General features: G+C 50.5%; 39 protein-coding genes, 1 tRNA gene and 1 pseudogene. 10 read left to right on the top strand and 31 right to left on the bottom strand.

The window, feature by feature from the left end:
- Nucleotides 1–266: 266 nt before the first annotated feature.
- Nucleotides 267–623, bottom strand: a pseudogene (locus tag QZV31_RS13000) (type I restriction-modification system subunit M N-terminal domain-containing protein); the annotation flags it as partial.
- A 19-nt stretch (nucleotides 624–642) separates the two neighbouring features.
- Between QZV31_RS13000 and QZV31_RS10485 the strand changes: the two are divergent.
- Nucleotides 643–1,338 (top strand): site-specific integrase, encoded by a 696-nt coding sequence (locus QZV31_RS10485; protein WP_295360367.1) that lies wholly within the window; start codon nucleotides 643–645, stop codon nucleotides 1,336–1,338.
- Between the two features lie 44 nt (nucleotides 1,339–1,382).
- Here the strand turns inward: QZV31_RS10485 and QZV31_RS10480 are convergent.
- The 4 genes from QZV31_RS10480 to QZV31_RS10465 all read right to left on the bottom strand — a co-directional run bounded on the left by QZV31_RS10480 (nucleotide 1,383) and on the right by QZV31_RS10465 (nucleotide 6,098).
- A tRNA-Arg gene (locus tag QZV31_RS10480) sits at nucleotides 1,383–1,459 on the bottom strand.
- Between the two features lie 311 nt (nucleotides 1,460–1,770).
- Complete coding sequence (locus QZV31_RS10475) at nucleotides 1,771–2,079, bottom strand: hypothetical protein (RefSeq protein WP_295360364.1); 309 nt, start codon at nucleotides 2,077–2,079, stop codon at nucleotides 1,771–1,773.
- 159 nt (nucleotides 2,080–2,238) lie between these two features.
- Nucleotides 2,239–4,548, bottom strand: a complete 2,310-nt coding sequence (locus QZV31_RS10470; RefSeq protein ID WP_295360361.1) for an RNA degradosome polyphosphate kinase — start codon at nucleotides 4,546–4,548, stop codon at nucleotides 2,239–2,241.
- Nucleotides 4,545–6,098: an HD domain-containing protein gene (locus tag QZV31_RS10465; protein ID WP_295360358.1), complete on the bottom strand. Its 1,554-nt coding sequence runs from the start codon at nucleotides 6,096–6,098 to the stop codon at nucleotides 4,545–4,547. The genes QZV31_RS10470 and QZV31_RS10465 overlap by 4 nt, the downstream gene beginning before the upstream one ends.
- Before the next feature lie 431 nt (nucleotides 6,099–6,529).
- Here QZV31_RS10465 and QZV31_RS10460 point away from each other — a divergent pair, with 431 nt between their 5' ends.
- Nucleotides 6,530–8,065: a Ppx/GppA phosphatase family protein gene (locus QZV31_RS10460; protein ID WP_295360355.1), complete on the top strand. Its 1,536-nt coding sequence runs from the start codon at nucleotides 6,530–6,532 to the stop codon at nucleotides 8,063–8,065.
- Between the two features lie 233 nt (nucleotides 8,066–8,298).
- On the opposite strand, the gene QZV31_RS10455 is transcribed toward QZV31_RS10460, so the two are convergent.
- The 9 genes from QZV31_RS10455 to QZV31_RS10415 all read right to left on the bottom strand — a co-directional run bounded on the left by QZV31_RS10455 (nucleotide 8,299) and on the right by QZV31_RS10415 (nucleotide 17,910).
- Nucleotides 8,299–9,945: a DUF4127 family protein gene (locus QZV31_RS10455; RefSeq protein ID WP_295360353.1), complete on the bottom strand. Its 1,647-nt coding sequence runs from the start codon at nucleotides 9,943–9,945 to the stop codon at nucleotides 8,299–8,301.
- A 265-nt stretch (nucleotides 9,946–10,210) separates the two neighbouring features.
- Nucleotides 10,211–11,722, bottom strand: coding sequence for an IMP dehydrogenase (locus tag QZV31_RS10450; RefSeq protein ID WP_366508717.1), 1,512 nt, complete (start codon nucleotides 11,720–11,722; stop codon nucleotides 10,211–10,213).
- Between the two features lie 145 nt (nucleotides 11,723–11,867).
- Nucleotides 11,868–13,148 carry a phosphoribosylamine--glycine ligase gene (gene purD, locus QZV31_RS10445; RefSeq protein WP_295360348.1) on the bottom strand — a complete coding sequence of 427 codons (1,281 nt, stop codon included), beginning with the start codon at nucleotides 13,146–13,148 and terminating at the stop codon, nucleotides 11,868–11,870.
- Nucleotides 13,149–13,260: 112 nt separating this feature from the next.
- Nucleotides 13,261–13,854 (bottom strand): IMP cyclohydrolase, encoded by a 594-nt coding sequence (locus QZV31_RS10440; protein WP_093730246.1) that lies wholly within the window; start codon nucleotides 13,852–13,854, stop codon nucleotides 13,261–13,263.
- 123 nt (nucleotides 13,855–13,977) lie between these two features.
- A complete protein-coding gene (gene purN, locus QZV31_RS10435; RefSeq protein WP_295360345.1) occupies nucleotides 13,978–14,586 on the bottom strand; it encodes a phosphoribosylglycinamide formyltransferase in 609 nt (202 codons plus the stop codon).
- Entirely contained in the window at nucleotides 14,579–15,640 is a 1,062-nt protein-coding gene (purM, locus tag QZV31_RS10430) for a phosphoribosylformylglycinamidine cyclo-ligase (protein WP_295360343.1), read from the bottom strand. The genes purN and purM overlap by 8 nt, the downstream gene beginning before the upstream one ends.
- A 127-nt stretch (nucleotides 15,641–15,767) precedes the next feature.
- The gene (purE, locus tag QZV31_RS10425) at nucleotides 15,768–16,259 is read right to left on the bottom strand and encodes a 5-(carboxyamino)imidazole ribonucleotide mutase (protein ID WP_093730326.1); all 492 of its coding nucleotides are present in this window, start codon (nucleotides 16,257–16,259) and stop codon (nucleotides 15,768–15,770) included.
- 255 nt (nucleotides 16,260–16,514) lie between these two features.
- The gene (locus QZV31_RS10420) at nucleotides 16,515–17,219 is read right to left on the bottom strand and encodes a peptidoglycan recognition family protein (RefSeq protein WP_295360340.1); all 705 of its coding nucleotides are present in this window, start codon (nucleotides 17,217–17,219) and stop codon (nucleotides 16,515–16,517) included.
- Between the two features lie 19 nt (nucleotides 17,220–17,238).
- Nucleotides 17,239–17,910, bottom strand: coding sequence for a hypothetical protein (locus QZV31_RS10415; RefSeq protein ID WP_295360337.1), 672 nt, complete (start codon nucleotides 17,908–17,910; stop codon nucleotides 17,239–17,241).
- Between the two features lie 193 nt (nucleotides 17,911–18,103).
- Here QZV31_RS10415 and QZV31_RS10410 point away from each other — a divergent pair, with 193 nt between their 5' ends.
- Entirely contained in the window at nucleotides 18,104–18,754 is a 651-nt protein-coding gene (locus tag QZV31_RS10410) for a uracil-DNA glycosylase (protein ID WP_295360334.1), read from the top strand.
- A gap of 107 nt (nucleotides 18,755–18,861) precedes the next feature.
- Here QZV31_RS10410 and QZV31_RS10405 read toward each other — a convergent pair whose 3' ends face one another.
- On the bottom strand, nucleotides 18,862–19,296 hold the full coding sequence (locus QZV31_RS10405) for a hypothetical protein (RefSeq protein WP_295360332.1): 435 nt from the start codon (nucleotides 19,294–19,296) through the stop codon (nucleotides 18,862–18,864).
- 274 nt (nucleotides 19,297–19,570) lie between these two features.
- On the opposite strand from QZV31_RS10405, the gene QZV31_RS10400 reads away from it, so the two are divergent.
- The 4 genes from QZV31_RS10400 (at nucleotide 19,571) to QZV31_RS10385 (ending at nucleotide 24,627) form a co-directional block, all read left to right on the top strand.
- The gene (locus tag QZV31_RS10400) at nucleotides 19,571–19,978 is read left to right on the top strand and encodes a metalloregulator ArsR/SmtB family transcription factor (RefSeq protein WP_295360329.1); all 408 of its coding nucleotides are present in this window, start codon (nucleotides 19,571–19,573) and stop codon (nucleotides 19,976–19,978) included.
- 12 nt (nucleotides 19,979–19,990) lie between these two features.
- Nucleotides 19,991–20,596 (top strand): DUF1847 domain-containing protein, encoded by a 606-nt coding sequence (locus QZV31_RS10395; RefSeq protein ID WP_295360326.1) that lies wholly within the window; start codon nucleotides 19,991–19,993, stop codon nucleotides 20,594–20,596.
- 735 nt (nucleotides 20,597–21,331) lie between these two features.
- Nucleotides 21,332–21,850: an anaerobic ribonucleoside-triphosphate reductase activating protein gene (nrdG, locus tag QZV31_RS10390; RefSeq protein WP_295360324.1), complete on the top strand. Its 519-nt coding sequence runs from the start codon at nucleotides 21,332–21,334 to the stop codon at nucleotides 21,848–21,850.
- A gap of 236 nt (nucleotides 21,851–22,086) precedes the next feature.
- Nucleotides 22,087–24,627, top strand: a complete 2,541-nt coding sequence (locus QZV31_RS10385; RefSeq protein ID WP_295360321.1) for a ribonucleoside triphosphate reductase — start codon at nucleotides 22,087–22,089, stop codon at nucleotides 24,625–24,627.
- Nucleotides 24,628–25,016: 389 nt separating this feature from the next.
- Here the strand turns inward: QZV31_RS10385 and QZV31_RS10380 are convergent, their stop codons facing one another.
- Both QZV31_RS10380 and QZV31_RS10375 read right to left on the bottom strand, forming a co-directional pair.
- On the bottom strand, nucleotides 25,017–26,615 hold the full coding sequence (locus tag QZV31_RS10380) for a helicase HerA-like domain-containing protein (protein WP_295360318.1): 1,599 nt from the start codon (nucleotides 26,613–26,615) through the stop codon (nucleotides 25,017–25,019).
- Nucleotides 26,616–26,846: 231 nt separating this feature from the next.
- A complete protein-coding gene (locus QZV31_RS10375; protein ID WP_366508719.1) occupies nucleotides 26,847–28,352 on the bottom strand; it encodes a Na+/H+ antiporter NhaC family protein in 1,506 nt (501 codons plus the stop codon).
- Nucleotides 28,353–28,700: 348 nt separating this feature from the next.
- Between QZV31_RS10375 and QZV31_RS10370 the strand changes: the two genes are divergently transcribed.
- The gene (locus QZV31_RS10370) at nucleotides 28,701–30,797 is read left to right on the top strand and encodes a TonB-dependent receptor (RefSeq protein WP_295360313.1); all 2,097 of its coding nucleotides are present in this window, start codon (nucleotides 28,701–28,703) and stop codon (nucleotides 30,795–30,797) included.
- Nucleotides 30,798–31,043: 246 nt separating this feature from the next.
- Here QZV31_RS10370 and QZV31_RS10365 read toward each other — a convergent pair whose 3' ends face one another.
- The 11 genes from QZV31_RS10365 to QZV31_RS10315 form a co-directional block, all read right to left on the bottom strand.
- The gene (locus QZV31_RS10365) at nucleotides 31,044–32,459 is read right to left on the bottom strand and encodes an amidophosphoribosyltransferase (protein WP_295360311.1); all 1,416 of its coding nucleotides are present in this window, start codon (nucleotides 32,457–32,459) and stop codon (nucleotides 31,044–31,046) included.
- Nucleotides 32,460–32,700: 241 nt separating this feature from the next.
- Nucleotides 32,701–33,714 carry a M14 family metallopeptidase gene (locus QZV31_RS10360; protein ID WP_295360308.1) on the bottom strand — a complete coding sequence of 338 codons (1,014 nt, stop codon included), beginning with the start codon at nucleotides 33,712–33,714 and terminating at the stop codon, nucleotides 32,701–32,703.
- Entirely contained in the window at nucleotides 33,711–34,643 is a 933-nt protein-coding gene (locus QZV31_RS10355; RefSeq protein WP_295360306.1) for a M14 family metallopeptidase, read from the bottom strand. Before QZV31_RS10355 ends, QZV31_RS10360 begins: the two co-directional genes overlap by 4 nt.
- Before the next feature lie 9 nt (nucleotides 34,644–34,652).
- Nucleotides 34,653–35,501 (bottom strand): transglutaminase family protein, encoded by an 849-nt coding sequence (locus QZV31_RS10350; RefSeq protein WP_295360303.1) that lies wholly within the window; start codon nucleotides 35,499–35,501, stop codon nucleotides 34,653–34,655.
- Nucleotides 35,502–35,513: 12 nt separating this feature from the next.
- The gene (locus tag QZV31_RS10345; protein WP_295360300.1) at nucleotides 35,514–36,182 is read right to left on the bottom strand and encodes an alpha-E domain-containing protein; all 669 of its coding nucleotides are present in this window, start codon (nucleotides 36,180–36,182) and stop codon (nucleotides 35,514–35,516) included.
- A complete protein-coding gene (locus tag QZV31_RS10340) occupies nucleotides 36,164–37,474 on the bottom strand; it encodes a circularly permuted type 2 ATP-grasp protein (RefSeq protein WP_295360298.1) in 1,311 nt (436 codons plus the stop codon). Before QZV31_RS10340 ends, QZV31_RS10345 begins: the two co-directional genes overlap by 19 nt.
- A 24-nt stretch (nucleotides 37,475–37,498) precedes the next feature.
- Complete coding sequence (locus QZV31_RS10335) at nucleotides 37,499–37,927, bottom strand: EamA family transporter (protein ID WP_295360295.1); 429 nt, start codon at nucleotides 37,925–37,927, stop codon at nucleotides 37,499–37,501.
- Nucleotides 37,928–37,932: 5 nt separating this feature from the next.
- Nucleotides 37,933–38,448: a hypothetical protein gene (locus QZV31_RS10330; RefSeq protein WP_295360292.1), complete on the bottom strand. Its 516-nt coding sequence runs from the start codon at nucleotides 38,446–38,448 to the stop codon at nucleotides 37,933–37,935.
- 144 nt (nucleotides 38,449–38,592) lie between these two features.
- Nucleotides 38,593–39,543 carry a hypothetical protein gene (locus QZV31_RS10325; RefSeq protein WP_295360289.1) on the bottom strand — a complete coding sequence of 317 codons (951 nt, stop codon included), beginning with the start codon at nucleotides 39,541–39,543 and terminating at the stop codon, nucleotides 38,593–38,595.
- Nucleotides 39,544–39,558: 15 nt separating this feature from the next.
- On the bottom strand, nucleotides 39,559–39,879 hold the full coding sequence (locus tag QZV31_RS10320) for a TIGR04076 family protein (RefSeq protein ID WP_295360287.1): 321 nt from the start codon (nucleotides 39,877–39,879) through the stop codon (nucleotides 39,559–39,561).
- A gap of 102 nt (nucleotides 39,880–39,981) precedes the next feature.
- Nucleotides 39,982–40,776: an NYN domain-containing protein gene (locus tag QZV31_RS10315; protein WP_093730218.1), complete on the bottom strand. Its 795-nt coding sequence runs from the start codon at nucleotides 40,774–40,776 to the stop codon at nucleotides 39,982–39,984.
- A 644-nt stretch (nucleotides 40,777–41,420) separates the two neighbouring features.
- Between QZV31_RS10315 and QZV31_RS10310 the strand changes: the two genes are divergently transcribed.
- Nucleotides 41,421–42,623 (top strand): UxaA family hydrolase, encoded by a 1,203-nt coding sequence (locus QZV31_RS10310; RefSeq protein WP_366508718.1) that lies wholly within the window; start codon nucleotides 41,421–41,423, stop codon nucleotides 42,621–42,623.
- Nucleotides 42,624–42,787: 164 nt separating this feature from the next.
- Here the strand turns inward: QZV31_RS10310 and guaA are convergent, their stop codons facing one another.
- Nucleotides 42,788–44,329 carry a glutamine-hydrolyzing GMP synthase gene (gene guaA, locus QZV31_RS10305; protein ID WP_295360280.1) on the bottom strand — a complete coding sequence of 514 codons (1,542 nt, stop codon included), beginning with the start codon at nucleotides 44,327–44,329 and terminating at the stop codon, nucleotides 42,788–42,790.
- 298 nt (nucleotides 44,330–44,627) lie between these two features.
- Here guaA and QZV31_RS10300 point away from each other — a divergent pair, with 298 nt between their 5' ends.
- Nucleotides 44,628–45,305 (top strand): LuxR C-terminal-related transcriptional regulator, encoded by a 678-nt coding sequence (locus QZV31_RS10300; RefSeq protein WP_295360278.1) that lies wholly within the window; start codon nucleotides 44,628–44,630, stop codon nucleotides 45,303–45,305.
- An 88-nt stretch (nucleotides 45,306–45,393) separates the two neighbouring features.
- Here the strand turns inward: QZV31_RS10300 and groL are convergent, their stop codons facing one another.
- A complete protein-coding gene (gene groL, locus QZV31_RS10295; RefSeq protein ID WP_093730215.1) occupies nucleotides 45,394–47,016 on the bottom strand; it encodes a chaperonin GroEL in 1,623 nt (540 codons plus the stop codon).
- A 74-nt stretch (nucleotides 47,017–47,090) separates the two neighbouring features.
- Nucleotides 47,091–47,396: a co-chaperone GroES gene (locus QZV31_RS10290; RefSeq protein WP_295360275.1), complete on the bottom strand. Its 306-nt coding sequence runs from the start codon at nucleotides 47,394–47,396 to the stop codon at nucleotides 47,091–47,093.
- Nucleotides 47,397–48,058 lie beyond the last annotated feature (662 nt).

The following is a 48,058-nucleotide window of genomic DNA, read 5'->3' as shown; positions in this document are numbered from 1 at the left end:
TCCGTTTCGGATTATACTATATAGAAGTACTTATGTCAATAGGGAGATTGTAAATCTCACATCTTTTTTTGCTTCAAATGCTCGCTAACAAACAAAAAAACAGCCGGGAAAATACCCGACTTCACAAGAAGGCTCGAACGAGCCCTTTTTGCCCGAAAAACGAGCCCTCGTCATTATGCCGCTGCAATCCGTATCAAAGACGTAGTGCAGTTTTCATATACGGTTTTATTGATACTTCCGTCAACAAACGCTGATGTATCGCCGGCAACCAGTAAATCACACATCAGATAAATAATGTCGCGGCTGGTAAAATGGGCCCCGGCTTCTTCATTGTAGGATTCAGAAAACCTTTGTACCAGATTTTCAAAGATGTAGCCCATGTCAACAGAACTGATCTTGTCAGGGCTCATATCGGCTTTTTTGTCATTTAGGTCAGTAATTACTTGGTATAACGCCCCAGCTTCCACCATGCGCTTGATTTGGTCGTCGAAATTCATTCTGGCCAAAATATCCAGAACATTGTCAGAAAAACCGTTTATGTAGGCTCTGAAATTGTCTTCAATACTGTTTGGGTCGGCCAGCAGGGTTTTGAAAGTAAACGGACTTACATTATAGAAACCAAATTACAAAGTCAAACCCATCTTGGAAGACAGCCAGTTAGCCGTATTACTGCAAAAACTATTTTCTTTGAAAGAGAATGGTACTACTGTTAAGAATCAGTTATTCTTTTATCTGGCCCTTATTACTGGAGCCAGGTCGGGAGAACTTCTGGCTTTGACATGGAATGATATTGATTATACTGGCAAGAAGATCACCATCTCAAAAGACATATATACCAAAGGAACAAAGACCTTGGTTCAAAACAGAACCAAAGGTATGGAAGCCCGGACTGTATATTGTGATGATTTCTGCATAGACCTACTTAATAAGCATAAGCAGTATCAGCTGGAATGGTTGAAAAGTCGCAATATGGCCAACCCCAATCTTTATGTATTTATTAAAAGAACCATAAAACAAGGCTCTCATCCAGAAGCTGAACTCCCCAGCAGAAGCAGTTTTCATCATTTCATGAGGAAGTTTTTAATCAAGAACAATCTCCCTGTTATTGATGTCCATGGATTCAGGCGTATGGCAGCCAGTTATTCTGTCAACAACCAAGTACCTTTAACCACTGTCCAAACAATGCTGGGCCATAAAAGTCTCTCCACCACCATGATCTATCTCAGAACCTTAAACAACAGTCGCAAAGAGAGTGTGGAAGCTTTATCCAACACCTATAAGCAACTTATGGAAGGAACTTCTGAAGATAAACCAGAAGGAGATCAGCCCAAACAATAAAAGCAACCCCTGGCCTTGATTTATCAAAGTCAGGGGTTTATTATTGGTGATCCCGGGCAGATTCGAACTGCCGACCCTACGCTTAGGAGGCGTATGCTCTATCCAACTGAGCTACGGAACCATGTCAACCTTATTATATTCTATTTGCAGATAATCTACAACAGTTCAGTGCAAATATAGTCTCTCTTCAAAAACTTTCACGAAAGTTTCACGATTCCTATATTTGCAACATTGAGGTGGGGTCATCAAACCAGCATGATTACTGGATTTGTGAATTTTGAAATCTTCTTAGAGCATTGTCTTAGGAGGCGGTTGCTCTATCCAGCTGAGCTACGGAACCATATAAAACAATTTAAAATTTTATAAACGCACGCGTTGCATACAGCGTACATAAAGAGAGAAAATGCCGGTTTGTTGCCGGCATTTTGATTGTTACAAATTTTCCGCCATGCCGGGGGGCATGCTCCATTCCACCCGCACATCAATGGCGACCCACATACGGGTCAGGCAAAGCTGAAAGTTTTCCAGGCTTTCCAGCGGCTGCAGCGTTACTTCCTGAAAATCCCGGATGGTGGGGCCCACACAAACCTTAAACGTGTGGGGCTCCGCCAGATACTTTTCCACCGCCGCCCTGGGTTCTTCCACCCCCAGATGCACAGCTGCGGATTTGGTATCCGGATCATATTCAATATATCCATAATTTCCGTGATAGTTGATTGTCACGGTAAATTTTTCCATCATAGTGCCCCTCCTCAAAATTCCATATTATTATATCAAAGAATGGGCAATTTAACAATATCCTTACCTAAAATCTTTAGCAAGTCAGGTAAAGCTGAAAAATCCATTGCAACAGGAACAGCAAAGAACTCACAAAGCCGTTTCATGTAAAAACGATACTTCTTATTCTTCGTCTTCCTGCCGCGGCGCCGGACGAAGCCGTTGCTCCATGGGAATTTTTTCCATATTTTCCGCCGCTGCCAGCTGGGCCTGTTCGTACAGCAGACTCTGGGAGCTGATTTCTTTTCCCTTTCCGGCCACGACTCTCCGGTAGTTGCCGTTGCTCTGCATCATGTGGGCGCCCACGTTGTCCTCCAGGTACAGCTGCAGGATGCTCTTGATCCGTTTGATATGCTCTTCCGTTTCCACCGGGAAGAACAGCTCCACGCGGTCGTTCAGGTTACGGGGCATCCAGTCGGCGCTGCTCATGAAGAGCTGCTCGTCGCCGTTGTTGGCGAACCAGAAGATACGGCTGTGCTCCAGCTGCCGCCCCACAATACTGCGCACGGTAATATTGTCGCTGATGCCTTCCAGACCGGGGCGCAGGGTGCAGATGCCCCGGACGATCAGTTCAATTTCCACGCCCGCCATGGACGCTTCATACAATTTCTGAATGACCGGCTGGTCCAGCAGGGAGTTCATCTTGGCAATGATGTGACCCTCCCCGCCTTCTTTCACGATGCGGATCTCATTATCCACCAGTTCATAGATTTTTTCCCGCAGCCCAATGGGCGCCATTACCAGCTTGTTCCAGACAGGCGCCTTGGAGTAGCCGGAAAGCAGATTGAAAAACGCGGAGGCGTCGCTGCCGAACTGGTCGTTAGCCGTCATCAGGCCCATGTCGGTGTACAGCTTGGCCGTGCTGTCGTTGTAGTTGCCGGTGCCCAGATGCACGTAGCGTTTGATGCCGTCGGGTTCCTGCCGCACAACCAGAATGATCTTCGCATGGGTCTTCAATCCCACCAGACCGTAGATTACATGGGCGCCGGCTTTTTCCAGACGGCGGGCCCAAATGATGTTGTTCTCTTCATCAAAGCGGGCCTTCAGCTCTACCAGTACCGTGACCTGCTTGCCGTTTTCTGCAGCCCGGGCCAGCGCCGCCACAATGGGCGAATTGCCGCTGACGCGGTACAGGGTCTGCTTGATGGCCAGCACCTTGGGGTCGTTGGCCGCATCGCTGACAAACTTCACCACCGGGTCGAAGCTTTCGTAGGGATGGAACAGTAAAATATCTTTTTCTTTCAGACGGTCAAACAGATTGTCGTACTCCGGCAGATCTTTCGGGCGCTGGGGTACAAAGGGTTCGTGGAGCCAGGGCCACATCTTATCCAATGACACGAATTTAAAGAAACAGGTAGCGTCCAACGGTCCGGAAATCTCATAGATTTCCTCATCCGTCAGGTCCAGATTGTCTTCCAAGAATTTTTTGATGCTGTTATTGCCGGTCTTGGCGATCTCCAACCGGCGGGCCGCGCCCCGTTTTCGCTGCCGCAGGGATTTTTCGATTTCCCGCAGCAGGTCTTCAATATCGTCCTCATCTACATCCAGGTCGCTGTCCCGGGTAAGGCGGAAAGGTACCACGTCCAGGATCTGGCAGCCCCGGAACAGGTATTTGCAATGAATGGTGATCAGTTCTTCCAGATAGATAAACGTGCGCTTTTCTTCTACCGGGATTTCAATCAGGCGGGGCAGCAGGGACGGTACCTGCACCACGCTCATGCTCTCTTCCCCGTCTACCGTGATCAGCTGCACGGCCAGGTTCAGGGTTTTATTGCCCAGGAACGGGAACGGACGGGAGGCATCCACCGCCATGGGCGTCAGCACCGGGTACACCACTTCCTGATAATAATTCTCCAGCCACTCTTTCCCTTCGTCGCTGCATTCTTCGATGGTTTTGATTTCCGGTCCGCCGGCTTTTTTCAAATCCTCCAGCACATCCGTCAGGATTTTGCTTTCCAGTTTCATCTGCTCATGGGCCGCCTGGGAGATCATCCGCAGCTGTTCCCGCACCGTCAGCCCGGAAGGATCCTTACTGGTGACGCCGTTTTCATACTGATCCCACAGTCCGGCCACCCGGACCATGAAAAATTCATCCAGGTTGGAAGATGTGATTGCAATAAACTTCAGCCGTTCCAGTATCGGCGTGGTTTTCACTTCCGCTTCCCGCAGCACCCGCAGGTTAAATTTCAGCCAGCTCAGCTCCCGGTTGAAGAAATACTCCGGCCGTTTCAGGTCCGCTTTGCTGACTTTTACCGCTTTTGCCGCCGCGGTTTTGTCTGCCGTTTTCTCCTGCGCGGAAACGCCGGCCGCTGCGTTTTTAATCCGTTTTTTCACAACTGCCGCCGCTTTTTTTACTGCGGTTGCCGTTTTCTTTTCAGCCGCCACTACATCGCGTTTCGTTTTGATTCCCGTTTTATTTTTACTTTCGCTCATAATGATTCCACCCGTTCCAGACGTACTTTAAATCCGTATACTTCTTCCATCATCAACACTTTGGAAGCAAAGGTCCACTCTTCCAGATCCAGATCCGCCTTGCTGACCACTGCAATGGTCAGTTCCCGGTTGTGAAGGGTAACCTTGCACTGCTGGATCTTCTGCATATAGCTCCGGTCCAGCGCATCCGCAAGCCGGATGATAGCAGATAATTTTGCCACCACGGGAACCAGCTCGCTTTTCAGTTCCGGCACCCGTTTTTCGTCACGCTCCAATACGTTATGGGCATGATAGTAAGAAGCCATGGCGATGATCTGTTTGTCTTCTTCCGTAAAGCCCAGCAGGTCGGTGCCCATGATCAGCTGATAGGAATACAGGGAATGGCTGCGCATGGAAACATATTTCCCGATATCGTGCAGGATGGCCGCCGCCCGTAACAGCAGCCGGCAATGATCGTCCAGCCCGTACTTTTTCCCGATCCGGTCAAAGATGATCAGCGCCAGCCGTTCCACCTGGGTCACATGCCGGTAATCGTACTCATAATCTTCCCCTACATGGTGGACGAGGCTCATTTTTTCCTCTTCCAGCATGTGGGTGTAATTCTCGTCCTTCTCACGGATGATCCGCAGTAAGATCAGCCCGTCCAGGAAGGTATCATTGGTAATGATGATTTCCTTGGCCGAAGGCGCCAGGTCCAGCAGTTTTTCATACAGCAGCACCATGGGCAGCACCAGTTCCGCTTCCGTTTCCGTCAGATGATAGGTCTTCAGCAGCTGGGGCAGGTTCAGTTTGCGGACCTTGTCAAAGAATTTCCGGAACTCTTCCGTCGTGACGCGCTGCACGTTATTCTTGTTGCGGATGCCCATCACCTTTAAGAGCAGTTCCGTTTCCGTTCCGGAAAGCACCAGATATTTGACCGCCTGCCCTTCCAGCGCCTTGCGCACCGGCCCCATGGTACTGGACAGGAACTGCATCAGCGCCTTGTTGAAATGCAGGCTGCTGCGCTGATAGTTATTAAAGCTTTCTTTGATCCGGATGATGCCGATATGGAAATTCTCCTGGAATTTGATCTGCTCGTCCTGTAACAGGGTGACACCCAGGCCGCCGGAGGAAATATCCAGCAGCATGATGCCCTTTTCGCTGGAGATGTGCTGGTCCCTGACGGTTTTACGGATGGCCACATACTTTGTATAAATTTCCATGGGCATTTCCGTGACAGTCACGTCCAGTCCGGTCCGCAGTTTGATCTGGTCCAGCATGAACACTTTGTTGCTGGCTTCCCGAACAGCCGTGGTGGCCTGCGCCGTATACACATCCGTGCCGTACTCCTGCATCAGTTCCTTAAATCCCTGCAGCACCTGGCAGATTTCTTCTACCATGGAAAAGGGAATGCTTTTGTTTTTGAAGGCTTCTTCCCCCAGGCGGATGGGGTATTCGCATTGCTCGATGACCTTGATGCGGCTCAGGCTGCGATATTCCACAATTCGCAGGCGTAGCATCTCCGACCCCAGATGGATCGCCGCCAGTGTGGTATAAGTTTTCCGTTTCATAAAAATTCTCCGTACCTTTTATATTGATGATTTGTATCGTGACGATTTTTTTCGCGACAATTTAGTAATAAACCAATCAACAGAACGTCCGCGTTCGCCGGTTCCTGTTGCAGCAGGCGCACGCGAGCGCAAATGCATCAGCGTTTTTTGAACAAATGCATCGGCGCTTACTGAATATCTGCAAATAACTATCATTTAGATTTTCGACAAATGTTAAAAAAATCCTTGTATATAGAAGCAGAATTTAAATTTTTTTATAAAACTCCCTACAAAATATCCGACAGCCTGCGCTTCTCCACAAAAACGCGAAGTGGATTTTGTCATTTTGGCAGAATGGGTTATAATATTGATAAGAAAACGTAAATGATCCTGCAATAAAAACATCGTATCAATTACAGGTAATTGCCGGAAACAGTTTGGGGAGACATATTATGCAGAGAATTGCAATCATCGACATCGGCTCTAACTCGGCCCGTCTTGTCATCAGTCATATTTATAAAAGTGGCGCCTACAACATGGTCTTCAATCAGAAAGAAATGCTGCGGCTTGCCCAGAAAACAGAAGGCGAAGGGCTGCTTTCCAAAGAAGCCTTCGACAGCACGCTGCAGGTCATGCAGTCTTTTGCTTACATGTGCCGGCAGTATAAGACAGACAAGATCATCGCCGTAGCCACGGCCGCCATCCGCAATGCCAAAAACGGCAGCCAGCTGACCAATGAAGTATTTGAAAAGACCGGAATCCGGCTTCATATTATTTCCGGAAACATGGAAGCGCAGCTCAGTTATCTGGGCGTTATCAACACCCTGCCCATGAAAGACGGTATCATCTTTGACCTGGGCGGCGGCTCCACAGAACTGATTCTGTTCCGGAACCGGAAACTGGTGGAGTCCGTTTCCATCCCGCTGGGAGCCGTAAACACAACGGATATTTTCCATATCCGCGATACAATGCCGCCATCGGCCTACAGCGACATCAACTTCTTTATCTCTACCCGTATGGAACAGTATCCCTGGCTGAAAGACGCCAGCCTGCCCCTGATCGGTGTCGGCGGCACGGCCCGTACCGTTGCCAAGATGATCCAGCGGAGCCGGAATTATCCATCCAGCCGGATTCACAATTACATCTTCAGCGCCCAGAGCTTCCGCACGCTGTTTAAAAAGCTGCAGGGCACCACGCTGGAAGAACGCATGAACATTCCCGGCCTGTCGGAAGAACGCGCGGACATCATCCTCGCCGGCGCATCGATTATCAACTGCCTGCTGGCGCAGACAAAAAGCAAGCGCATCATTACCTCGGGCTGCGGCTTGCGGGAAGGCCTGTTTTACGATTATTATGCCAAAACCAACAACGTGCCCCTGATTGCCGAGGACATTCTGAAAGAAAGTACCCAGAACGTTTTGCGTCTTTTCTCCGTAAATATCGAACACAACCGGCACGTGGCTGCGCTGGCCTTATCCATGTTTGACGGCTGGCACGGGCTGCACGGGCTGGGCAAACAGTACAAAAAGCTGTTAAAGACCGCCGCGCTGCTCCACGACATTGGCATCACCATCAATTATTACAGTCACGCCCGCCACTCCTCGTACATGATTTTAAACGCCAAGATTTTCGGCCTGACCCATGCGGAGCAGATGCTTTGCGCCGTCATTGCCGGCTGGCACAACGGCATTGCCAAACGGTATTTTAAAAATCACGCCTACCGCTCCCTGCTGCGGGAAAAGGACTGGGATATCGCAGGCAAACTGGCATTGCTTCTCGCGCTGGCGGAAAGCCTTGACTACTCGGAAAGCAATACCATCACCGCCATCATCCCCGATTACGACAGCACAGCCGCCACACTGGAAATTCACACGACAGAAAATGCCGCCATCGAAATGCAGCAGATTAAAACGCTGGAAGAATGGTTTGTAGAAACCTTTTGCCTGCCGCTCCGGACAATTATCAAAACCGAAACGCCGGAAGCCTGAGGTCGTTGCAAAAAGTCCGGCAAAAAAATTGCAACCTAACTGCCCTGTGTATGAGCAAGCAACCATTGCAGCCGTTGAACACAAAACCAAAAACAAAATTCCCGGAGTCCGCTTCCGCGCTGATACCGAAGCAGGCGTTCCGGGAATTATTATTTTGATTTTTGTTTTTCAGGGAAATCCGAAACTGCCAATCCGGTCAGTATTCCGGGAAGATGCGGATTATTATTTCTTCCTCAGTCTTTTTTCACCGGCTGCACTTCAAACATACGGCTCCAGGGAAGCTTGAAATCATATTCCTTTGCCACAGACCCCATCACCGGTTCCGCAACTTTGATGATGCTTTCTTTGATAGCAGCTTCGGCAATACGCTTCTGTTCCGGAGTAAAACCGGAATTCGGCATCTGCTTCGGCCAGATGACATGTTGATACACGTCCATCCGGGCATTCGCCTGATAGGCCCAGTCGTCCAGGTAACGTACGGTCAGCAGGTCCTTCGCCGCGTTCCCTTCATAGAACGGGGATTCCATTCCCTGAGCCAACGCAAAGCCCAGGGTATTGCCGGAGGTATTCCATCCGCCGTAGGCTGCAACCTGGTACGCAAGCCCACGCCGGAACAGTTCTTTTACCAGCGCATTGTCGGCCCCATTACCGTACGCAGAGTCAGAGACGATCACCTTTTTGCCGCGTTCAATAAACGATTGCACTTTGTCCGCAAAGGCTTTGGTGTTTTTATCCGCAACCCCGTTGTTCTTCGCATCGGAAGCTTCCAGTGTCTTTCCGTTATACGGGGTGTTGACCAGCAAAACATAATCTGCCGTAGCCGCATTCTTTGACGGGAATGCCCCCGCCGCAAAAATATGCTGTCTGGCCGATTCCGCCACAGTATCGTCTTCATATGTAGGAACCGTCTCTCCGCCCTTGCCGTTCCCAAATTCCGTATATACCAGCGGCGTGGTGAAGGTGAGCCGGTTGGCCGCCTGGGTCAGCAGTACCAGGCCCAGCTGGTCGGCGCCGGAGAAGAAACGGATTTTCGAATTGGAGAAATTGCTTACCAGGGAAGACATGTAACGGGCTTCCTTGTGAGCCTGGGACAGGGGACTGGTGTCGTCGCGTCCCACCAGCAGGTAATTGAAGCTGTCGCTTTCAATCCCGTGCAGCAGCAATTCCGATGTGCGGATATTGGTCCGCCGGCGATCGTAATAATCTGCAATCACATTACGGGGAATCGTGCGATTCAGTTCCTGTAACTCCTTATTCTCTTTCCGAGACAGTCCCTGCAATTCGACTTTATCCCGCAGGGCTCCATGCCGGAACAGTTTGCCGCCCCACTCCTGATAATACACCGGTTCCACAGGCGCGGCGCTGGCTTTGGGCGAGCGCATAATCGTCACAAAGACATAGATGTCGGGAGAATGTACCTTCTTCTTCAGGGAAAGAAGCCGTTCTACCCGGGATTGCAGTACCGAAGGTTCGATATGGTGGGTCCGGGAATCCACCAGGCCGCCGTAAATCAGCGCGTCAGCGCTGGCCACCACAGCTATCGCTTTCGTTGTATTCTGCTCCAGCCATTCCAGCAGCTTGTCAGGCTGACCGTCCCGATCAGCAGAAGAAAGCAGTTCCTCCGGAGGAACCATTATATCCCATCCCGCAGCCTTCATGGTGGCAACAGTGTAATCTTTGCATACCGGCCGGGTATCCATGGGAACATAGACCATGGTTCCCCTGCTTTTCACCGCAGCATGATCCTGCAGTGTTTCCTTTGCCGCAGATTCTTTTACATTCTCTGCTTTCCCTGCCGCACCGGCCGGTTCCGCGGCCAGCGCCGCACTCCCCGACAACAACAGGCATCCCAGCAGAAAACCGGTTACCGCCTTTTTCATTCCGTCACATCCCCACATGATGAAACTTCAGGGAGCGCCGTCTCCACGGGCTCCCTGTTGTATTTTTCCATAAAACTAAGGAAACACTGATTAATTCGTCTGTACGCTGACCGGTGCTTTTTGCGACTGACTGCGTCAATGTCCCTCAAAGCAGCTACGGCTGCGCCTTCGGGCCATTTCCTTGTCAGTCACAAAAAGCCCTCGGACATCGCACAAACTCATTTAATCAGCGTCTCCCTAAATCTGTTATCCTGCGCGTCTGATACTATTTTGCATACGTCGCCGCGGTGTTATCCTTCAGCAATACGTCATGGGCTCCGCCTTCCACAATGGATGTTGCGGAAACCAGGGTCAGTTTCGCCTTGTCGCGCAGTTCGCCCAGGTTCAGGGCGCCGCAGTTGCACATGGTGCTGCGAATCTTGGCCAGGGTCAGGTTCACGTTGTCCTTCAGGCTGCCTGCGTAGGGAACATAGGAGTCCACGCCTTCTTCAAAGGACAGCTTCTGGGAACCGCCCATATCATACCGCTGCCAGTTCCGGGCACGGTTGGAACCTTCGCCCCAGTATTCTTTCATGTAGCTGCCGTTCACGTTGACCTTGTTGGTGGGGCTTTCATCGAAGCGGGCGAAATAACGGCCCAGCATCAGGAAGTCCGCGCCCATGGCCAGGGCCAGGGTCATATGGTAATCGTAGACGATGCCGCCGTCGCTGCAGACGGGAACATACACACCGGTTTCTTTGAAATATTCGTCACGGGCTTTGCAAACGTCAATCAAAGCGGTAGCCTGCCCGCGGCCGATACCTTTGGTCTCGCGGGTGATGCAGATGGAGCCGCCGCCGATGCCGACCTTGACAAAGTCAGCGCCGCAGTCTGCCAGGAAGCGGAAGCCTTCCGCGTCAACCACATTGCCGGCGCCTACTTTCACTTTGTCGCCGTAGTGATCGCGAATCCATTTCAGCGTAATCTTCTGCCATTCGGAGAAGCCTTCGGAAGAGTCGATGCACAATACGTCCGCTCCTGCTTCCACCAGAGCCGGTACCCGTTCCGCGTAGTCCCGGGTGTTGATGCCGGCGCCAACCACGTGGCGTTTCTTATCGTCCAGCAGTTCCAGCGGATACTCTTTATGGGATACATAGTCCTTGCGGAATACCATATACAGCAAGCGGCCGTCATCGTCAATGATGGGCAGCGTGTTCAGCTTGTTGTCCCAGATGATGTCGTTGGCCTGCTGCAGGGTGGTATCCTTTTTGCCTACGATCAGTTTGCTGATGGGCGTCATGAAGTCCCGCACCTTCGTATCCAGATCCATGCGGCTGACACGGTAGTCGCGGCTGGTGACGATGCCTTCCATCTTTCCGTTTACCGTTCCGTCACTGGTAACGGCAACGGTGGAATGACCGGTCTTTTCCTTTAACGCCAGCACATCTTTCAGCGTGCTGTCCGGCGTAATGTTGGAATCGCTGACGACAAAGCCGGCGCGGTGGCTCTTCACGTTCCGCACCATCTGCGCTTCGTCCTCTATGGTCTGGGAGCCGTAAATGAAAGAGCAGCCGCCTTCCCTGGACAGGGCCACAGCCAGTTTGTCATTGGAAACAGACTGCATGATGGCGGAGACCATGGGAATATTTAAACTGATAGCCGGTTCTTCACCTTTTTTGAATTTCACCAGCGGGGTGACCAGCGTCACATTATCGGGAATACATTCGGAAGAAGAATACCCCGGTACTAACAGATACTCACTAAAGGTATGCGCAGGTTCATCGTAATAAAAAGCCAATGGTAACACCTTCCCTTCTTTGAAATATTTTAAGGAATATAATAACACAAAACAGCAAATATTGCAAAGGATTTTGTGCGGAAATTTCCATGAATACAAAACAAGTTGCTTCTAACGAAAACACCGCCTGCATCCCTGCAGATTCTTACTTCCGGAACAACGCGCGCCAGGCAATATCCTTCCGGTAATGTGCATTTTCGAAACGAATCTTTTCCACGGCCCCGTAGGCTGCGTTTTTGGCGCTCTTAATATCTTTGGCCAGTGCGGTTACACCCAGCACACGACCGCCGGCGGTCACAACCTTGCCGTCCTTTTCTTTGGTTCCGGCGTGGAACACCACCACGTTTTCCATCGCGCCGGCTTCTTTTAACCCGGTAATCACCTTCCCGTTCTCATAAGAACCCGGATATCCGCCGGACGCCATGACCACGCAGACGGTAGCCTGGTTCTTCCATTTTACCATGGAAGCATCCAGTGTACCCGTGGCGCAGGCCAGCATAATCTGTACCAGATCGCTGTCCAGCAGGGGCAGCACCACCTGGGTCTCCGGATCGCCGAACCGGCAGTTGAACTCTACCACTTTCACGCTGTCGCCTTTGATCATCAGGCCGGCGTACAGACAGCCGCAATAGGTTCTGCTTTCCTTATTTAATGCGGCAATCACCGGTTTCAAAATGGTTTCTTCCGCCTTGATGCGCAGGGCTTCGGTCATCACCGGAGCCGGAGCATAAGCCCCCATACCGCCGGTATTGGGGCCTTTGTCCCCGTCGTTGACGCGCTTATGATCCTGAGACGCCACCATCGGCACTACGATCTTGCCGTCGGTAAACGCCAGCAGGGAGGCTTCCTCGCCTTCCATGAACTCTTCCAGCACCACCCGGGCGCCGGCTTCGCCGAATTTATGATCCGCCATCATGTCATCAATGGCAGCCATCGCTTCTGCTTTGGTCATGGCCACCACCACGCCCTTGCCGGCCGCCAGTCCGTCCGCCTTCACAACGATAGGCGCGCCCTGTTCTTCCACAAAGGCTTTGGCAGAGTCAATGTCTGTACAAACCTTAAACGCCGCAGTGGGAATATGGTACTTCTGCATCAGATTTTTGGAAAACGCTTTGGAACCTTCCAGCTCCGCCGCGTTCTTGTTGGGCCCGAAAATCGGCAGTCCCCGGGAGCGGAACACATCGGCGATACCTGCCACCAGCGTAGCCTCCGGCCCCACCACCGTCAGATCGATGCTTTGCTCTTCCGCATAATCCGCAATCTCATTCAGGTCATTCAAATTTAAGGAAACACATTTGCATTTGGGAAGTTCCGCGATGCCGGGGTTGCCCGGTACCACGCGGATACTCTGCACCAGGGGGCTTTGGGCGATTTTCCATGCCAGGGCATGTTCCCGGCCGCCGCCGCCAATTAACAAAATATTCATGAATCACGCCTCACAGTTACTAATTTTGAGAGTGGATGTGCCGCAGTTACATTCCTGCAGCCGCGCCTTCCCGGCACTACCGTTCTGTCGCGCATTCCCCTCAATTTTTTTCTTATTTTTCCAGCTGTTTCTGCAGATAGCCGGTAATCATGGCATCATATTCGGAAGTATGTTTGAATGCTTCCATAGCCAGGGATTTTCTTGTTTTCAGGTCGATGTCACCGTCTTTCTTCAGCATATCCATCAGCTTGCCGTAGCGCTCCGGATTGGTGATGATCACCACGTCGCGGAAATTCTTGGCCGAGGCCCGCACCATGGCCGGCCCGCCGATATCAATATTCTCAATGGCCTCCGCTTCCGTTACGCCCGGCTTTTCAATGGTCTGCTTGAACGGATACAGGTTGACCACCACCAGATCGATGGGGGTAATGCCGTGCTCTTTCATCTGGGCCATGTGTTCCGGATTGCTGCGCACACCTAAAATCGCGCCGTGGATCTTCGGGTTCAGGGTCTTTACCCGGCCGTCCATGATTTCCGGGAACCCGGTCACGTCGCTGACATAGGTTACGGGGATGCCCGCGTCCTTAATGGCTTTCATGGTGCCGCCGGTAGAGATGATCTCCACCCCGTTCTCATGGAGGAACGCAGCCAGTTTGGTAATGTCCTTTTTGTCGGAAACGCTCAATAACGCTCTCTTGATTTTCATACGTACTCCTCTCTGCCTTCTACCTTACTTATCCTTTTACGTTCTCAAATTCTCTCAAAACTGAATTCAAAACGAATCTGTAAATTTACGTCGCAACAGCAACGCGAACTATCAAAACTAATTTTATCTTGCTACATAAACCTTCCGGCCCTTGATGGTCAGTTTGCCGTCTGCCCAAAGCTGGATCGCTTCCGGCAGGGCCTTATGTTCTTCTACTAATATACGGGCCGCCAGGGTCTCTTCCGTGTCATCGTCCAGCACCGGCACAACCTTTTGTAAAATGATGGGGCCCGTGTCCGTGCCTTCGTCTACAAAATGCACCGTGCAGCCTGCCACCTTAACACCGTAGTCCACCGCCTGGCCCTGGGCGTCCAGCCCCTTGAAGCTGGGCAGCAGCGCCGGATGGATATTGATGATCTTATGTTCCCAGCGGCTGATGAAATGCCCGGTGAGGATACGCATGAACCCGGCCAGCACCACCACTTCCGCGCCGGCTTCCCGCAGCGCCGCATCAATTTTGTCTTCAAACTCTGCTTTGTCCTTGCAGCCTTTCCGTTCCACTACCGCCGTGGGGATGCCGGCTTTGGCCGCCCGTTCCAGGGCAAAGGCTTCTTTGTGGTCGCTGACCACTACGGCAATCTCTACATTTAATTTGCCTTCCGCAATGTGGTCGATGATGGACTGGAGGTTGCTGCCCCGCCCGCTGACCACTACGCCGATTTTCTTACTCACCGAATACGCCGCCTTTCATCACCGTGGTCTTATGACCCGGAATTACCTTGCCCAGTTCGTAGAAGGTCTCTCCGTTTTCTTTCAGATGTTTCCGCACTGCGTCCGCTTCCGCCGGGTCAACCACCAGCACCATGCCTACGCCCATGTTGAACGTGCGGTACATTTCCTTATCCGGCACGTTGCCCCACTCCTGCAGTTTTTTGAATACAACGGGAACGTCCCAGGCGTCCGCACGGACTTCCGCATCGCAGTCCTCCGGCAGAATCCGGGGAATATTATCATAGAAACCGCCGCCGGTAATGTGCACCATGCCGTGGATATCAAACTTTTGAATCAGCGGCAGGCAGGTCTTCGGATACAGCCGGGTAGGCGTCAGCAGTTTTTCACCCAGGGTGCAGCCGAATTCCGGAATGGGGGTATCTACCGTAAACTTCATTACATCAAAACAAATCTTCCGTACCAGGGAAAACCCGTTGGAGTGCACGCCGGAAGAAGGCAGACCCAGTAAAATGTCTCCGGCCTTAACCTTTTCCCCGGTAATCATCTTGCTGCGTTCCGCCACGCCTACGCAGAAGCCGGCAATGTCATATTCATCTTTTGCGTAAAAGCCGTGCATCTCCGCGGTCTCGCCGCCGATCAGGGCACAGCCGCTTTCCCGGCAGGCGTTCGCCACGCCTTTGACGATGTCCGCCACCTTCTGGGAATCCACCTTGTCCACCGCGATGTAATCCAAAAAGAACAGCGGCTCCGCACCCTGCACCAGGATGTCGTTGACGCACATGGCTACCGCGTCCTGGCCGATGGTACTGTGATTATTGGTGAGAAACGCAAATTTTAATTTTGTGCCCACGCCGTCCGTACCGGACACCAAGATGGGTTCTTTGTACTTTTTCGTGTCCAACGCAAACAGACCGCCAAAGCCGCCCAGGTCGCCGATGACCTCCGGCCGGTAACTGGCCCGCACGCTGTCCTTCATCAGTTCTACCGCACGGTTGCCGGCGTCAATGTCAACACCAGCGTCCGCATAGGTCAGCTGCTTTTTTTCTTCGCTCATGAAAGCCTCCTGTCGTATTTTCCTGTAACAAACCCGATGGAATCGTTCCCTTTCTTTGTTATATCACATTGTGCCTGCAGACGAATGAATCAGCGTTTCCCTATCACGCCGCAGCACACGCTAGTCCTTATTCTCCGCGAACCGCCGCCAGCTTTGCCGCTTTGGCCGCCACTTCTTCCTGCATCTTCACCCGGTAGGCCGCCAGTTTTTCCACCAGCTCCGGATGGGCCACGGCCAGGATTTCCACAGCAAAGATGGCCGCGTTCTTCGCCCCGTCGATAGCCATGGTAGCTACCGGCACGCCGGAAGGCATCTGCACAAAACTCAGCAGCGCGTCCATGCCCTTCAGCGGACCGCCGCTAATGGGAATCCCGATGACCGGCAGCGTGGTATAGGCCGCAATGACGCCGCCCAGATGAGCCGCCAGCCCCGCCGCCGCAATGATCGCTTCCACACCTCTGTCCCGGGCGCCGGCCGCAAATTCATGCACCTGGTCCGGCGTGCGGTGGGCGGAAGCCACCACCACTTCCACTTCTACACCAAACTCTTTCAGCGTTTTCTCCGCCGGCTCCAGAATGGGCCAGTCGGAATTGCTTCCCATAATGATGGCAACTTTCATTGTGATTTCCCCTTTTCCTTTGACAAAGAATACCCTGGCTGCAGATTTGTCTTTCATACAAAATGCAACAAATATACAAACCGCTTCATTCAAACAGCTTCATTCGCATTGTTTCCGCTGTGTAATCTCATTTAAGGTATACGAAAGAAACCTTACTTCAGCGTAAAGTTATTCATAGTAATTTTACCAACATGGCGGAACAGTGTCAATCAAATTGCAATAATTGTTACAGTAATGTTACATTATAATTAGTTATTAAAAAAAACGCAGCCCCGTATCTTTCAGATTTTTCTTCAGCGCCTTCATGAACTTCGGGCCGGGGTCCACTTTCCCGTGAAAGTAGCCCTGAACTTGTTCTTTATACAGCCCGCTTTTCTTCGCCACCGTCTGCTGGTAATGTCCCCACACGTAACGAATCGTGGGATATTTTTCCTGCAGGTAACGGATGAGCAAGATGTTGGCCTGCAACTGCTCCGGGGTCAGGTCTTCTTTTTTGTCAACGCCGCCCACGTTCTCGATCCCGATAGCGCACCAGTTATAGCCGATAGCATGACGGTCCAGCATCGTCTCCGGGGTCAGGCGGAAAATGGTGCCGTCCCGGTCCACCAGAAACTGGGAGCAGACATTCAGTGTTCCGTCTTGTCTGGCTTCCTTATAAAAATACTCATACACCCCGTCCGCCTCCGGCATCTCCGTCCAATGCACGACGACTGCCCGGGGAACGATTTCCGTAAATTCCTCTCCGTAATGCTGAAATGCATACTCGCGTGTCAGCTGTTTGCGATATTCCGTGAGGCGTACGGGCCGGTCAATGATTACCGGAGCGGTGACGGTGCGCAGCAAAACAGATGCAGGTTGCCGGATACTCTTACCTTCAGCCGCAACATTTTTCTCACTTGTCACAAAAGCCGGAACACAAAAGAATAACGCTAACAGCAATGATATCATCCATTTCATCATGCCGCCTCCTGACAAAAACTCATTTTGGCATACGACTTTCAATAGCAGACTGAATCAGCTTGCCTACCCGCGTTATAATCTCCATCGTAACAGACTTACTGCCAACGCCGCCAATTGCGGACATCGTTTTGCCGGATTCAGTATATGTTTTTGTATAAATATATTTGTTGTTGTTTATGTCAATAATCCGGAAAGGCAATGTCGTGTTGGCGATTTTCCCGGCAGCCAGCCAGCTTGACTTATCTTTCACCTGTACAGGAGTTACGCCCAGATACAGGAAATAATCCACACCACTGCCTGCCAGTGCAGCAATGACATCAGACCGTTCTGCACCCGCAAGATCTTCAATACCGGCTTCTGCCAGCATCGCTTTGCATTTTCTTCCGTCAACAAGTTCATAAGTTCGCATCGGTAACGCTGCATCCAGATATTCAAACAGTTTTTTATCAATGGCTTTATCGTACTTCGTTTTGGCATTGTTCTCATAGACAATTGCCACCACCGGCCTGCGGAAGCCGGGCGACATCTTTGCCTGCTCAAGGAAAATTCTGTCTGCCTTTTTTTGTGCAGACGGCGTATTGCCCACTGCACGGATCCGTTCCACAATGTCCCGGTCGTTCCAGCCCGCAAATACGGTTGTGCTGAAAGCCAGCAACACAAACATCAGTAACAGTGTCAGTATCTTTTTCATTTGCTTCTCCCCCTTGTCCGGACGCCCTCCATATGTATCTGTAAATTTCATAAATTCCTTGATGCGGCTTCCTGAAAACGATAACAGGCCTTTACCCTTGCCGAAGTCAATATTCTTTTTGACATGGGCTGGCCATTTCCTGTAAAATGACTGTGACAGTTATATTATATCACGATATACCACGAGGTCCATCATGAGCATAAAAGAAAATCAGCTGGCCGAACTGGCCGCGCAATTAACCATGTGCACTTCCTGTCATTTACGCAGCGATTGCCAGGCCCCGGTAGGCTGGTACGGCTGCCCGGACAGCCCCATCGTGTTTATCGGCGAAGGCCCCGGCGGCGTGGAGGATGACTACGGCTGTCCCCTGATCGGCCCTTCCGGCCAGCTGCTGGACAAAGCGCTGTGGTCTGTGCAGATGACACGGGACCGGGTGCTGACCAGCAACATCGTAAAATGCCGCCCCAAAGGGAACCGGACGCCGGACCTGGCAGAAGCGGACTACTGCGCCAAAATCTGGCTGGAGCGGGAACTGGCTATATTGCAGCCCAAGGTCATCGTGGCGCTGGGCAGCGTGGCCATGCACTATTTAGGCGACCCGACCATGCGCATCACCCGCCAGCGGGGCAAATGGTTCAAAACACAGCAGGGCTACGACTGCATCGCCACCTTCCATCCCTCTTACATTTTGCGCCAGTACGGCCACGCCCAGGTGCAGGCCAAGTGGGATGTCTATCACGATTTGCAGTTGGCCAGGGCCAAAGCGGTGGAAGCCTGTCCGGACTACAATTTGTGCTCGGAGAAACCGGTAGACCTGTTTGCGGAATATAAAAAGCGACAGTAAAAAAACACCGTCATGTGGCGGTGCTTCCTTGTTGCGCAATGGAAAAGGGCTGAACAAAATGCAGTGAAAAACTCCATTTTGTTACAGCCCCTTTTTTGGCCGCCTCTTCACACTTCCTGGGCGGGAATCCGTTTGATGTTTTTATTCTGTTTCGTTCCTTTGCCGTCAGGCTGGTCCTGTTTCTCTTTCGGCACAATTTTGATCTTTGTATCCCCGTCATGGAAGAAGTCATTCAGCAAGGCGTTGATCGCTTCCAGGAACATGTACACCAAAAACATCACCGCAATCTTTTCCAGCAGGTTGTCGAAGAAGGAAGAATCATCCCGGGATTTTGCGTTGCCGGAACGCCCGGGCGTCTCCCCTTTCTTCTTTTCCACTTCCGGGATCACGGTATTATTGGGCGCGGCTTCCGCCAGCTCCCATACCGCGGCAGTCCGGGGTACGGCAGAGGCGTAAGCAGATGCAGACATTGTCACGGTAGAAGCAAAAAACACAGACAGAGATAACAGGACAGGCAAAAACATCTGTTTTTTCAGTTTCATGTCAGTTCCCTCCGTATAAAAGCCGTTTCCATCAAGTATTCGACATATCACCAATACAACGTTAGAATTTAAGGAGACGCTGGTTAAGGAAACACTGATTAAATCCGTTTTGCAAAATAAACGGTAAGTAAAACTTCATTTTCTTTTCCTTATCCTATCTTATGCCTGTTGTGTGTTTTTTTCAAGGCATTTTTTTCCGCTATGTGAGATAGTGTGATATAATACTGATTAAGTTACAATGGACACAAATAAACAGAACAGGCAGGTTAAAGCAATGGCAATAAAAAAAGACGCAGCCAAACACTCTCACCGGAAAACGGAAAGCGCCGCCCCGATTTTGAATTACGATCCCGTCATCGTAAAAAAAGTACAGGAGCAGATGCTGGAAGAAAAACAGCTCAGCGCCGTTTCCGAATTTTTCAAAGTGCTGGGTGATGAGACCCGCATGAAGATCATCAACGCACTTTCCCATGGCGAACTCTGTGTCAGCGATATAGCCGCCGCGTTGGGAATGACCCAGTCCGCGGTCAGTCATCAGCTGAAACTGCTGCGGATGGCCAACCAGGTGAAGGCCCGCAGGGAAGGAAAAAGCATCTACTATTCCCTGGACGATCAGCACGTCATCGACATTCTGGAAGAAGCCCTCATCCATATCCGCCACAAAATCAGCGAAGCCGATTAAAGGAGGAACATCATGAAAGCAGATTGCGCGAACTGCCCCACCCACGCCTGTTACACCAAAGGCGTCAACTGCACGGGCGTAGCAGAAGAAGAAGTGAAGCAGGCCTACACGGAAGAGGAACTGAAAATCATGCAGGCCGCCGCGTATGTGGAAGGTACTTTTTACAGCAACATCACCCGCCTGCAGGAAATTGGCGAATTTGCCAGGACCATGGGCTATAAGAAACTGGGCATGGCCTTCTGCATCGGACTGAACGCCGAAGCCCGGTACATCGCCCGCTATTATAAACAGCAGGGATTTGAATTTTACAGTGTCTGCTGCAAAAACTGCAGCTTCGCCAAAAAGGAGTTTGGCCTGAAGCAGGTGAAACCGGAACTGGACCACGAAGCCATGTGCAACCCCAAATTCCAGGCACGCTTCTTAAAAGAAAAGGGCGTAGAACTGTTTATCATCTGCGGTCTCTGCGTGGGACACGACGCCATCTTTACCGCCAACTGCGACGGCCCGGTCACCTCGCTGGTCGTGAAAGACCGTCTGCTGGCCCATAACCCGTTGGGCGCCATCTATTCCCGGTACTGGAAACGCAAGCTGGGGATTATGGATGAAGATGAAGTATAAAATATAAGTTAAGTTTGGCAACGACATGATAATTCCACTAAAATTTCACTATTTTTACACTACGTTTCCTTATTTCCGGTCCGGTCACTTCAGTGACCGGACTTTTTTTGTAACTCCAGCAGTGACGCAGTTTCCCAGCCTGCTTTCTGTTATATATATAGACAGTTTATTTGTCTGTCTCCAGGTGGCACTTCTTTCGTTCATTTAATTGCTTTGTTCGGGAAAGCTGCCACTGCGCCGAGGCGAAAATTAGCGTTTTATAGCAAAAAACGCGGCCTCCCATTTCAGGCCAAACCGGCGGAGAAACCCAAAGCCTCCACACTTTTGCAGTTTGACAGTTGTATCTTACGGCTTCGCCTGTACAGACATATAAACTGTCTATCCTTTATACATTAAGAGGCAGCGGAATCAAACCACAGTATCCATGCAGGTTTGCGTTTCAAGGTTGGTCGTTTTTACGACCAACCCAGGGTAAAAGGCCTGAATAACATAAACGAGACACCATGCAGCCACAAGAACAGAATTCACAATATTCTGTTTCCTGTCGGCTGTTTTTCTACGCCGAAACACAATATCTTGTGTTTTTCTATTGACAGACCCACTAATTGTGTTATAATGGGTAGTACCAAGCGGGATAAAATCCCCATTGATGTTTGGAAACAAAGGAACGGTGCGGGAAACAGGAAACCGTTCTTTTGAAAACATCACAAAATCCGGTAAAAGAAGGTCGTTTTCATGAGCACAGTACGCATTTCAGGCAGCAAGAAGCATTCTTCCGTAAACGGTCCCGGAGTGCGTTACGTGTTGTTCTTCCAGGGCTGCCCCCACCACTGTCCGGGCTGCCAGAATCCGGAGACGCACGACCCCGTGGGCGGAACTGAGCAGAACGTGGCGGACGTAATTCAGGAAATTTTGCAGACCAAATACCTGGACGGCCTTACCTTTTCCGGCGGCGACCCGCTGCTGCAGCCTGAAGCCGTAATCGAAATCGCGAAGGCTGCTAAAAACGCGGGACTGAACATCTGGCTCTACACCGGCTGGACCTTTGAACAGATCCAAAAAGGCGCGGCGGGAGAAAAAGCCAAAGAAGCGCTGACACAGTTAGACGTTTTAGTTGACGGCCCCTTTGTGGAAAAGCTGAAAACCGGAAACGCCATATGGCGCGGCAGCGACAACCAGCGCCTCATCGACGTGCAGCGCTCCATAGCAGAGGGCAGTGTAATCGAATTACCGGAATCCAAAGTAAAGAAGTAATTGTTTTTTTCGGAGCTATAAAGAAAAGGCAAGAGCAAAACATCGGGAGCGAATGCGTGATGACATGAGACGAAATGAGCCGTCCGTGGTGAGGCTGTTTGAGGAGCGAAGCTCCGAGTTCCGAAGCCACAGGCGAACGAGTCCATGGAATAGCAATCGCGTACGGTTTTGCGATATCTTTTCTTTACAGCACAGACAACAAATGAAATTTATGAAAGAGAGAGGCAACACACATCATGACGTATTTTAAGAATGTAGTAAAACGTAACGGCATCACCGTACCCTTTGACGAGAAGAAAATTGAAAACGCGATCGCCAAAGCATTCATCGCCACCGGTGAAGTTGAAGCAAGAAACGTTTCCACCATCGCCGGCGCCATCACCCTGATGGTCATCACCAACCTGCGGGAAAACTCCCAGGAAATTCCTACCGTAGAGGATATCCAGGATCGCGTGGAATCCATGCTGATGAAATGCGATTACGTGAAGACCGCGAAAGCCTACATCTTATACCGTAAACAGCACCAGCAGGCACGTCACACCAAGAACACCCTGCTTGACTATAAAAAACTGGTAGACGGTTATATTGGAAAAGACAAAGACTGGCGCGTGAAGGAAAACTCCACCGTCACCCTGAGCGTGGGTGCGCTGATCCTCTCCAACTCCGGCGCCATCACTGCCAACTACTGGCTCAGCGAAATTTATGACGAAGACATTGCGGAAGCACACCGCAAGTGCTTCATCCATCTCCATGACCTGAGCATGCTCACCGGCTACTGCGCGGGCTGGAGCTTAAAGCAGCTGATCCAGGAAGGACTGGGCGGCGTTCCCGACCGTATCTCTTCGGCGCCGGCCAAACATTTAAGCACCCTCTGCAACCAGATGGTCAACTTCCTGGGCATTATGCAGAACGAATGGGCCGGGGCTCAGGCGTTCTCTTCCTTTGATACCTACCTGGCTCCTTTTGTAAAAGTGGATAACCTGGATTACAAAGAAGTGAAGCAGTGCATCCAGTCCTTCATCTACGGTGTAAACACTCCGTCCCGCTGGGGCACACAGGCTCCCTTCACCAACATCACCCTGGACTGGACCGTGCCCGATGACATGAAGGACATGCCGGCCATCGTGGGCGGCAAGAACATGGACTTCACCTACAATGACTGCAAGAAAGAAATGGAAATGGTGAACAAGGCATTCATCGAGACCATGATCGAAGGCGACGCCAACGGCCGCGGCTTCCAGTACCCGATTCCCACCTATTCCATTACCAAAGAGTTTGACTGGAGCGCCACGGAAAATAACCGTCTCCTGTTTGAAATGACAGCCAAATACGGCACGCCCTACTTCTCCAATTACATCAATTCCGACATGAAACCCTCCGACGTGCGCAGCATGTGCTGCCGTCTGCGTCTGGACCTGCGGGAACTGCGCAAGAAATCCGGCGGTTTCTTCGGCTCCGGCGAAAGCACCGGATCCATCGGCGTGGTAACCCTGAACCTGCCCCGTATCGCCTACCTGAGCCAAACGAAGGAAGAGTTCTATGCCACCCTGGACAAATATATGGACATCGCGGCCCGTTCCCTGTCGGTAAAACGTAAAGTCATCAGCCGCCTCATGGACGAGGGCCTGTATCCTTACACCCGCCGTTACCTGGGCACCTTTAAGAACCATTTCTCTACCATCGGCATGGTGGGCATGAACGAAGCCATCCTGAATGCCGCCTGGCTGAAAGACGAAAACATGACCACGGAAAAAGGCCGGGCCTTTGCCATCGAAGTACTGAACCACATGCGCACCCGCCTGTCCGATTATCAGGAACAGTACGGCGACCTGTACAACCTGGAAGCCACACCGGCGGAATCCACCTCCTACCGTTTCGCGAAACACGACACGGAAGAGTTCCCCGGCATCCTGACCGCGGCCAAAGAAGGCAATGCTCCCTACTACACCAACAGCAGCCATCTGCCGGTTGGTTACACGGACGACATCTTTGACGCGCTGGAACTGGAAGACGAACTGCAGACCCTGTACACCAGCGGCACCGTGTTCCACGGTTTCCTGGGCGAACGTCTGCCGGACTGGCAGTCTGCTGCAACCCTGGTACGCAAAATCGCACAAAACTTCAAGCTGCCCTACTACACCCTGTCCCCCACGTACTCCGTCTGTGCGGAACACGGTTACATCCGGGGCGAACACTTCACCTGCCCGAAATGCGGACGCAACGCGGAAGTGTACTCCCGCATCACCGGGTACTACCGTCCGGTTCGAAACTGGAACGACGGCAAGGTCAGCGAATTCCAGAACCGCAAGACCTACAATACCGAGCAGGTTCGCATTGACAGAGAGAACAAACTGGAATCTGACGCGGAAGTTTCCGCAAAGGTAGCTTACACGGAGCAGACGGCAGCTGACGCAGCGAAAAAAGCAGCCCTCTTCCCCAAGACCGCGGAAATCCCTGACAAGCAGATGATGGACGCCGCCAAAAACCTGGCCGCCAAAATCATGAGCAGCAGCAAAACCGCTTCCGGCATTCCCGCTAACGGAAAGCGCTACCTGATTTCCACTCACACCTGCCCCAATTGCAACATGGTGAAGAAGATGCTGCAGGAAGCCCATGTGGAATACACTCCGCTCTTCGCCGAAGAAGCCGAAGGAGCGGAAATGGCCAAGAAGTTTAATATCTGCGCCGTGCCCACATTAATTGATGAGACCGGCAACGAAACCAAACTTCTTTACAATGTAAACGAGATTAAAACCTACATTGACAGACTGCATTAAAAAATAAAACAACTGAGCTGTACAACTGGCATCACTGCCTGTTGTACAGCTCTTTAATTTATATTCAACAAAGCTGCAAAGGCTAAGGCATAAGCAAAACATCGGGGACGGTTGCGTAATTCCATGAGATGAAATTCGTCGTCGTGGCGAGACTGTTTGAGAGGCGAAGCCTCGAGTTTCGAAGCCACAGACGAATGAATCCATGGATTAGCAACCGTCCCCGGTTTTGCGCTGCCGTATCCTTGCAGCTTTTGATCACACTTGACGCATAAAACAATATCACTTTATCGCGCAGGATAAATTTTCCTGTACAAGGCGGAGGAGGAAGACGTAGTGAGACTATGTCGACTGACGACAACGCGGTACAGGGAAATTTAGACAAGCGAGAATTATCCTTTAAAGAACGTGCCGAATATCCCGCGTATCAGCGAAGCACCCAGATTGCCGCCCACCGACTTGCCTATGTTGCCGGCCACGGATCCGCCCAGGGTTTTCCCAACCTGACGGCCTACCGTACCCAATACGCTGCCGCCAACATTCTTAATCAAACGGTTTTTCTCCGCTTCTGCTTTTTGCGCTTCCCGGGCCGCTTCTTTTTCCGCTTTTTCCTTTGCCAGCGCCGCTTCCTTGGCTTCCTTTTCCGCAATTTTAGCCTGCTCGGCTGCCGCTTTGGCTTCTTCTGCTTCTTTCGCTTCCACCTGCTGCTGCCGCATCAGGAACTCATAGGCGGAATCACGGTCAAAATAATTGGAATACTTGGTATACAGCAGGCTGGCTTTTATAGCCTGGTCACGCTGCGCATCGGTAGCAGAACCCATGCTGCACTGAGGCGGCAGGATGGAAACCTTCTGCACCATGCCGGGGATACCGCCTTCTTCCAGGAAAGAAACCACAGCCTTGCCGGTACCCAGTTCCATAATCGTAGACGCCGTATCGAATTCCGGATTGGGACGGTAGGATGCCGCCGCCGCTTTCACAGCCTTTTGATCAGCGGGGGTATACGCCCGCAGCGCATGCTGTACCTTGTTGCCCAACTGTGCCAGTACGCCGTCCGGAATATCTTTCGGGCTCTGGGTGCAGAAGTAGATGCCCACGCCTTTGGAGCGGATCAGTTTCACCACCTGCTCAATCTTATCCAGCAGTGCTTTGGACGCGCCGGTGAACAGCAGATGCGCTTCGTCAAAGAAGAAGACCATCTTGGGTTTCGGCAGATCGCCCACTTCCGGCAGGGTTTCAAACAGCTCGGACATCATCCACAGCAGGAAAGTGGAATATAATTTCCCGTTGTTGATCAGGCTTCCGCTGTCCAGAATATTGATCATGCCTTTGCCGCAGTCCTGGGTCAGCCAGTCGGAGATGGAAAGAGCCGGTTCACCAAAGAACACGTCGCCCCCCTGGGTCTCCAACGCCACAATGGCACGGATAATCGCGGTGATGGAGGCGGGGCTCATCTTGCCGTACTCCCCTTCGAACTGCGCCCGGTGCTCATTGATATAATTCAGCATGGCTTTCAGATCTTTGGTATCGATCAGCAGCAGCTGGTTGTCATCGGCAATTTTAAAGACAATATTTAAAATCGAAGTCTGCAGGTCATTCAGTTCCAGAATCCGGCCCAGCAGCAGGGGACCGATTTCCGAAACGGTGGTACGCAGGGGAATGCCCTTCTGTCCGAAAATATCCCACAAGGTTACCGGACAGCCTTTGTATTCAAAGCCCGCTTCCGCCAGACCAAACTTCTGGATCCGCTTCTGCATGTCTTCCGTATTCACACCGGGGCACATCATGCCAGCCACATCGCCTTTCACATCGGCCATGAATACCGGAACACCCATGTCGCTGAAGCTTTCCGCCATCACCTTCAGGGTAATGGTTTTGCCGGTACCGGTAGCACCGGCTATCAAACCGTGGCGGTTTGCCATCTTCGGCAGAATAAAAATGTTCTCGCCTTTATCGTTATTTGCCACCCAGATTTTTCCGTCTTTTAACATGCTGCTTCCTCCTTCACGTTTTAGGAAACGCTGATTAATTCGTCTCCTTAGGGATTGTCGCTTCATACCCTGGGCATTTTTTCTGTCCATGGGCATTATCCAATGGATTGCTGTAACCATTTCAGCTATTGTCAATATTCTATCATGAATCAAACTAACTTTCCACAGTAAAGTGTGAATTAAAATAAAAAACTGCGCCGTAGCTGACGCAGTTTTTAACGTATTGAACTGTTATTCACTAATGTTTCTTCTCCGCATTGCCATGAGGCCCATGCACAGAATCACAACGCCAAAAATGAGCGATACCAGGGCGCTCTTGGCAAAACCGGCCACCAGGAATGTGAAGAAAGAAACCACCGCAACCGTCAAGGCATAGGGAATCTGGGTGGTAACATGATTCAGATGGATACACTGGGCGCCGGCCGACGACATAATCGTGGTATCCGAAATCGGGGAGCAATGGTCGCCGCAAACCGCACCGGCCATGCAGGCGGAGATGGATATGATCATCAGCTGATGGTCAACTCCCTGGAAGCAGGAAACCACGATGGGGATCAGGATACCGAAGGTACCCCAGGACGTGCCGGAGGCAAAAGCCAGGAATACCGCAATCAGGAAGATGATGGCCGGCAGGAAGTTCATCAGGTTGCCGGCAGAGCTTTCCACCAGGGCCGCCACATATTTGGCAGCGCCCAGGCTGTCGGTCATTGCCTTTAAAGCCCAGGCAAAGGACAGGATCAGCATGGCCGGAACCATCTGTTTGAAACCTTCCGGCAGGCAGTCCATACAATCCGCAAAAGGCAGGGACTGACGCAACAGATAAAAAGCAACGGTAATGAGTAACGCGACTGAAGAACCTAATACCAGACCGACGGACGCGTCGCTGTTGGCGAAGGCATCCACAAAGCCTTTGTCTTCAAAGAAGCCGCCAGTGTAAATCATGCCGATAACACAGCAGATGATCAACATCACGATGGGAAGCACAAGATCGATCACACTGCCGATCTTTTCACCTTTTTTCATGGTTTCGGCCGCTTCTTCCGTAATACCGGTTGTAAACAGATCGCCTTTCAGCGCATTATCTTCATGGACCTTCATGGGGCCGTAATCAATCCCCAGAAAGATGATCAACAGCATCATAATCAGGGTCAGCAACGCATAGAAGTTATACGGGATGGACTGTATAAAAATGCTGATACCGTTTTCCCCTTTTACAAAGCCGGACACCGCCGCGGCCCAGGAAGAAATCGGCGCAATGATGCAGACCGGCGCCGCCGTGGAATCGATCAGGTAGGCCAGCTTGGCGCGGCTGATGTTATATTTGTCGGTTACCGGACGCATAACAGAACCCACGGTCAGGCAGTTGAAATAGTCATCGATGAAAATCAGGCAGCCCAGCAGCATGGTTGCCAGCTGCGCGCCGGCACGGCTTTTGATATGCGTAGACGCCCACTGGCCGAACGCGGCGGAACCGCCGGCTCGGTTCATCAGCTGCACCATCATGCCTAAAATAATCAGGAAAATCAAAATGCCTACGTTCCATTTGTCAGATAAAACTTTCAGCATGCCTTCCTGAAACACCTGATTCAGTGTGCCCACCAGGTCAAATCCCGCATTCAGGAACGCACCGGTCAACACTCCCAGAAACAGGGAACTGTACACTTCTTTAGTAATCAACGCCAGCGCAATAGCAATAACAGGCGGCGTCAGTGCCCAGGCGGTCTCTTTCACCGGCATGTGGTTATGCACCACGGCATATGCCAGCCCCGCCAGCACCAGTACCACCGCTACCAGCGACAGGTACGTTAACGTCTTAGGTTCACCTTTTTTCACAATCTTCATCCCCCAAACTAAAAATTTACTCTAAATCATAGGTATAGTATTACTTTATCGTAAAATATGGAATCTGTCCAGCAAAAAACAGCAAAAGCAACTTATGTATACAAATATATTAAAAAATCTGTTAACTTTGAAAAGATTTTTCGAATCTTTTTAAAAAAATGGAACGAAACCTGCTTTTTGTGTATAATAGTTAAAGATGAAAGTTCCCATAGGACTCAAGAATAAAGGAAAGAAGGACAACACATGCGTTACAGAAAATTAACCGCTGCAATCCTACTGGCCTGTTCGGCGGGCATGTTTCCCGCATATGCGGAAGAAATAAAAGAAGTGCCGGCTTCCGACACGCACGCAGCAGCATCTGTTATCGACAAACACGTTGTAACATCTGCTGCTGATACACATGCCACTGTACCGGCTTCCGATACCCACGTTGCAACACCGACGCCACAGAACAACGTCGACGCACACAGCGCCGTGCATCAGACCAATTTATGGCAGACGCCGGCTTTCACTACCATTATCACAGCAGAAGAAATGGAAGACAATCACTACGAAACCGTGGCTGAGGCCCTGATGTACGCTCCCGGTGTAACCGTCACCCCCGGCTCGGTCAACACGGCGCACCAGGTGGTCCGTATCGACGGCGATGACCGTGTCGCTGTGTTCATTGATGGCCGCAGACAAAATCTGGAAAGCGGTTTTTCCGACGGACGTGCAACCTACGATCTGGATATGACACCTCCGGTCACGGCCATTGAGCGCATCGAAATTCTGCATGGCGCCGTGGGCGACAGCTTTTTGAGTAATGATACGCCCGGCGGTATTATCAACATCATCACGAAAAAAGGCAAAGAACATGTCTTTAAATTTGAAGCGGCCCGGGGACCCTACGATGCCTGGCGCTGGGAAACGCAGCTGGCAGGCAGCGGAAAAGGCTGGAGCTGGACCGCTACAGGCGGACGCAGCAATCTGGAAGAACTTCATTATAAAAGTTCGGAAGGCAACAAAGAGACCATGCCCAACTCCGCCGTGAATCGCCGCGAGATGTATTTCCGGATTGACCGGCAGCTGAAAAAGAATCGTTCCCTTACCTTTACCTACGGTCATTTCAGCAACGACAGGGGGCTGTGGTATTCACGCCTGAACCCCACGGACTACAATTATTCAAAAATGGCCAACCATTTTGCGCTGACTTATAACTATAAAGAAAATACTGCCGCACCCGGTTATATTTCTCTGTACCATTATTATAATCAGGGCGATACTTTCCGCCCCTTTGGAACCAAACACCAGAAAGATCTTCCTTCCTACGGACGCTGGAAGACAAATACCAACGGCATTGACTGGCGGGACGGATGGAGCATCAGCAAAGATCACACCATCTCCGCCGGCTTGTCCTGGCGTCATACCAGCGTCGACAACGAAAGCAACTATAATGTGGCCGGAGATCCCGCCCCGGGTGCCGCCGTTCCGGGTTTCCCGGGTGTTGACAATCCAAACCGGAGTTTTGGCAAAAACTATGAAAAGAGCATGAGCAACGTAAATGCTTTCGTAAAAACCGTCCGCCGTTTTAACAAACTGATCCTGACAGGTACCAGCGGTATCAATCATAACAGCAAATTCAGCAACCATTATATCTCATCCAGCGGCGCGGAATACCGTCCTGATAAAAAGACAACGTTCTACGGATCTCTGCAGCACATTTACGCCGTACCGACGTTGGACGAATTATATTATAACAACCAGCGGATCCAGGGAAATCCCAACCTGGAACCGGAAAAAGGTTGGAAAGTCAATGGCGGAATCCGCCACCAGTTCAATGATAAAGTTTTTGCGGATGTGGGAGGCTTTTTAAGCTACACAAAGAATCCTATTCTCTGGCATTACAATACGGCAACCAACCGGTGGCGTCCGGACAATTATGAAGGACAGCACCAGCAGGGACTGCACCTGACCGTCACCGATGTCTTCAGTCCCAAATATAACGCCACCCTCTCCTACACTTATACCAATTCCAAAACTGACTGGGGCGATAAAGACCCTTCCTATACAAGTCTGGTAGCCCGTCATCAGGTGCAAGCAGCCCTGCGTTACAAAGATAAACACTGGTCCAACAACATCCTGCTTACCTCCGGTTTCGGGCGCAACAGCGATTGGTACTCCGGCAACTACTTTGTCGTAGACCTGAACCTGAGTTACAAATTCAGCAAGCACTGGAGCAGTTACCTGAAAGTGCACAATCTGTTCAACAACTCCTATGAAATGCTGGGCTCCCGCACTATCGGCGACTGCCCTGCCTATGGACGGACAGCGCTGTTCGGAGTTGTGTATTCGTATTAAGACGTAATATTTATATGAATATGATGTGTTTAAAAAAAGAATAAGCGTGCAGGGAATGAGCAAAACATCGGGCGCGTTTATGTAATTCCATGAGAAGAAATGCGCCGTGGTGGCGAGACTGTCTGAGGGGCGAAGCCCCGAGTTTCGAAGCCACAGGCGCATGAGTCCATGGAATAACAAACGTGACCGGTTTTGAGAATCCCTGCACGCTATTATTTTTTGCAAACTATATATTATTCATGCTCTTCAGTCTTTTCCGTTCCAGCAATATGTGCAAAGCTTATCCGGATCAATCCCTACTGCCTTGATCATGTCGTCCAGACGGTTAAAGGCCAGACTGGTGAAGCCCATCTTCTTGCAGATTCCCTGTACCATCGCATGGTACCGATCCGAATCCGGATTGCAATAGTCTTCCAAAATCTCCCGGGCAACAGTTTCCCCTTCTTCTTTGGCGATGATCTGACGGGCGATCAGTTCCATTTCCGAATTGGAACGGGAGAAGTTCAGGAACTTGCAGCCAAAGGTAATCGGCGGGCAGGCCGGACGGGCATGCACTTCTTTCGCTCCGCTTTTAAACAGGAACTCTGTAGTTTCCCGCAACTGCGTTCCCCTTACAATGGAATCGTCGATCAGGATGATACGTTTGCCTTCAATCAGTTCGTGCACCGGAATCAGTTTCATCTTGGCAATCAGGTTCCGTTTGCTCTGAATGGTTGGCATAAAAGACCGGGGCCAGGTCGGCGTGTATTTGATCAGCGGACGCGAGAAAGGAATTCGGCTTTCATTGGCATAGCCCACCGCATGGGCGATACCGGAATCCGGAACACCGGCTACATTATCCACTGCGTCTTCCCTAATGTGATCCCGCCGGGCCATATATTTGCCACAGTTGTACCGCATCTGTTCCACGGATACACCTTCATAGAAAGAAGACGGATATCCGTAATACACCCACATAAACGTGCAGACCCTCATTTTGGATCCGGGTTTTGCCAGCACCTGCACACCTTCCGGCGTCATGATGTCGATTTCTCCGGGACCTAACTCTTTGTAATCCTCATAACCCAGATTCAAATAGGCCGTTGATTCAAACGTGGCGCAGAAGCCTTCTGCTTTTTTACCTAAAATCATAGGCGTACGGCCCACCTTGTCCCGGGCCACATAAATGCCCTGAGGCGTCATGATCATCAGGGAGAGGGAACCTTCTACGCATTGCTGTGCATATTGGATACCCTCAATCAGATTATCCTTCTGGTTGATCAGCGTGGCAACCAGTTCCGTTGCATTAATGCTACCGCCGCTCATCTCCAGGAAATGGGTGCCGGTTTTTTTCATAATGCCTGCCACCAGCTCATCCATGTTATTGATCTTGCTGACAGTGGTGATAGCGTATGTTCCGTGATGGGACCGTACAATCAGAGGCTGGGCTTCAAAATCAGAAATGCAGCCGATGCCCAGGTTGCCCTGCATGTGATGGACATCATCGTCAAACTTGGTACGGAACGGAGAGTTTTCAATGTTGTGAATGGAACGGTTGAAGCCGTCTTTTCCATACACCGCCAGGCCGGCCCGGCGGGTTCCCAAATGGGAATGGTAATCCGTGCCGAAAAACAGATCAAATACGCAATCTTCTTTTGATACTACGCCAAAGTATCCACTCATTTGTCAAATCCCCTCAACTTTTCTTACGTGAAAAACAGGAAAGCATTCTGAACTCACTAATTCATCAGCGTCTCCTTAAATAATGAATAACGCAAACTGCTTTCTTATTTTATCGCACAATAGGAAAGACTGCAAGAAAAAAATCGCCGTTCCCATACAACCTCTATCGTTCATGTTACCTCCGGCATTTGGGGCAGAAAAGCTGACTTCATACGCTCCAGCCCGGTTCGTACCGTTCCTTTTATTCTTTGTTTTCGCATTGTCCCGCCCTGCTTTGGGGAATCAGCCGGTAAACAATGGAGTGCCCCGCAATCAGCTGGGCATGATGGGCAAAAAACAGTGTGCCGTCTGTGGGCGCACAGATTTTTTCCCGCACCTCCGTTGTATAAGGATCTATAATCTCCGCCAAGAGGTTACCGGCTCTTACAAAATCCGCCGGATGGTGATACCGTATCAGGATCCCTCCTTTTTTATTGTGAATGTTGATCAGCTCTTCTTCTTTTACAAATTTCGTTTTGGAGCCTTCCGGAATCTCCCAGCCCAGCATGCCTTTCTCTGCCAAAAAGCGCAGCACGCTCTCCGGTACTTTGCTGCGCAGCATCCCCCGCTTTGCCAGAAAACGCAGAATGCTTTCCGCCGCCAGTTCCGCACTGGATTCATCAATAAAATCCGTAGTGCGGGAATACACGGAAAACGTACAGGTATCCCACACCTGCCAGTTAAAATTCAGGGTAGTAGTATCGTAGGGATGAGGCTTGCGTATCATCAGGTACGGCAATCCGAAATCCAGCCCCTCTTCATTGGACTGGTAACCCGTGTCCATAACCCGCACATGGGGAACAAAGTCCCCCGGCAGATAAAAGCTGGCCAGATGGACACCCCACTTATATCCCTGCAGTGCCGTAAAGATTCTATCTGCCAGACGCTGGGTGGTTTCCCCCGCTCCATAACCGGGGAACATGCGGTTGATATCCGTATTGTCCAAGGGCCAGAAACGCTTACTCACGTTCATGGAAAACTGCCCGGCACAGGGAACCACCAGTACGCCGCAGTCCGGTGAAAAAGCACCTTCTTTCTCCAGTTCCGAAAACTTACGGACCAGACGCGCCGCCACGTACATCTGCTGCACTTCGTCCCCCCGGATTGCGCCCATCACAGCCAGCGTTTTTTTCCGTGAACCAAAGCGGTACCCGTACACCGGAATGGGCTGGCGGTAGGGAAGCGCATCTATCGTAAATAACTTTACCCTTCTCATGGTTCAACGCCTCCCAGTATCCGCGCAATCAGCGAACCTTCGTTGACCACCGGGTACTCACGCAGCGTGAAGACCATACCGTCCACCGGGCTGCACAGTTCTTCTTTCGTGACACCGTTCAGGGAATCGGCGATAAAACCTACCGGCTGCCCTTTATTCACAAAATCCCCATGCATGACCTGCGGCATAAAGAAACCTGATGCATCCGCATTGATAAAGGCCACGCTGCCATCCGTGCTTACTACTGGCTGTTTTACTTCCGGCGCCGGTTCCGCCAGCATCCCCAAATGGGACATGACGGACAAAATGCCCGTAATCAGCTGATCGCCATAGCTTTGGGTGATGCGCATGCCTACGCCCATCTCCACTACCAGCGTTTTCGTGTTCAGCATATTCAGACTGTAGGCCAGTGTGCTCTCCAAAACCGTGGCGGCGCTGTGGATCCAGATGAAATCCATGTTCAGCAGTTTAGCCAGAGGCGTCAGCATCGTTGCCGTTTTTTCATTGATACGCACCTGGGGAATCTCCCGGAGAAAAATATTGCTGGCATGAATGTCGATGCACAGGTCCGCCCCTTTGATATCCCGGATGATGCCATTGGCAATGTATTCATACATAGTTTCATTACGGCTGCCCGGAAAGATCCGGTTCATATCCAGATCAAAACCCGGCAGTCCCCGGTAAATGGTACTGATGCCCAATGGATTCAGCGCAGGATAAATATCCACTGTGCCTTGCAGCCTGTCTTTCTTTTCTTCCAGCACCCGGGCCAGCTGCCAGGCCACATACTGCCCTTCCAGTTCATCACCGTGAGTACCGGTGACGATGGCAAGCCTGTGGCTTTTAGGGTCAGCGCCCGCAATACGGTTTTTTTGAATGACAAGTTCCTCTCCCACAGGAAGAGGCGCTTTCACTACAGTCTCGATCATGGGGTCTCCTTAATCCGTTACTTTTGTAAATACTTTTTGCGTCTGCTCCGCCCAGCCGGAGAACACGCCCCGCTCCAATGGGCAGTCGCTGTAATCGCGACCGACACACAGCTTCAGATATTTCTCATCTGCCAGACAGTTGTGGGTGGGATCGATACCGTACCACAGTCCGTCCATCCATATTTCCGCCCAGGCATGACTGGCTCCTTCTCCTACAAACAGACCGCTGACATACCGCGCCGGCATGCCTGCCATACGACACAGGGTAATCAGCACATGAGCATAATCCTGGCATACGCCTTTCCCTGCGACAAAGGCTTCACCCGCCGTTGTCATCACATTGGTTTCACCGGGAGCATACGTAAAATGTTCATACACCTTTGCACAGAGAATTTTAGCTTTATCCAGCGCACTCAAGCTGCCGAAACATGCCGACGTTCCCTGCAACTGCGCACCGCCCTCCTGTGACTGGGTCTGCACCGTACCGGTTGCCGCATCTTTCGTAACACTTTCATAAAACGCTTCCAGTTCCGTCGTAACCTGAGTCAGGGTTGAAACGTAACGGTAAAACGGAGCCGCCTCTTCCGGCACACGCAGGGAATCGTCACGGTACGCCATGCCCTGCAGGGTGTAGCGGAAAGAATCATGAGCCTCCACAACCCTTCCTGCACGTACCACGTTGCCGAACGAGTCCCGACCCAAAGAAGCCGCACCGTCCGGATACACTGTCAGTGTATAAGAAAGGATGCTTTGTTCCGGTTTATCGGCAGGAATGCAGCGCAACAGGAAATTGTGTTCCGTCACGGAACCGGAAAAATTCAAAACCGTATCAAAATAAAAGGATAATTCTCGACGCATGGGACACCTTCTTTACACTACAAACAGACTCTCCGCTGCTTCCAGCAGCTTCTTGCGTTCTTCCGGAGTCTCCGGGTTTTTGGCAGACAACAATACCTGCAGCGAAGCATGGGACGGTTGCAGCGACGTGCGGTTCATCCGCTTCATCAGCTTGCCGATTTCCGACTTCACCGAATCCAGATGCCAACCCAGACGCAGATATAAACTCAGCCGCTCCACACCCGCAGCACACTTGATAATGTTCCGTACATTTTCATCATCAATCATGTCATCGTAACTGCCGCGGAAGGCCATGATAAAATCAATGACCCGCTGCAATGGCAAGGTAGGACTGTCACTTTCTTCCGCGCTCTTCATCCCCATCACCGCCAGTTCCAGATAGGCCAGGGTGCGGCTGCCGATAACCTCACGCAGCACCATGCCGTTGCCCAGCATGGCATCCGCCACTGTGCGCAGGGAATCCGGATTGTTTTTGTCAAACACGTAATTGTGCATAAAATCCTTATCGTCTTTGTAACAGCAGTCGATGCTCAGCTTCCGGCAAAAATCAGGATAATCGATTTTCCCGTCGATCATCACATCGTACCAATCCCACAGGTAACCCAGGGTGGTAGCCAGCCGTTCATAATAACGCCCCAGCCAGTAGAGCCGGTTCAATTTACTTACTGACAAACTATCCATGTGTCCTTGAAGCCTCCTCCCTGTGAAGAATTCACCACGAAGCTGTCCGGGTTCCGGGAGAACCGGGTCAGTCCACTGGGCCATACCTGCACATCCTCACCGCTGAGGACGAACGCCCGCAGGTCCGCCTTGCGTTCCACGGTCTCGCCCTTTTCCAGAATGGGCAGATCTTTAAAATCAATGACTTCCTGTGCGATAAAGCGCCGCGGCGCATGGATGATGGTGTTCTTCAGGTCCTCCCGCTGCTCCCGGGTTAGGTTTTCACCGAACACCACGCCGTAGCCGCCGGCCTCTGCCACATCTTTAATTACCAATTTGTCAATGTTGTCCAGTGTGTACTTGCGGTCTTCCTCATAATAGGGCAGATAGGTGGGCGCGTTCTTCAGGATTGCGTCTTCACTCAGGTAGTACGAAATCATCTTCGGTACAAAATAGTAGATGCCCTTGTCATCCGCCACCCCGTTGCCCGGCGCGTTCATCACTGCCACGTTGCCCGCGCGATACGCATCCATTAAGTTAGGAATGCCGATCAGGGAAGAAGGTTCAAAGCAGAGAGGATCCATGTACTCGTCGCTGACGCGGCGGTACACGGCGCCTACCTTCACCGGGTCCCGGCTGGTACGGTAATACAAAGTCTGGTTCTCCACAAACAGGTCATTGCTTTCCGCCAGCACCGCCCCTGCCTGTTCCGCCAGATAGGAGTGTTCAAAGTATGCGGCATTGTAACGTCCCGGGGTAAAGATCACATTGATGCCGCCGGTGTTTACGTAATCCATCGTCTGCTTCAGCAAGGCGCCGTAATTCCGGTTGTCCCGTACATGGTAGCGTTTGAAGGTCTCCGGGCTGCAACGCCGGCACAAGGTCCGCGCAATCAGCGGATAAGACGCACCGGAAGGGATTCGCAGGTTATCTTCCAATATATACCACTCGTCGTCCTTGCCTTCCACTAAATCGATACCGGAAATGTGGCTGTACACTTCTTTGGATGGCGTGATGCCCTCACACTGGGCCAGATAACCGGGGGAACGGTATACAAACTCTTCCGGCACCACCCCGTCGCGCACGATCTTCTTGTCGTGATAAATGTCGTAGATGAATTTGTTCAGCGCTGTTACGCGTTGGATCAGTCCTTTTTCCAGCACTTCGTAATCTTTTTCCGGAATCTGCCGGGGAACCGGGTCAAAGGGGAACAGCCGCTCGTTAAACGTTCCGTCCTTGTAGATTCCGAATTTTACACCGTACCGGGCCAGCTGTTCATTGATCTCTTTTGTGTGTGCCAACAGCGTTTTCATAAACAACCCCCCCCACCAATTATTTTACTTGTAATTTATCACATACAGCCCAATCAGGCAAATCACTACGCCTGCGATTTTATTCCAGGCCAGCGGTTCGTGATACAGGAGATACCCTGCCAGCAACAGAAAGCCTGCAAGAATAGCGCTTTGCACAATGAAAGCCGTGCTCACGGGCCAGCCCGCCTTATAGGCGTAAATCCATCCGGCTTCCAGTCCCACAATAACCAGACCCAGCAGGAAAGACGCCCAGTTCAGCCTGCCGTACTCCTGCAAAAGGCTGGCACCGTTGCCGGTGACGAAAAACAAAACGCCGGAAGCCAGCGCCCCTACCAGATACGTCACGGTCAGCGTGGCAAACGCATTCACACCGCCGGGCACTTCTTTCGCGCAAATCTGATACAGTGTGTTGGAAAACACCACCAGTGCGATGGGCCAGACATATGAAACCATTTGTATTACCGTCCCTCTGCTCCATACAACAGGTCAAGCAGTTTGTGATAATACTCGCTCTGCTTATCGTTCAGCTCATCATCGGAACGCATGGTAAGAGTCCAGCCTGCACCGTTAGTCGGATCTTTATAGGAAACAGACAGACTGACGGTGGCTGCATCCAGAGCAAACAGTTCACTTTTGCGAAAAACTTTCCACTTAAAAATCTTATATTCCCGGCCCAGCGCTTCCATTTCTTTGAATACGTTTGCCGAAACTTTCTTTTCCAGCACACGTTCCGGCGAACTGTGCCAGTCTTTGCTGCTGATTTTGTAGCCGGCTTCCGTGTCGCTGAGGCGCGTCAGTTCAATCCGTTCGTGCCCGCCGGTAGAACTGCCGGAACTGACATAGCTGCACCTTGTAACATACGCAGTTTTTTCTTTTACCATGTCCTTGCCGCCTTTGGCCTCCGCCATGCCAAACAATCCGGGCAGGCACAAAGCCAAACATAAAACCATCATTATAATCTTCCAGTTTCTCATTGCATGACCCCCTTGTCAATTCAATTTCAATACACCGGATTCACTGCAGCAACATGAGTTCAGCATGCAACATCCTGCACTACTCAGCTCTGCATTGAATAATGATTCATAAGATGCATCTATCCTTTTTCCGATGATTATCTATTACGTCTTCGGCCTGACCTGTCCGCAATTGATACAGAACGGGCCGGTATTATACTGACCGCAATTACATTGCCAGGAACAGTCCGCAGCATTACCTGAAGAGGTACCGGCCGCATTATTTACAGCACTGTTCCATCCGGCGGCAAATGCCCGCTCAGCCTGTTCCCTTTCCTTAAACGAATCCGTAAAGATGTTTTTCCCAAAAGCGCCGGACAGATTACGGAAGAAATCAATAAACCATTCTTCATTAAAATATTGGTTGTTCTGTGGCGGAATCCCCGTGGCCGCAATGCGTTCACCGCCCGCGTACTGCACCAGCAGGTCCATGTGGTTGGCAGCTCCCGGAGAATGAACGGAGTAACCGTCCAACTGTGCCACATCCCGTTCTTTCAGCAGCCTGTCCAAACGGGTCAGGGCAAAACTGTCCGCATCAAACTCCTCTTCCCGGTTATCGCTGTAACTGTGGAATTCAATTCGGCATCGGGCGCCCTTGGATGTACGGATCAGATGAAAACAGTAGTCCCCGGCAGGATACCATTTCATCTTTTCTTCATCATCGTAAGGCGGAGAAAAATAGGAACAGCGTAAATTGAAAATCTCTATTTCCGTGGAACTGATTTCCACCGGCTTGTCATGTTTTACTGAGAGATCCTTTATCATCGGCCGGAATACCGGAGGCTGATAATCCGGGTTGTGCGCTTCACGCGGATCCGGCATACCGCCCCGTGCCGGCAGCCCGTCCGACATCAGCGGCACATAACCGGCAGGAAGTTTTAAACATGGCAGCAGTTCCGCAGCCCTGCGCCTCATCTTCTTTTCTACGTTTACAGGTTCAATATTTACTTCCTGCGTCTGCGTCGAATCGCATTCCCGGCAAAATTTATCTCCCGGATTCAGTTGACGTCCGCATTCTTTACAAAAGACAGTAGTATTTTCGAAATTATCTTCCATTCTGATCCACTCCTGTCAACTTTGCTTTGCCTCTTCCTCCAAGGTTTCTATCAAAAAGCTCACCGGACGAAAACCGTCATTGCAGGAAAGCATGGCAGACTTCGGATTTTTCATCCATCCCTCATAAAAGTTCTCTGCCCCATGGGCCAGCGCCATCACAAAAGGTGACATGGTTTCCCATGCGCTTTCACATAAGCCTTCCGGTTTTTCCCAGCCATTGGCAATGAACACCTGCCCCTCTTCCATATCGCAGGCGTGTTCCATCGGGTTCTCATATTTTTCCATTAAATCTTTGTGACAGACTTTGCGAATTACCGTAATCTGAATTCTTTTCATTTTGTTTAACCTGATTATCCAAAAGCAAGAAGTTTATGAAATGCAAGAGATTCATCCGCTTTTCTAAAGAATCTTTTACTTTCTTAAGAATCTTTTACGCTCTTACTTCTTCTTCCCTCTGCTCTTTCCTTTTTTACATTTGTAACCAATTTGTTTCTTGCCGTTGAATTCATAATTCTTCAATTCATATTTTTCGGGAAAGGCTTCAATCAGTTTAGATAATTTTTCAAAACCAAAATTGCGCACGTCAAAATCCGGCTTGGCCCGCCGGATAAACTGGCCGGCCGCAGCAATGTTCACATAATTGTCTGTGTCGTCATCATTGATTTGGAATTTATCAAAAGCAATGCGGAGCAGGTTGTGCACTTCATTAATATTCTCATGCTTTTTCACTTTCACTTTGCTGCTTTCGGTTACGCTCTCGGAAGCAGAAGGCTCTTCCACCACAGCGGTTTCTTTTTCCACTCCGATATTTTCCAAAAAGATAAACTCATCGCAGCTGTTCCGGAAGGATTTGGGCGTTTTGTTTTCGCCGATACCGATGACGTACACGCCGGATTCGTGAAGGCTGATGGCCAGGGGCGTATAATCGCTGTCGCTGGCAACAATGACAAAAGCATCGTAAATTCCCTTGTGAAGCAGGTTGATGGCGTCAATGACCAGGGCAATATCCGTAGCGTTTTTGCCGGACACATAATCAAACTGCTGCTCCGCCTTGATGGCCAGCCGTTTCAGTTCGTTTTCCCAGTTCTTTAACGCTTCCTTCTTCCAGTTCCCGTAGGCGCGCTTGACCACGATGCGCCCGTAGGTAGACACTTCCTGAATCACATTTTCAATTTTAGACAACTGCGTATTATCCGCGTCAATCATAAGCACGATACTTTTCAGCGTTTCCATGAACAACCTCCAGGAATAAAATATATGTAATTTCACAGATTTTTGTTTTACCAATGAATCACGTTTCCTTAACGTAACACTTATAAAGAAATTATAACATTTTTTTGCTCCTGATAGAAGCTTTCTATTTTATTAATTACATTTTTTGTTTCTTACAGAAAGTACATAATAATAAATAAATACAAATTTGATTTAACAACAAAACTATGTTATTGTTTTTATAGAAAGTTAAAAAATATAAAATTACCGATTCCATTGTCCGCGCGTTTGTCAGAACCAACTTCATTTTTTCAATTTTTCTACAATAAATTATATGTATGAAGGAGGAACACACCATGGAAATCAATGCTCTCATGATGGACACCACCGATAATGTGGTCACCTGTGTGACGGAAGTTCCGGCAGGCGGCAGGGCCGTTTACCGGAAGGGAGAGGAAATCTGCTCTGTGGTGGCGAAAGAGAATATCCCTTATTGCCACAAAATCGCACTGACAGACATTCCCAAAGGCGGTCACGTCATCAAATACGGTGAAAGCCTGGGCACGGTATCGGAAGATATTTCGGCCGGCAGCTGGGTAGCGGACCACAATCTGTTCAGCGTGCCCCGGGATTATGACAGCGAGCTGGCGCCTGCAGATTTTCAGATGTGTGCCAGACAGTCCGACGGCGCGCCGGACCTGAAAGGATTTAAGTTCTGGGGTTACCGCCGGGCGGAAGGGCGTCCCGGCATCCGCAACCATGTGCTGATCCTTCCGGGCTGTGCCTGCGGCAGCGAAAGTTCCCGCATTGTGGCATCCCAGGTGCGGGGAGCGGTTAATATTGTATTCAACACAGGCTGTTCCGATGTAGCCGCCAACACTGAGATGAGTCAGAAAGTGTTAACCGGCTTCGCCTGCAATCCCAATGTGTACGGCGTGGTCATTATCGGTCTGGGCTGCGAAACAGTCCCCCACTACAAGCTCCGTGAAAAAATCCAGGCTATAACTTCCAAACCGGTGGTTTCTTTTGGCATCCAGGACGAAGGCGGCACCCTGAAAACGATTGAGAAAGCAGTGCGTGCTGCCCGGGATATGGCTGCCGAGGCTGCCATGCAGCAAAAAGAACTGTTTGACATTTCGGAATTCCTGATGGGCATTGAATGCGGCGGCTCCGACGCCACTTCCGGCATCGCCAGCAATCCGGCCGTGGGGGAGCTCAGCGATATTCTGGTCGACATGGGCGCCACCACCATGATGAGTGAGTCCATCGAATGGATCGGCGGCGAGCATGTATTGGCCAAACGCGGCGCCAACAAAGAAATCCATGACCAGATCATTGAAGTCTGCCGGGCTTACGAAGAGCACCTGACCGCAGCGGGTCAGGACTGCCGTGCGGGCCAGCCCACGCCGGGCAACAAGACAGGCGGTCTGTCCACACTGGACGAAAAGAGCCTGGGCTGCATCCGCAAGGGCGGCACCCGCCCTGTAGTGGAAGTACTGGAACAGGGAGTCCCTCCGACCAAACGCGGCACTGTCGTCATGGACACTGCGGGCTACGATATTTCTTCCGTAACCAGTATGGCTGCTGCCGGCTGCCAGGCCATCATCTTCACCACAGGCCGCGGCACCCCCACCGGCAATGCCATCGTGCCGGTATTAAAAGTTACGGCCAACGGGCGCACTTACCAGAAGATGGAAGACAACATGGACATCGACCTGAGCGCCATTATCCGGGGTGAAAAGACCTATCAGGAAATGGGGCGGGAGATGGTGGATGCCATCCATGATATTTGCAACGGCAAGATGACGAAAGCGGAAGCGTTCGGCTTCTCCGATATTGCCGTGGACCATGTATGCCGGTTCGTGTGATTTGAAATATGTTTTCCTAATCATATTGTTACCGTGTTGATACCTCTGTAAAAGCTAACCCCGGAACAGATTGACCTCTTCCGTTCCGGGGTTAATTATTTTCCTGTTTGTTATTACGAAATCACGGATTCACGCATCTGCATGCTTTCCGTTTTTTACAAAAGTCATTCCCATTCAATCGTCGCCGGCGGCTTGCTGGTAATATCGTACACAATGCGGTTGACCCCCTCAACTTCATTGACAATGCGCCTTGAGATGGTATCCAGCACACTGTAGGGAATGTGGGCCCAGTCGCTGGTCATACCGTCAGTAGACAGCACGGCCCGCAGCGCCACGGTGTAGCTGTAGGTGCGTCCGTCTCCCATGACGCCCACGCTGTGAATGTTGGGCAGGCAGGCAAAATATTGCCAGATGGTACGGTCCAGCCTGGCATTGGCAATCTCCTCCCGGAAGATGGCGTCCGCCTCTCTGGTAATCTTCAGTTTTTCTTCCGTCACTTCCCCCAGCACACGGATGGCCAGACCCGGTCCCGGGAAAGGCTGCCGCCACACCAGTTCTTCTGGGATACCCAGCTCGATCCCCACTGCCCTCACTTCATCTTTAAATAATTCCCGCAGCGGTTCGATCAGCTGCAGATCCATATCTTCCGGCAGGCCGCCTACATTGTGGTGACTCTTGATGGTAGCGCTGGTACCGGTGCCGCCGCTTTCCACCACGTCGGGATAAATGGTTCCCTGTACCAGAAAATCCACCTTTCCCAACTTCTGCGATTCTTCATCAAACACGTGGATGAACTCTGCCCCGATAATTTTACGCTTTTGCTCCGGTTCGGTGACACCTTTCAGTTTGCCAAGAAAGCGTTCCGCCGCGTTAACCCGGATAAAGTTCATATCAAAGGTATCTTTGAAAACTTTTTCCACCTGATTCCCTTCATCTTTACGTAACAGACCGTGGTCCACAAAGATGCAGGTGAGCTGTTTGCCAATGGCTTTATGTACCAGCACCGCCGCTACGGAAGAGTCTACCCCGCCGCTGAGGGCGCAGAGTACTTTTTTATCTCCTGCCTTTGCTTTTATTTCCGCCACTTTACGTTCCACAAAAGACTTCATGGACCAGTCGCCTTTCAACTGGCAGATTTCAAACAAAAAGTTGGCAATCATCTTTTTGCCGAACGGTGTGTGCTCCACTTCCGGATGGAACTGCACGCCGTAGAATTTTTTCTCCGCATTGCCCACCGCCGCCACGGGGCAGTCGCCGGTAACGGCTAATAATTCAAATCCCCCAGGCGGTTCCGCCACAAAATCCGTGTGGCTCATCCAGCATATATTCTGTTCGATCAGGTTTGCAAACAACGGCGTTTTCACATCCAGTTCAATCGCTGTCTTACCATACTCCCGGATGTTGGCGGAAGAAACTTTACCGCCTAACGTCTGGCACATGAACTGATGACCGTAGCAGATGCCCAGCACCGGAACGCCCAATTCAAAAATACCCGCATCCGCTTTGGGCGCATTCTCCACATACACGCTGGCCGGACCTCCGGACAGAATGATAGCCGCCGGCTGCATTTCTTTGATCTTTTCCAGCGGGCAGGAATAGGGAACGATTTCGCAGTACACACTGCATTCCCGCACCCGCCGGGCAATCAGCTGGGCGTATTGGGCGCCAAAGTCAATGACCAGTACCAATTCGTGATTTTTCTTCATTATAATCCGTTCCTCCTCATGAAAACCAAAACAATACAAATCAATCCGAAATAAATGACCTGAACACTGATTGTAATTTTTTCTTATATTTATTCACTCTATGTCAATTACAATCATAACGTTTGAAATACCCTTTCAAACAAGAAAAATATACCACAAAAAAACTCACTTTGGCAATAAAATATCTTAGAAAAAATGACAAAAATTGTTGACAAAAAAAACGGTCTTCGATATGATAATTATACACTAGTATAACTATAGTGTATAATTAATTTTTTTTTTGAGAGGGATAGTCATTATGAGAGGAACTGCTGAAAATCAGATTAAATTTATTTCCAAAAAACTGGTCCGGTCTTTCTTCATAGACCGTAAACTAGATTATCTTTTTTCTTTACTGGCTGCTGACGTTTACTATCTGGGTGCCGGCAAGAATATGCAGGCAGAAGGAAAAAAGAAGGTTGAGTTTTTTATTACCAAAGCCTATGGGAATCTGCTTCCCTGCAGCGTAGTACATGAAAAATATACGACGAAGCGGATTGGATGGGAGCATTGGCTTTGCGAAGTCGTCTGCGACCTTCAGGTGACGGAGGAAAGCCGGGAAACCGAACAGGAATGCCTGCATGAGGCATTGCTGTTCCGCCGTCGTAAGGATGCAAAAGTTGGCCAAAACCCGTGGGAACTGGTCTTTATTCATAATTCAATCACCACCAAGTGGTTCTCACCGGAGGAAATGCTGGCAATCCAGCAGGCAAACCGGACCCGTCGGAACACGCATTTATATAATGGCCTGACAGATCGGGAGAAGAAACTTGTGCGCATGATCCGCAGTGGAATACAGATTCGGGATATTGCCGCGGAATTCGGCCTGGCTGAAATTACGATTAAAAAAGCCCTTGCCAAGTTGTATCAGAGGTACAACGTAAAGAACCGTTCCCGGTTGTGCGCTTTCTTTGACGCTGAGGAAAACAATTATTGATAATTTTATAGTGTCTATATTACAAAAGCGGCAGGTTGCCTTGGCAACCTGCCGCAATTTTATTTCTTTATTTGCCTGTAACCGGGCGTTACATCATGCCGGGCATTCCTCCGGGAGGCATGGGGGGCATAGCCGGTTTCGGTTCCGGTTTGTCCGCAACCAGGGTCTCGGTGGTCAGTACCATGGACGCGATGGAAGCCGCGTTCTGCAGCGCGCTGCGGGTAACCTTGGTAGGATCCACAATACCGGCTTCGATCATGTCTACATATTTTTCATTCAGCGCGTCAAAGCCAACGCCTTTCTTGGAATGACGGATCTTGTCAACGATAACAGCGCCTTCCAGACCTGCGTTGTGGGCAATCTGGCGAACCGGTTCTTCAATAGCACGGCGGACGATCATCACGCCGGTCTTTTCATCGCCGACTGCTTTCACTTTGTCCAGCACAGTCTGAGCTTCCAGCAGTGCGGTTCCGCCGCCGGGTACGATGCCTTCCGCAACGGCTGCGCGGGTCGCGTTCAGAGCGTCTTCAATGCGCAGTTTCTTTTCTTTCAGTTCTACTTCGGTAGCCGCGCCGACTTTGATTACGGCAACGCCGCCGGCCAGTTTTGCCAGGCGTTCCTGCAGTTTTTCCTTATCAAACTGGGACGTGGTTTCCGGAATCTGGGCTTTAATCTGTTCCACGCGGGCTTTGATTTCCGCTTTCTTGCCGCCGCCGTCCACGATGGTGGTCAGTTCTTTGCTTACGCGAACCTGACCTGCGCTGCCCAGATCTTCCATGGAAGCGCTGTCCAGCTTGCGGCCCATTTCTTCACTGATTACGGTAGCGCCGGTGAGGATAGCAATATCCTGCAGCATAGCTTTGCGGCGGTCGCCGAAGCCGGGAGCCTTAACAGCCACAGCCTTGAAGGTGCCGCGCAGTTTGTTTACAACTAACGTTGCCAGGGCTTCGCCTTCCACGTCTTCTGCAATGATCAGTAGTTCGCGGCCGGCCTGTACTACTTTTTCCAGTACGGGCATGATGTCCTGGATCACATTGATCTTGCGGTCGGTAATGAATACCAGCGGATTGGTCATAACGGCTTCCATCTTCTCCGCGTCGGTAGCCATGTAGGGAGAAATGTAACCGCGGTCGAACTGCATGCCTTCCACGGTTTCCAAATGAGTGTCCATGGTCTTGGATTCTTCCACGGTGATAACGCCGTCGTCACCAACTTTTTCCATGGCATCGGCAATCAGTCCGCCGATTTCTTCATCCCCTGCGGAAATGGAAGCAACCTGGGCTTTGGCCGCTTTGGTCACAACCTTCTTGGAGGATTTTTTCAGTGCTTCTACCACTGCGTCAACAGCGGTTTTGATACCTTTTTTCAGAATCATGGGATTCGCGCCGGCCACTACGTTCTTCATGCCTTCCCGGATCATAGCCTGGGCCAGCAGGGTTGCAGTGGTGGTGCCGTCGCCGGCTACGTCGTTGGTCTTGGTAGCAACTTCTTTTACCAGCTGAGCGCCCATGTTTTCAAAGGGGTCTTCCAGTTCAATGTCACGGGCGATGGTCACGCCGTCATTGATGATGGAGGGAGAACCGAATTTCTTTTCCAATACCACATTGCGGCCTTTCGGTCCCAGGGTAACTTTTACTGCATCCGCTAATGCGTCAACGCCGCGTTCCAGGCTGCGGCGGGCTTCTTCGTTAAACAGAATCTGTTTTGCCATATTGATTATCTCCTTTGTTATTTGATTTCATTACGTTTGTTTCGCAAACTGTTTAAACAGTTTCTGATCAAAAATTATTTTTTCTTTTTGGTGTCCGGTTCCACAACAGCCAGAATATCCCGTTCTGCCAGGATCAACAGTTCTTCACCGTTGTACTTGACCTGAGTGCCGCAGTACTTTGCAAATACTACGGAGTCACCAACTTTTACGTCAACAGGAACCCGTTTGCCATCAACGATGGCACCGTTACCTACTGCCAGAACCGTACCCTGCATGGGTTTTTCCTTGGAAGCCGTATCCGGAATGAAAATACCGCTTTTGGTCTTTTCTTCCACTGCGTCTGCTTTAACAACTACATTTGCGCCTAATGGTCTTAACATTACTATGTCCCCTTTCTTGTTTGTGAAGCCGCACTCCATGATTTTGCGACTTCAAATCTTTGTGAGAGTTTACAGCAGGCAGCGTTCCTTTAATTCGCCGTCTGCTAAAATTTAAAACAGTTTTGCGGAATCATTAGCACTCAAAAACCATGAGTGCCAACTTCCAATACTTATTATAGCCATATCGAAAAAAAATGCAATAGTCAAAATGACAAATTCTGTTAATTTTACATTTTTTTCATAGTTTTTTTGAAAAATGAAGGTAAATTTGGCAAAAATCATGCTGAAAATATAAAAAACACAGGTAATTTTTGCATTTTTACCTGTGATTTTTATAAAATCGTGTTTTTTGATTTTTTAATCACTGACTTTTTGACTTTATCTTATTCCACACCATTTTTCGTGAACCATTGATGTGTATGTTTGTAAAAGAAAACTAAATTTGTAAAAGAAAACTAAATACCCTATAAAATTTTAAAAAATGCATTTGTAAAAGAAAACTAAATAAGTTCTGCCGCAACACCCTTTTTGTAAAAGAAAACTAAATGAGTTCTGCCGCAACACCCTTTTTGTAAAAGAAAACTAAATAAGTTCCACAGTAACACCCCTTTTTGTAAAAGAAAACTAAATAAGTTCCACAGTAACACCCCTTTTTGTAAAAG

The sequence above is a fragment of the uncultured Succiniclasticum sp. genome (assembly GCF_902793885.1).
Taxonomy (GTDB): Bacteria; Bacillota; Negativicutes; order Acidaminococcales; family Acidaminococcaceae; genus Succiniclasticum.
This window is presented reverse-complemented; position numbering and strand designations above follow the sequence as displayed.

Coding starts and splice junctions, on each gene's coding strand:
- QZV31_RS10475 (WP_295360364.1), bottom strand. CDS start 2,079: ATGATGGAAAAATTTACCGTGACAATCAACTATCACGGAAATTATGGA.
- QZV31_RS10470 (WP_295360361.1), bottom strand. CDS start 4,548: ATGAGCGAAAGTAAAAATAAAACGGGAATCAAAACGAAACGCGATGTA.
- QZV31_RS10465 (WP_295360358.1), bottom strand. CDS start 6,098: ATGAAACGGAAAACTTATACCACACTGGCGGCGATCCATCTGGGGTCG.
- QZV31_RS10460 (WP_295360355.1), top strand. CDS start 6,530: ATGCAGAGAATTGCAATCATCGACATCGGCTCTAACTCGGCCCGTCTT.
- QZV31_RS10455 (WP_295360353.1), bottom strand. CDS start 9,945: ATGAAAAAGGCGGTAACCGGTTTTCTGCTGGGATGCCTGTTGTTGTCG.
- purD (WP_295360348.1), bottom strand. CDS start 13,148: ATGAATATTTTGTTAATTGGCGGCGGCGGCCGGGAACATGCCCTGGCA.
- QZV31_RS10440 (WP_093730246.1), bottom strand. CDS start 13,854: ATGAAAATCAAGAGAGCGTTATTGAGCGTTTCCGACAAAAAGGACATT.
- purM (WP_295360343.1), bottom strand. CDS start 15,640: ATGAGCGAAGAAAAAAAGCAGCTGACCTATGCGGACGCTGGTGTTGAC.
- purE (WP_093730326.1), bottom strand. CDS start 16,259: ATGAAAGTTGCCATCATTATGGGAAGCAATTCCGACTGGCCCATTCTG.
- QZV31_RS10420 (WP_295360340.1), bottom strand. CDS start 17,219: ATGATGAAATGGATGATATCATTGCTGTTAGCGTTATTCTTTTGTGTT.
- QZV31_RS10415 (WP_295360337.1), bottom strand. CDS start 17,910: ATGAAAAAGATACTGACACTGTTACTGATGTTTGTGTTGCTGGCTTTC.
- QZV31_RS10410 (WP_295360334.1), top strand. CDS start 18,104: ATGAGCATAAAAGAAAATCAGCTGGCCGAACTGGCCGCGCAATTAACC.
- QZV31_RS10405 (WP_295360332.1), bottom strand. CDS start 19,296: ATGAAACTGAAAAAACAGATGTTTTTGCCTGTCCTGTTATCTCTGTCT.
- QZV31_RS10400 (WP_295360329.1), top strand. CDS start 19,571: ATGGCAATAAAAAAAGACGCAGCCAAACACTCTCACCGGAAAACGGAA.
- QZV31_RS10395 (WP_295360326.1), top strand. CDS start 19,991: ATGAAAGCAGATTGCGCGAACTGCCCCACCCACGCCTGTTACACCAAA.
- nrdG (WP_295360324.1), top strand. CDS start 21,332: ATGAGCACAGTACGCATTTCAGGCAGCAAGAAGCATTCTTCCGTAAAC.
- QZV31_RS10385 (WP_295360321.1), top strand. CDS start 22,087: ATGACGTATTTTAAGAATGTAGTAAAACGTAACGGCATCACCGTACCC.
- QZV31_RS10380 (WP_295360318.1), bottom strand. CDS start 26,615: ATGTTAAAAGACGGAAAAATCTGGGTGGCAAATAACGATAAAGGCGAG.
- QZV31_RS10375 (WP_366508719.1), bottom strand. CDS start 28,352: ATGCCGGTGAAAGAGACCGCCTGGGCACTGACGCCGCCTGTTATTGCT.
- QZV31_RS10370 (WP_295360313.1), top strand. CDS start 28,701: ATGCGTTACAGAAAATTAACCGCTGCAATCCTACTGGCCTGTTCGGCG.
- QZV31_RS10365 (WP_295360311.1), bottom strand. CDS start 32,459: ATGAGTGGATACTTTGGCGTAGTATCAAAAGAAGATTGCGTATTTGAT.
- QZV31_RS10360 (WP_295360308.1), bottom strand. CDS start 33,714: ATGAGAAGGGTAAAGTTATTTACGATAGATGCGCTTCCCTACCGCCAG.
- QZV31_RS10355 (WP_295360306.1), bottom strand. CDS start 34,643: ATGATCGAGACTGTAGTGAAAGCGCCTCTTCCTGTGGGAGAGGAACTT.
- QZV31_RS10350 (WP_295360303.1), bottom strand. CDS start 35,501: ATGCGTCGAGAATTATCCTTTTATTTTGATACGGTTTTGAATTTTTCC.
- QZV31_RS10345 (WP_295360300.1), bottom strand. CDS start 36,182: ATGGATAGTTTGTCAGTAAGTAAATTGAACCGGCTCTACTGGCTGGGG.
- QZV31_RS10340 (WP_295360298.1), bottom strand. CDS start 37,474: ATGAAAACGCTGTTGGCACACACAAAAGAGATCAATGAACAGCTGGCC.
- QZV31_RS10335 (WP_295360295.1), bottom strand. CDS start 37,927: ATGGTTTCATATGTCTGGCCCATCGCACTGGTGGTGTTTTCCAACACA.
- QZV31_RS10330 (WP_295360292.1), bottom strand. CDS start 38,448: ATGAGAAACTGGAAGATTATAATGATGGTTTTATGTTTGGCTTTGTGC.
- QZV31_RS10325 (WP_295360289.1), bottom strand. CDS start 39,543: ATGGAAGATAATTTCGAAAATACTACTGTCTTTTGTAAAGAATGCGGA.
- QZV31_RS10320 (WP_295360287.1), bottom strand. CDS start 39,879: ATGAAAAGAATTCAGATTACGGTAATTCGCAAAGTCTGTCACAAAGAT.
- QZV31_RS10315 (WP_093730218.1), bottom strand. CDS start 40,776: ATGGAAACGCTGAAAAGTATCGTGCTTATGATTGACGCGGATAATACG.
- QZV31_RS10310 (WP_366508718.1), top strand. CDS start 41,421: ATGTGTGCCAGACAGTCCGACGGCGCGCCGGACCTGAAAGGATTTAAG.
- guaA (WP_295360280.1), bottom strand. CDS start 44,329: ATGAAGAAAAATCACGAATTGGTACTGGTCATTGACTTTGGCGCCCAA.
- QZV31_RS10300 (WP_295360278.1), top strand. CDS start 44,628: ATGAGAGGAACTGCTGAAAATCAGATTAAATTTATTTCCAAAAAACTG.
- groL (WP_093730215.1), bottom strand. CDS start 47,016: ATGGCAAAACAGATTCTGTTTAACGAAGAAGCCCGCCGCAGCCTGGAA.
- QZV31_RS10290 (WP_295360275.1), bottom strand. CDS start 47,396: ATGTTAAGACCATTAGGCGCAAATGTAGTTGTTAAAGCAGACGCAGTG.